Origin of the sequence: Mucilaginibacter sp. UR6-11 (genome assembly GCF_020880695.1) — a bacterium.
GTDB lineage: Bacteria > Bacteroidota > Bacteroidia > Sphingobacteriales > Sphingobacteriaceae > Mucilaginibacter.
Genome location: NZ_JAJIWO010000009.1, coordinates 1 through 57,671, shown reverse-complemented (window position 1 = coordinate 57,671; position 57,671 = coordinate 1). Strand labels below are relative to the sequence as shown.

General features: G+C 44.9%; 52 protein-coding genes (1 of these 52 running past the window's edge). 33 read left to right on the top strand and 19 right to left on the bottom strand.

What is annotated here, in order from left to right:
• Both LJ658_RS17780 and LJ658_RS17775 read right to left on the bottom strand, forming a co-directional pair.
• Positions 1 to 375 carry the start of an FKBP-type peptidyl-prolyl cis-trans isomerase gene (locus LJ658_RS17780; protein WP_230547894.1) on the bottom strand. The gene continues 567 nt to the left of window position 1, outside the view, so 375 of the gene's 942 nt are visible here — the first part of the coding sequence; the start codon lies at positions 373 to 375; its stop codon lies off the left edge, out of view.
• A gap of 6 nt (positions 376 to 381) precedes the next feature.
• Complete coding sequence (locus LJ658_RS17775) at positions 382 to 1,392, bottom strand: bifunctional oligoribonuclease/PAP phosphatase NrnA (protein ID WP_230547893.1); 1,011 nt, start codon at positions 1,390 to 1,392, stop codon at positions 382 to 384.
• A gap of 171 nt (positions 1,393 to 1,563) precedes the next feature.
• Between LJ658_RS17775 and LJ658_RS17770 the strand changes: the two genes are divergently transcribed.
• Positions 1,564 to 1,983, top strand: coding sequence for a nucleoside-diphosphate kinase (locus LJ658_RS17770; protein ID WP_230547892.1), 420 nt, complete (start codon positions 1,564 to 1,566; stop codon positions 1,981 to 1,983).
• Positions 1,984 to 2,148: 165 nt separating this feature from the next.
• Positions 2,149 to 2,346: a hypothetical protein gene (locus LJ658_RS17765; protein ID WP_230547891.1), complete on the top strand. Its 198-nt coding sequence runs from the start codon at positions 2,149 to 2,151 to the stop codon at positions 2,344 to 2,346.
• On the opposite strand, the gene LJ658_RS17760 is transcribed toward LJ658_RS17765, so the two are convergent.
• Together LJ658_RS17760 and LJ658_RS17755 are read right to left on the bottom strand one after the other, a co-directional pair.
• Positions 2,333 to 2,623: a DUF721 domain-containing protein gene (locus tag LJ658_RS17760; protein ID WP_230547890.1), complete on the bottom strand. Its 291-nt coding sequence runs from the start codon at positions 2,621 to 2,623 to the stop codon at positions 2,333 to 2,335. The genes LJ658_RS17765 and LJ658_RS17760 overlap by 14 nt on opposite strands.
• Positions 2,616 to 3,716, bottom strand: coding sequence for a DNA replication/repair protein RecF (locus LJ658_RS17755; protein WP_230547889.1), 1,101 nt, complete (start codon positions 3,714 to 3,716; stop codon positions 2,616 to 2,618). Before LJ658_RS17755 ends, LJ658_RS17760 begins: the two co-directional genes overlap by 8 nt.
• A 142-nt stretch (positions 3,717 to 3,858) precedes the next feature.
• Between LJ658_RS17755 and LJ658_RS17750 the strand changes: the two genes are divergently transcribed.
• The 3 genes from LJ658_RS17750 (at position 3,859) to ytxJ (ending at position 5,706) form a co-directional block, all read left to right on the top strand.
• Positions 3,859 to 4,536: a tol-pal system YbgF family protein gene (locus LJ658_RS17750; protein ID WP_230547888.1), complete on the top strand. Its 678-nt coding sequence runs from the start codon at positions 3,859 to 3,861 to the stop codon at positions 4,534 to 4,536.
• Positions 4,537 to 4,628: 92 nt separating this feature from the next.
• Positions 4,629 to 5,123 carry a 6,7-dimethyl-8-ribityllumazine synthase gene (gene ribH, locus LJ658_RS17745; protein ID WP_230547887.1) on the top strand — a complete coding sequence of 165 codons (495 nt, stop codon included), beginning with the start codon at positions 4,629 to 4,631 and terminating at the stop codon, positions 5,121 to 5,123.
• A 250-nt stretch (positions 5,124 to 5,373) separates the two neighbouring features.
• Complete coding sequence (gene ytxJ, locus LJ658_RS17740; protein ID WP_230547886.1) at positions 5,374 to 5,706, top strand: bacillithiol system redox-active protein YtxJ; 333 nt, start codon at positions 5,374 to 5,376, stop codon at positions 5,704 to 5,706.
• 49 nt (positions 5,707 to 5,755) lie between these two features.
• Here ytxJ and LJ658_RS17735 read toward each other — a convergent pair whose 3' ends face one another.
• Entirely contained in the window at positions 5,756 to 6,157 is a 402-nt protein-coding gene (locus LJ658_RS17735; protein ID WP_230547885.1) for an OsmC family protein, read from the bottom strand.
• A 143-nt stretch (positions 6,158 to 6,300) separates the two neighbouring features.
• Between LJ658_RS17735 and lipA the strand changes: the two genes are divergently transcribed.
• Genes lipA through LJ658_RS17720 form a run of 3 tightly spaced genes read left to right on the top strand, consistent with a single transcriptional unit; the run spans position 6,301 to position 8,573 of the window.
• On the top strand, positions 6,301 to 7,179 hold the full coding sequence (gene lipA / locus LJ658_RS17730) for a lipoyl synthase (protein ID WP_230547884.1): 879 nt from the start codon (positions 6,301 to 6,303) through the stop codon (positions 7,177 to 7,179).
• A gap of 24 nt (positions 7,180 to 7,203) precedes the next feature.
• Entirely contained in the window at positions 7,204 to 7,749 is a 546-nt protein-coding gene (locus LJ658_RS17725; RefSeq protein ID WP_230547883.1) for an RNA polymerase sigma factor, read from the top strand.
• An 8-nt stretch (positions 7,750 to 7,757) separates the two neighbouring features.
• The gene (locus LJ658_RS17720) at positions 7,758 to 8,573 is read left to right on the top strand and encodes an anti-sigma factor (protein ID WP_230547882.1); all 816 of its coding nucleotides are present in this window, start codon (positions 7,758 to 7,760) and stop codon (positions 8,571 to 8,573) included.
• A 154-nt stretch (positions 8,574 to 8,727) separates the two neighbouring features.
• Here the strand turns inward: LJ658_RS17720 and LJ658_RS17715 are convergent, their stop codons facing one another.
• Positions 8,728 to 10,233: an NAD(P)H-hydrate dehydratase gene (locus LJ658_RS17715; protein WP_230547881.1), complete on the bottom strand. Its 1,506-nt coding sequence runs from the start codon at positions 10,231 to 10,233 to the stop codon at positions 8,728 to 8,730.
• 89 nt (positions 10,234 to 10,322) lie between these two features.
• On the opposite strand from LJ658_RS17715, the gene LJ658_RS17710 reads away from it, so the two are divergent.
• The 5 genes from LJ658_RS17710 (at position 10,323) to infB (ending at position 18,434) form a co-directional block, all read left to right on the top strand.
• The gene (locus LJ658_RS17710; RefSeq protein ID WP_230547880.1) at positions 10,323 to 12,743 is read left to right on the top strand and encodes a prolyl oligopeptidase family serine peptidase; all 2,421 of its coding nucleotides are present in this window, start codon (positions 10,323 to 10,325) and stop codon (positions 12,741 to 12,743) included.
• 271 nt (positions 12,744 to 13,014) lie between these two features.
• Positions 13,015 to 13,431 (top strand): hypothetical protein, encoded by a 417-nt coding sequence (locus tag LJ658_RS17705; RefSeq protein ID WP_230547879.1) that lies wholly within the window; start codon positions 13,015 to 13,017, stop codon positions 13,429 to 13,431.
• Between the two features lie 119 nt (positions 13,432 to 13,550).
• A complete protein-coding gene (gene rimP, locus LJ658_RS17700; protein ID WP_230547878.1) occupies positions 13,551 to 14,021 on the top strand; it encodes a ribosome maturation factor RimP in 471 nt (156 codons plus the stop codon).
• Between the two features lie 83 nt (positions 14,022 to 14,104).
• Entirely contained in the window at positions 14,105 to 15,340 is a 1,236-nt protein-coding gene (gene nusA, locus LJ658_RS17695) for a transcription termination factor NusA (RefSeq protein WP_230547877.1), read from the top strand.
• Positions 15,341 to 15,401: 61 nt separating this feature from the next.
• The gene (gene infB / locus LJ658_RS17690; protein WP_230547876.1) at positions 15,402 to 18,434 is read left to right on the top strand and encodes a translation initiation factor IF-2; all 3,033 of its coding nucleotides are present in this window, start codon (positions 15,402 to 15,404) and stop codon (positions 18,432 to 18,434) included.
• A 75-nt stretch (positions 18,435 to 18,509) separates the two neighbouring features.
• Here the strand turns inward: infB and LJ658_RS17685 are convergent, their stop codons facing one another.
• The 4 genes from LJ658_RS17685 to LJ658_RS17670 form a co-directional block, all read right to left on the bottom strand.
• Positions 18,510 to 20,132 (bottom strand): NADP-dependent glyceraldehyde-3-phosphate dehydrogenase, encoded by a 1,623-nt coding sequence (locus LJ658_RS17685; protein WP_230547875.1) that lies wholly within the window; start codon positions 20,130 to 20,132, stop codon positions 18,510 to 18,512.
• A 138-nt stretch (positions 20,133 to 20,270) separates the two neighbouring features.
• Complete coding sequence (locus LJ658_RS17680) at positions 20,271 to 20,945, bottom strand: metal-dependent hydrolase (protein WP_230547874.1); 675 nt, start codon at positions 20,943 to 20,945, stop codon at positions 20,271 to 20,273.
• A 52-nt stretch (positions 20,946 to 20,997) separates the two neighbouring features.
• A complete protein-coding gene (locus LJ658_RS17675) occupies positions 20,998 to 21,303 on the bottom strand; it encodes a YbaB/EbfC family nucleoid-associated protein (RefSeq protein WP_230547873.1) in 306 nt (101 codons plus the stop codon).
• A gap of 39 nt (positions 21,304 to 21,342) precedes the next feature.
• Positions 21,343 to 22,671: a serine hydrolase gene (locus LJ658_RS17670; RefSeq protein WP_230547872.1), complete on the bottom strand. Its 1,329-nt coding sequence runs from the start codon at positions 22,669 to 22,671 to the stop codon at positions 21,343 to 21,345.
• Between the two features lie 138 nt (positions 22,672 to 22,809).
• On the opposite strand from LJ658_RS17670, the gene LJ658_RS17665 reads away from it, so the two are divergent.
• Both LJ658_RS17665 and LJ658_RS17660 read left to right on the top strand, forming a co-directional pair.
• The gene (locus tag LJ658_RS17665; protein ID WP_230547871.1) at positions 22,810 to 23,847 is read left to right on the top strand and encodes a tetratricopeptide repeat protein; all 1,038 of its coding nucleotides are present in this window, start codon (positions 22,810 to 22,812) and stop codon (positions 23,845 to 23,847) included.
• A gap of 1 nt (position 23,848) precedes the next feature.
• Entirely contained in the window at positions 23,849 to 24,727 is an 879-nt protein-coding gene (locus LJ658_RS17660; protein ID WP_230547870.1) for a tetratricopeptide repeat protein, read from the top strand.
• Between the two features lie 112 nt (positions 24,728 to 24,839).
• Here the strand turns inward: LJ658_RS17660 and LJ658_RS17655 are convergent, their stop codons facing one another.
• Both LJ658_RS17655 and LJ658_RS17650 read right to left on the bottom strand, forming a co-directional pair.
• Positions 24,840 to 25,679, bottom strand: a complete 840-nt coding sequence (locus LJ658_RS17655; RefSeq protein ID WP_230547869.1) for an oxidoreductase — start codon at positions 25,677 to 25,679, stop codon at positions 24,840 to 24,842.
• Positions 25,680 to 25,766: 87 nt separating this feature from the next.
• Complete coding sequence (locus tag LJ658_RS17650; RefSeq protein WP_230547868.1) at positions 25,767 to 26,663, bottom strand: AraC family transcriptional regulator; 897 nt, start codon at positions 26,661 to 26,663, stop codon at positions 25,767 to 25,769.
• A gap of 203 nt (positions 26,664 to 26,866) precedes the next feature.
• On the opposite strand from LJ658_RS17650, the gene fumC reads away from it, so the two are divergent.
• From fumC to LJ658_RS17630, 4 genes are all read left to right on the top strand, one after another.
• On the top strand, positions 26,867 to 28,264 hold the full coding sequence (gene fumC / locus LJ658_RS17645; protein WP_230547867.1) for a class II fumarate hydratase: 1,398 nt from the start codon (positions 26,867 to 26,869) through the stop codon (positions 28,262 to 28,264).
• Positions 28,265 to 28,318: 54 nt separating this feature from the next.
• On the top strand, positions 28,319 to 28,819 hold the full coding sequence (locus tag LJ658_RS17640; protein WP_230547866.1) for a fumarate hydratase: 501 nt from the start codon (positions 28,319 to 28,321) through the stop codon (positions 28,817 to 28,819).
• Position 28,820: 1 nt separating this feature from the next.
• Positions 28,821 to 29,615 carry a S1/P1 nuclease gene (locus tag LJ658_RS17635; RefSeq protein ID WP_230547865.1) on the top strand — a complete coding sequence of 265 codons (795 nt, stop codon included), beginning with the start codon at positions 28,821 to 28,823 and terminating at the stop codon, positions 29,613 to 29,615.
• Between the two features lie 95 nt (positions 29,616 to 29,710).
• On the top strand, positions 29,711 to 30,145 hold the full coding sequence (locus tag LJ658_RS17630) for a low molecular weight protein-tyrosine-phosphatase (protein ID WP_230547864.1): 435 nt from the start codon (positions 29,711 to 29,713) through the stop codon (positions 30,143 to 30,145).
• 84 nt (positions 30,146 to 30,229) lie between these two features.
• On the opposite strand, the gene LJ658_RS17625 is transcribed toward LJ658_RS17630, so the two are convergent.
• Entirely contained in the window at positions 30,230 to 32,452 is a 2,223-nt protein-coding gene (locus LJ658_RS17625; RefSeq protein ID WP_230547863.1) for a transferrin receptor-like dimerization domain-containing protein, read from the bottom strand.
• Positions 32,453 to 32,596: 144 nt separating this feature from the next.
• Between LJ658_RS17625 and LJ658_RS17620 the strand changes: the two genes are divergently transcribed.
• Entirely contained in the window at positions 32,597 to 33,463 is an 867-nt protein-coding gene (locus LJ658_RS17620; RefSeq protein ID WP_230547862.1) for a neutral zinc metallopeptidase, read from the top strand.
• 138 nt (positions 33,464 to 33,601) lie between these two features.
• On the top strand, positions 33,602 to 34,480 hold the full coding sequence (locus LJ658_RS17615) for an N-acetylmuramoyl-L-alanine amidase (RefSeq protein WP_230547861.1): 879 nt from the start codon (positions 33,602 to 33,604) through the stop codon (positions 34,478 to 34,480).
• Between the two features lie 75 nt (positions 34,481 to 34,555).
• Here LJ658_RS17615 and LJ658_RS17610 read toward each other — a convergent pair whose 3' ends face one another.
• On the bottom strand, positions 34,556 to 36,217 hold the full coding sequence (locus LJ658_RS17610; protein ID WP_230547860.1) for a glutamine--tRNA ligase/YqeY domain fusion protein: 1,662 nt from the start codon (positions 36,215 to 36,217) through the stop codon (positions 34,556 to 34,558).
• Positions 36,218 to 36,438: 221 nt separating this feature from the next.
• Positions 36,439 to 37,314: an NmrA family NAD(P)-binding protein gene (locus LJ658_RS17605; protein WP_230547859.1), complete on the bottom strand. Its 876-nt coding sequence runs from the start codon at positions 37,312 to 37,314 to the stop codon at positions 36,439 to 36,441.
• 84 nt (positions 37,315 to 37,398) lie between these two features.
• Here LJ658_RS17605 and LJ658_RS17600 point away from each other — a divergent pair, with 84 nt between their 5' ends.
• On the top strand, positions 37,399 to 37,791 hold the full coding sequence (locus tag LJ658_RS17600) for a helix-turn-helix domain-containing protein (RefSeq protein ID WP_230547858.1): 393 nt from the start codon (positions 37,399 to 37,401) through the stop codon (positions 37,789 to 37,791).
• A 243-nt stretch (positions 37,792 to 38,034) separates the two neighbouring features.
• Entirely contained in the window at positions 38,035 to 40,770 is a 2,736-nt protein-coding gene (locus LJ658_RS17595) for a PQQ-dependent sugar dehydrogenase (protein WP_230547857.1), read from the top strand.
• A 104-nt stretch (positions 40,771 to 40,874) separates the two neighbouring features.
• Here the strand turns inward: LJ658_RS17595 and LJ658_RS17590 are convergent, their stop codons facing one another.
• A complete protein-coding gene (locus LJ658_RS17590; RefSeq protein WP_230547856.1) occupies positions 40,875 to 41,222 on the bottom strand; it encodes a hypothetical protein in 348 nt (115 codons plus the stop codon).
• Positions 41,223 to 41,323: 101 nt separating this feature from the next.
• On the opposite strand from LJ658_RS17590, the gene LJ658_RS17585 reads away from it, so the two are divergent.
• Positions 41,324 to 42,223: a hydroxypyruvate isomerase family protein gene (locus tag LJ658_RS17585; RefSeq protein WP_230547855.1), complete on the top strand. Its 900-nt coding sequence runs from the start codon at positions 41,324 to 41,326 to the stop codon at positions 42,221 to 42,223.
• Between the two features lie 72 nt (positions 42,224 to 42,295).
• Here LJ658_RS17585 and LJ658_RS17580 read toward each other — a convergent pair whose 3' ends face one another.
• The 3 genes from LJ658_RS17580 to LJ658_RS17570 form a co-directional block, all read right to left on the bottom strand.
• Positions 42,296 to 42,703: a hypothetical protein gene (locus LJ658_RS17580; RefSeq protein ID WP_230547854.1), complete on the bottom strand. Its 408-nt coding sequence runs from the start codon at positions 42,701 to 42,703 to the stop codon at positions 42,296 to 42,298.
• A gap of 82 nt (positions 42,704 to 42,785) precedes the next feature.
• Positions 42,786 to 45,521 (bottom strand): beta-galactosidase, encoded by a 2,736-nt coding sequence (locus LJ658_RS17575; protein WP_230547853.1) that lies wholly within the window; start codon positions 45,519 to 45,521, stop codon positions 42,786 to 42,788.
• 129 nt (positions 45,522 to 45,650) lie between these two features.
• Positions 45,651 to 47,153, bottom strand: a complete 1,503-nt coding sequence (locus tag LJ658_RS17570) for a Gfo/Idh/MocA family protein (RefSeq protein WP_230547852.1) — start codon at positions 47,151 to 47,153, stop codon at positions 45,651 to 45,653.
• A 525-nt stretch (positions 47,154 to 47,678) separates the two neighbouring features.
• Between LJ658_RS17570 and LJ658_RS17565 the strand changes: the two genes are divergently transcribed.
• The 9 genes from LJ658_RS17565 (at position 47,679) to LJ658_RS17525 (ending at position 57,435) form a co-directional block, all read left to right on the top strand.
• Complete coding sequence (locus LJ658_RS17565) at positions 47,679 to 48,431, top strand: ROK family protein (RefSeq protein ID WP_230547851.1); 753 nt, start codon at positions 47,679 to 47,681, stop codon at positions 48,429 to 48,431.
• Between the two features lie 30 nt (positions 48,432 to 48,461).
• Positions 48,462 to 50,471 (top strand): transketolase, encoded by a 2,010-nt coding sequence (gene tkt / locus LJ658_RS17560; protein WP_230547850.1) that lies wholly within the window; start codon positions 48,462 to 48,464, stop codon positions 50,469 to 50,471.
• A 72-nt stretch (positions 50,472 to 50,543) separates the two neighbouring features.
• On the top strand, positions 50,544 to 51,251 hold the full coding sequence (gene rpiA, locus LJ658_RS17555; protein ID WP_230547849.1) for a ribose 5-phosphate isomerase A: 708 nt from the start codon (positions 50,544 to 50,546) through the stop codon (positions 51,249 to 51,251).
• Positions 51,252 to 51,351: 100 nt separating this feature from the next.
• On the top strand, positions 51,352 to 52,449 hold the full coding sequence (tal, locus tag LJ658_RS17550; RefSeq protein ID WP_230547848.1) for a transaldolase: 1,098 nt from the start codon (positions 51,352 to 51,354) through the stop codon (positions 52,447 to 52,449).
• A gap of 6 nt (positions 52,450 to 52,455) precedes the next feature.
• Positions 52,456 to 53,079: an HAD family hydrolase gene (locus LJ658_RS17545; RefSeq protein ID WP_230547847.1), complete on the top strand. Its 624-nt coding sequence runs from the start codon at positions 52,456 to 52,458 to the stop codon at positions 53,077 to 53,079.
• 1 nt (position 53,080) lies between these two features.
• Entirely contained in the window at positions 53,081 to 54,502 is a 1,422-nt protein-coding gene (gene gndA, locus LJ658_RS17540; protein ID WP_230547846.1) for an NADP-dependent phosphogluconate dehydrogenase, read from the top strand.
• A 30-nt stretch (positions 54,503 to 54,532) separates the two neighbouring features.
• Entirely contained in the window at positions 54,533 to 56,047 is a 1,515-nt protein-coding gene (gene zwf, locus LJ658_RS17535) for a glucose-6-phosphate dehydrogenase (protein ID WP_230547845.1), read from the top strand.
• 15 nt (positions 56,048 to 56,062) lie between these two features.
• Positions 56,063 to 56,794: a 6-phosphogluconolactonase gene (pgl, locus tag LJ658_RS17530; protein WP_230547844.1), complete on the top strand. Its 732-nt coding sequence runs from the start codon at positions 56,063 to 56,065 to the stop codon at positions 56,792 to 56,794.
• A gap of 137 nt (positions 56,795 to 56,931) precedes the next feature.
• Positions 56,932 to 57,435 carry a DUF6265 family protein gene (locus LJ658_RS17525; RefSeq protein ID WP_230547843.1) on the top strand — a complete coding sequence of 168 codons (504 nt, stop codon included), beginning with the start codon at positions 56,932 to 56,934 and terminating at the stop codon, positions 57,433 to 57,435.
• The last annotated feature ends 236 nt before the right edge of the window (positions 57,436 to 57,671 follow it).

Here is a 57,671-nt window from a genome sequence, read left to right as displayed (position 1 = left end):
ATCATAGATAAGGTATTTACCTTTAAATGTTGGCGGTTTAGGTGCTCTTTTAAACACACTGTCAGCAGCAACCTTGATAGAGGCGCTGTCACCTTCAGCCAATAATTTTATTGCATCAAATACGTCACCTTTAAATTGAGGTTTAGGTAAAATCAACGGCGTTGGACGCCCCTGGTCATAAGTGCTTAACAATACAGAGTCAGCGTCATTTTTTATAACCAGATTTGTCAATACAAAATCGCCTTCTTTAATTTTCGGACCAGATTTGTCTGTATATATATTATACAACATCCCGTTATCGCCCTTTTTGTATCCACCATTACAACTTGCAAGCCCAAGTGCAGCAAGTCCTAAAAACATCAGATTTTTTTTCATTTTTTATTATTGAATTAATAGTTTTTTATATTCGGTTAAAATTAGTTTGAATTGATTTACAACCTCTTGCAAGCCTGCAGATGATTGTCCGCCGGCCGCATTTCTGTGACCGCCGCCGCTAAAGTACAATTTACAAATCTCATTTGCAGGAAAATCCCCTTTTGATCGTAAGGAAAGTTTTACTTTATCAGATCTTTCAACTATAAAAGCAGCCAAACGTATACTGGCAATTGACAGCGCATAGTTTACAATGCCCTCTGTATCGCCGGTATTAACGTCGTATTTTTGCAAATCGTGTTTAGTAACGGTAATAATTGCCGTATTAAACTCGGGTAATATTTCCAGGCAATTGGTTAAGCAATGGCCCAAAAAACGCAGGCGATTTTCGGACGCGCTACTATATACCAGTTCATGTATGCGTGAGTTTGGCGCACCGGCGTCTATCAGGTCAGCAATTACACGGTGCACGTTGGATGTTGTATTAGGCAACCTGAAAGATGCAGAGTCTGTCATGATCCCGGTATACAAACAGGTAGCTACATCCTTATTAATTAATTTCTTGTTATTAAGGACATCAACAATAAAGGTATATACCAATTGCGCGGCAGCACAGGCATTGATATCCCAGTGCCTGAAATCATCAAAGTCCTCGGGCTCGAGGTGATGATCGATCATTATTTTATAGGCATTGGCCGCTCTAACCAGTTCGCCCATTTCATTAATGCGGCTCAGGTTATTAAAGTCAAGGCAAAAAATCAGATCGGCTTCGGCAATTAAAATTGATGCCACCGAAGTTTGTTCGGTAAAGATAACTACTTCCTGATCGCCCGGCATCCAGCTTAAAAAATCAGGATAATCTGTCGGGGTTATAACTTTGGTATGATGGCCCTGCTGTATTAAATAGTTATATAAGCCCAATGACGAACCCATAGCATCCCCATCGGGTTTATGATGCGTGGTAATAACTATTTTTTTTGGCTGAGCTAATAGGTTATTAAGCAAGGTAATATCTAACATTCAATTTTTAAAAAAGAGTGGCAAAGCTAGGCAAATAAATATTAAAGCATTCATAATTAAATGAAAAAAGCTTTAGCGTTCGGTTACAAAACCCTACTTTTGCACAATTATATACAAAAGGTGGAAATTTATATACGCACCACCGGCATCCACCCCAAATAAAAAACACAAATGGCAAGTAACAAAACTTTTACAATGATTAAACCCGATGCTGTCGCCAATGGCCACATCGGTGCAATTTTAGATAAGATTACCAAAAGCGGCTTTAAAATAGTGGCCTTGAAATTAATTGCTTTAAGCGAAGAAAAAGCAGGCGAATTTTACAGTGTGCACAAAGAACGCGGTTTTTACAAAGACCTTGTTGCGTTCATGTCTTCAGGCCCTGTTGTCGCGGCTATATTAGAGAAAGACAATGCTATTGAAGATTATCGTAAACTGATTGGCGCAACTGATCCTGCTAAAGCCGAGCCGGGCACTATCCGCAACCTTTTTGCAAAATCAATTGATGCAAACGCGGTACACGGATCAGATTCTGACGAAAATGCTGAGATCGAAGGAAACTTCTTTTTCTCTGCTTTTGAAAGAGTTTAACACACCCTAACAGAAAAGAGTTTCTGAATGTCTTATTTTTGCAGGCATTCAGAAACTCTTTTTAATTTATGCTTGCTATCTGTTTATAATTTAATAGATTTACCTAACGATAGCACTGAGATATGGCGTGGTATTTGCCTCCTCTGGTTATATTCAATAATAACAATGAAACCGATACTCAGAATTTTCCTTTACTTACTTATTATAGGCATAGTGGCGCTGGTTCATGCATTGTTTTTTGTCCATCACCCGCCGGAAGTACAACTGGCATTTTTAACTCCGGGGATAACCTTAATCGGATATTCTATCATCCGCGATGACCTTTACCGCAAGCCAACCATGCGTTGGGTTAGAGAAAGATAATCTCTTCAATTAATACACTTTTAGCTTCGGTATTAATCTTTTCAATAATCTGCGAACGCATTAACATCAGCTCGTTTTTAATTACCGATGATTCTATCCGCAGGAAAAGTTTCTTATCATGTATAAACAATTCTTTGGTGCGGTTGGCTACTGATTTTCCTACCAGCTCAGGCCATTGTGCTATAATACCGGTTTCATCAAACTTGCGTTTAATTTTATAAACCTGCATCATCTGCTCAATAGCTTCTTTAAGCGATTTGTCGTTAGTTTTACGCATCTATTTCGCCCTCCTTTACTTTAAATACGCGAATGGGGACATCCATATTACTAAATATATTGCCAACGCGGGCATCGCTGGTGTCGGTAATAAAAACCTGTCCAAAGTCGTTATTTGATACCATCTGCATCAGCTTGGTTACCCGGCGGTCATCCAGTTTATCAAAAATATCATCAAGCAACAATAAAGGCTTAAACCCTTTCTGCTGATCTAAAAAACTATATTGCGCCAGTTTCAAGGCTATTAAAAAAGATTTTTGCTGCCCCTGTGATCCAAACTTTTTCATGGACATGCCATGTATGGCAAACTGCAGTTCGTCTTTATGAATACCGGCGGTAGTACGCTCAAGCGCACGATCTTTCTCGAGGGTTTTCTTAAGCAGGCTTGCAAAATTGTCATGCAGCAACTGCGATTCATAAACCAATTCCACCTGTTCCGCGTCATCGCTTAAAAAGCGGTAATGCCTGTTAAATATAGCCGTAAACGACTCCATAAACAGCCTCCGCTTGTTAAATATTTTAGTGCCCGATGCAATGAGCTGTTCGTCCATAACTTCCAGCAGGCTGGGGTCATATCTCCCGGTATCGGCAATTTGCTTTAAAAGAGCATTGCGGTTTATCAACACCCGGTTATAGGCTATCAATTCATCAAGGTAAGCATTATCAGTTTGTGATATTACATTATCAATAAACTTGCGGCGCTCTTCGCTGCCCTCTATAATAATGCTGATATCATACGGCGACACCATCACCAGTGGCAACAAACCAATATGATCTGCCAGGCGCTGATAGTCTTTTTTATTGCGCTTAAATTGCTTTTTCTGATTGCGTTTTACAGAACAGGCAACGGCTTCGTTATTTCCGTTTTTGTTGAATGTACCGGTGATAATAAAAAAATCCGCTCCTTGTTTTATCTGCTGGCTGTCAATAGGATTAAAGTAACTTTTACATAAGGACAGGTAGTGGATAGCATCCAGCAAATTAGTTTTGCCCGCGCCGTTGTTACCCAAAAAAGCATTTACGCCCTCACTAAATGAAAGTTCGGCTTCTTCATAGTTCTTAAAATTAATTACTGACAGCTGTTTTAGATACATAAGGACGCATCAAATTTAACAATTACCACCTTGCTTTCTCAGCTTATGACCGATTAAAAAATTAACTTAACTATTAAAATAAAAACCTGTTGCTAAAACTTTTTAAAAAATGTAGTTTTGCAAACTTTAATTTAGAATAGAAATGTCAAAAACCCAGGAGACTACAATTGTGCAATCAAAAGATGACAACTTTGCACAGGTTAGTAAATTTACACGCGAGAATCAAAAAAGCTTACTGTTTATAGCTTCAGCAATTGTTGCCATGATATTGGTTTATGTTCTTTACCAAAAATTATATCTGGCACCAAGAGAAACTAAAGCTGCTGACCAAATGCACGTAGCGCAGGATTTTTGGGCCAAAAAAGACTGGGATAAAGCCATAAAAGGCGACGCGGGGTATCCGGGCTTTGAAAAAATCATAACCGAATACAGCAATACCAAAGCAGCAAACCTTGCCTGCTTTTACCTGGGCGTTGCTTACCTAAACAAAGGTGAGTACCGCAAAGCTATTGAAAACCTGAATAACTACCGTGGTGACGACGTGATGGTTGCCGCTGAAGCTTATGGAAATACCGGCGACGCTTACGTTGAATTAAAAGACTATAGCAATGCTGCATCGTACTTTAAAAAGGCATCAGACAAAGCAAGCAACAGCTTTTTATCACCGGTTTATTTAAAGAAATTAGGCTTGGTTTACGAGGCGCAAAACGACAACAAATCAGCCGTTGACGCTTACAAATCAATTAAAACGGATTACCCAACCAGTGCAGAGGCGCAAAGCATAGATGCGTATATTGCCCGTGTTGAAGCGAAATTATAATTAGTGAGCAGAGGTTAGTGATCAGAGATCGGGTTGAATAGCCTGTTAATGATAACTAACCTCTGCTCTTTTAATCTCTAATTAACCCACTAATGGCCACACAGCTAAAAAACTTATCAGATTTTTCCGGAACGGCAGTACCATCCGCCACGCCGTATAGTTTTGGAATTGTAGTAGCCGAGTGGAACCCCGAGGTTACCGACGCGTTATACCAGGGAGCATATAAAAGTCTTTTGGACAATGGCGCGCTTGCCGAAAACATTCAAACCTATGCCGTACCGGGTAGTTTTGAATTAACATCAGGTGCCGATCTTTTATTAAAAAACGGCGGGCTGGACGCAATAATTTGCCTGGGTTGCGTTATACAAGGAGAAACTAGGCATTTTGATTTTATTTGCAATGCAGTTGCCAATGGTTTAAGTAATGTTGCCATAAAATATTCAAAACCTGTTATATTTGGTGTATTAACTACCGATAATCAGCAGCAGGCGATTGACCGGTCAGGAGGTAAACATGGCAACAAAGGTGATGAAGCGGCAATAACAGCAATTAAAATGGCCGACCTTGCTAAAACTTTAACAGTTTAATTTCCGTATAACAAATTTAATACAGATATTAGAAACATGAGAAAAGTAATTTATATAGCCTTTCTGGCACTAACTTTAGGAAGCATAATCACTTCATGCGCTAGTAAAATCTGCCCTGCCTACAATTCTTACCCAAGAGGCCGCAGATAACATCTCTCTCCCCCTTCTTCACGATTGATTCGCTAAAACAATTATTTGTTTGACGTTGTAATTACTTATAACGGAATGAGCATTCTTATCTTTGCATACTATGACGTGGATACAATTACAATCGGCAGACCAGCTTAATAACATCAAGCAACAACAGGGTTATAGCTTAATTTTTAAACATAGCACCCGCTGCTCCATCAGCATGATGGCCAAAAGACGCTTTGAACTTGATTGGGATAATTTACCCGAAAATATGCCATTGTACTTTTTGGATCTGATTCAGCACCGCGATATATCCAACCAGATTGTACAATTATTTCAGGTACATCATGAGTCGCCGCAGTTATTATTAATTAAAGACGGCGAATGCATTCTTGACCAGTCACACGGTGAAATCTCAGTTGAGGAAACGCTGTCTGAGATTACCTTATAAAGCTTAGCTTAAGTTAAAGTGGCTTTTGATTCTCAAACCAATTTAAGAATTACCACCCAAAATCTATCGTCTTAATGACATCCGGATGCAGACTTACTGCTACCGGGCAGTAACGTGCAGCGTGTTCTAATATCGTTTTTTCTTTATCGGTATAATCTTTCGGGAATTTAAGGATGGCAATAACCTCGGCCACGCGGCGCGGATTAGAAGCCATTACTTTGGTTACTTCACATTCGGTACCGTCCATGTCAATGCCATGCGTATCGGCCGCTATGCCCATAGTGGTTAGCATACAGCCGGCTAGTGATTCGGCCAGCAGGTCAGTCGGCGAAAAAGCTTCGCCCTTACCTTTGTTATCCGTAGGCGCATCAGTAATTATTTTTGTGCCCGATTGCAGGTGAGTTGCCTCGGTACGTAAGCCGCCAAGGTAAGTGGTGTGTATAGTTGCCATAGTGTTAATTTCGGAAGCCGGATTTTCGATTTCAATTTATACTTACAAAGCTAAAACTTTATTAATTGCCTCTACCATCAAGCAACTGTAATATTTATGGCGGGGCTTTATTTGGTTAGCGGCTTTTTAACTACTTTTGCTTTATGATTGAATTGCCGGTAGTCCCTGTTAGCCAACCACAACGCAAGCCCGACTGGCTTAGAGTAAAGCTTCCTGTCGGGAAGGAATACGCACAGGTACGTAGTTTAGTTGACACGCACAAGCTGCACACCATTTGCGAAAGCGGTAATTGCCCCAACATGGGCGAGTGCTGGGGAGCCGGTACCGCTACTTTTATGATATTGGGTAATATCTGTACCCGTTCGTGCTCTTTTTGCGCCGTAGCAACCGGCCGGCCATTAGCTGTTGATAGGGATGAGCCGGGCCGGGTAGCTAATTCGGTTAAACTGATGCAGGTAAAACATTGTGTAATCACATCGGTTGACCGTGATGACCTGAAGGACGGCGGCTCTATTATCTGGGCCGAAACTATTAATGCTATCCGCAGGGAAAGCCCCGAAACTACTTTGGAAACCCTGTTGCCCGATTTTAGGGGACAATGGGACAACCTGGCCCGCGTTATTGAAACTCGCCCTGAAGTAGTATCGCATAACCTGGAGACGGTAAGGCGGCTTACCAAAGAGGTTCGGATACAGGCAAAATACGATCGGAGCCTGGAGGCATTAAGCCAGATATCGGCAGCAGGATTACGCACAAAATCAGGCATAATGCTGGGCCTGGGCGAGAAAGAAGAAGATGTTTTAGAAGCAATGGATGATTTGCTGGCGGCCGGTGTACACATATTAACGCTTGGTCAATATTTACAGCCAACACGCAGTCATCACCCGGTAATTGACTGGATACACCCGGATCAGTTTGCTTTTTACAAACAAATTGGATTAGATAAAGGTTTTAGGTATGTAGAGAGCGGTCCATTGGTTCGGTCGTCTTATCATGCTGAAAAACACTTGTTTGAAATCTAACAATTCATTTATATCTTCACCCCATTGAGCAAGAAAATTAAACTTTCAGAAGAAGAGCTGGTGCTTGCGCTGAGAAACCGGGAGAAGATTGCCATTGAAGCGCTGTACGATATGTACTCGGCGTCGCTTTATGGTGTTATTGTTCGCATAGTTATAGACGAAGCCACATCTGAGGATGTTTTGCAGGAAACTTTTGTAAAAATCTGGCACGCCTTTTCAAGCTATAGTGAAGAAAAGGGACGCCTGTTTACCTGGATGGTAAACATTGCCCGCAACCTTTCAATCGATAAATTAAGGTCAAAGGATTTTAAAAATCACAGCAAAAACCAAGAGTTAGAAAATAACGTAACTTCCATAGACGAACAAAGAAATACAGTTTACAAGCCTGAGCTGATGGGTATAAAAGAGCTGGTTCAGACGCTAAAACCCGAACAAAAGTCTATCCTTGATTTGGTTTATTTTAAAGGTTATACCCATGTAGAAGCAGCTGACGAATTAGGTATTCCGCTTGGAACCATTAAAACCCGGTTACGAATGGCAATAATTGAACTCAGGAAATATTTTAATTAAAAGCCGAAGTGGAAGACGTAAGAACATTTATTGAATCAGGCATCTTAGAATTATACATTCTGGGTGATGTTTCACCTGCAGAAAAGCAGCAGGTTGAAGCCATGGTTCAAAAACACCCGGCGGTAAAGGCAGAATTAATGGAGATGGAAAAGGCGCTTGAATCATACGCCCTGGCAAATGCCGTTCAACCTTCAGCAAATCAGCGCAATAAAATCTTAAACAGCCTGGTAACCAACCTGGCTGACGATGCTACTTTCAATAAAAAAGATGAGGCCAGCGTTGTTTCCCTAACCGAGCCGGTTACCAATAACTTTTATAAATATGCATTTGCAGCAAGCATTACCTTATTGATAGGCAGTTTGTTTGCCCTGTTTAATGTATATAACAAATTACAAAATACCAGCCAGCAACTGGTAGCTGTTACTTCTCAAAACCAGCGCATCAGTAAAACAGTTAATCTGATGGATCAGCAGCTAGGTGTGTTCAGGGATACAACCTATAAAATCCTGCGGCTAAAAGGTACCAGCAACCTTCCGTCAGGAGGTGTTATGGTGGCCTGGAGCCCTGCTAAAAAGAAAGTGATCCTTGATTTGAAAACGCTTGATATGCCGGTGAACGATAAAACACACCAGTACCAGCTATGGGCGCTGGTTGCCGGTAAACCCATTGATTTGGGTGTGTTTGACAAATTACCGGCTGATACTGCTAACATGCAGGAAATGAAACCGGTAGCATTGGCCCAGGCTTTTGCGGTAACCCGCGAGCCTAGAGGCGGCAGCATTAATCCAACCATGAGCGAAATGATGCTTATCGGGAAGTTTTAACAGGCAAATACCACAATCAGCTGATAAAAATCATTCTTTTATTGTAACGAATACCCCTTTTTAACGTCTTATAGAGAAACCCAGAGTATTCGTTCTTTATAAGATCAGTTAATAAGAATAGGAAAACGGATGTATAATACTTGCAGCCGTTTTTTTATGCCATTAATTTGGCCATCGTAACCGGCAACTGCGCTGCGAGCCGGCCTGGTAGCACCACATTTAGCCTGTTGGGCAAAGCCAGATCATCGCCCGCCTTCCCGTGAATATACACGCCTATAATACAGGCTTCACCGGGAGTGTACCCTTGGGCGACCAACGAGGTTATTATACCGGTAAGCACATCACCCATGCCTCCTGTCGCCATTGCCGGGTTGCTTGTTGAATTAAAACAGACGGTCCCGTCGGGCGAAGCAACAAGCGTATAATCATTTTTTAAAATGATATAGATATTATGTTTCTTCGCCATTTTTATACTGCTTTGCAGCCGTTGCCACCAATTAGCATGTTCACCAAAAAGGCGGTCAAATTCTTTCATGTGTGGGGTTAATATACTTCCGGCCGGCACTTTGTTCCAAAGCTCAGGATTTCCTGCCAAAAGGTTCAGCGCATCGGCATCCATCACGATCGGGGCTTTATAGTTATCCAATATATCAATTAATAACGTTAAGGCCCGGCTGTCTTTACCCAGCCCCGGGCCAATGCCAATTGTGGTAAACTGCGCCCATTTTATCTCTGGCAGTTCATCACCGTGCCTTACAATCGCCATTACTTCAGGCTGGTAAGTATTTAATGCGGTCAGCCCGCTTTCGGGTATACATGCGGTTGTTAATCCGGCGCCCGCATAGGCGCAACTAGCCGAACTTAGCAAAGCGGCGCCCATTGCCTGGGCCTGTCCGGCTACGATTAAAGCATGCCCGTAGGTGCCCTTATTGCTATAATGACGGCGGGGCTTAAGCAACTTTTTGATATCCTTTTCTTCAATAAACTGGTAGGGCGATTTCAGCGAACTGATAAACCCTTCGTCAATGCCAATATTTACCACCTCCCAGCAGTTAATATGCGGCCCGGATTCGGGCAATAAAAAATTGATCCGGGGCTGTTGAAAGGTGATAGCCAAGTCGGCTTTTATAACGGTATCATCGGCGCCTATTTCACCATCGGTAAACAAACCGGTGGGTACGTCAACCGCCACTACCGTTTTATTTAAGCTATTAATATAACCGGCCAGGTTTTTATAATCGCCGGCAAGCGGTTTGTTAAGGCCGGTGCCCAGTAAAGCATCAATAATAATTTTGGAGTTTTCTGCCGGAAACACCGCGCCCGGTTTAAGTTCAAGCACTTCCAACCCCATCTGGTTAATCCGGTTAAGATTAACGGTAAAATCATCGGTAGACCTGTCAGAGAACCGCGCCACCTTAATACCAATATTAAAATACTTATGATCATAAAGCATGCGGGCAATTGCCAGCCCGTCGCCGCCATTATTGCCTGTACCGCAATAAACAGCTATGGTTGCAGTCCTATCAGGAAAATGATTAATGAACCAGCCTACAAAAGCGCGCGAGGCACGCTCAATTAGGTCCACAGAACTAACGGGCTCGGTAGCGATAGTATAGGCATCCGCTTCGCGGATCTGTTGGGCGGTCAGGAGTGGCAGCATAGGGTATAAATTTAAACTTAATACCTTTTGTTTTATAATACTTTTTTTATAGCTAAACTGTTAAATTGCGTTTAACTATTAACTGCATAATGAAAATACGCTTTACCCTTTTACTGATCCTTTTTTGCTTTGCTGCATTTGCTCAAAAACTGGAAACTTTATCCGTTGAAAAAATAATGCGCGATCCGAAATGGATCGGCGTAGCTCCGTCAAATATCCACTGGAGCGACGACAGCAGGAAAGTTTACTTTAACTGGAACCCCGATCATACAGACCGCGATGAGCTATTTGCCATCGCTCCAACAAATACAAAGCCTGTCAAAGTAAGTCCGGCAGACCAACGCGCGTTTACGACTGACGGCGACTGGAACCAAAAGCACACTTTAAAACTCTATGAAAAAAATGGCGACCTGTTTCTGTTTGATCTTAAAACAGGCGGGATACAACAGCTAACCAACACTACCGAACGCGAAAGTAACCCGATCTTTAATGGCGATGAAAGCAAGGTTGTATTTACGCGGGGTGACAACTTATACGCGCTTAAACTACACGGCGGCGAGCTGATACAACTCACCAATTTCACCCATGCCGCAGCGCCTGCTCCGCAAATTGCGGCGGTTCCGGTTGGTGGCAGGCGTGGGGGCGGTATAGCTGCCGCCAATGCTAACCGCGCCCAGGCCAGCGGCAACGAACAGGAGCGCTGGTTAAAAGCCGAGCAGCTTGAGCTGTTTGATATCATTAAAGTAAAAGATAAAGATCGCAAGCTTGATTCGGTTGAAGCAATAGCGTTTGAGCAGAAAAAACTGAAAGAGATTGCCGTAGGTGACCAGGCAATATTTGGCGCGGCGCTTAGCCCCGATGGCCGCTATATAACCTATACCTTGGCAAAGACGCCTGCTGATGCAAAAAGGGTTAATGTACCTAATTACGTTACCGCGTCCGGGTTTACTGAAGATATCCCAAACCGCACCAAAGTGGGTGCTAGCCAGCCAACTTATGAATCGTTTATTTTTGATAGGCAGCGCGATACGGTTTATAAGATAGCAACCGCGGGGGTTCCCGGTATAAAGGACATCCCCGCTTATTTTAAGGATTATCCTAAAGAGCTTGAACAACGCACCAAACGCAACGAAGACAGAAAGGTGTTCGTCCGTGGCCCGTATTGGAGCGGTGACGGTAAATATGCCGTTGTGGTCATTAATGCACAGGATAACAAGGATCGCTGGATCATGAAGCTTGACCCGGCAACCGGCAGCTTATCCCCCGTTGACCGCGAGCATAACGATGCCTGGGTGGGCGGCCTCGGCAGTTCCAATTTGGGATGGGCAGACAATACGCATTTTTATTATGAAACTGAGAATAGCGGCTATGCCCATATCTACCTGGCCGATGTGGCAAACGGCACCAAAAAGCAATTAACCAGCGGCAACTGGGAAGTGCAAACCCTGCAACTATCAGCTGATAAAAAGACCTTTTACTTTACAGCCAATATCGAACACCCGGGCGTTACCCATTTCTACCGGATCCCGGTTAGCGGCGGCACGCCGGTTAAGTTAACAGGCATGAAGGGCAGCAACACGGTTTACCTATCACCTGATGAAAAATGGCTGGCGATCAGCTATTCATACGCAAACAAACCCGGCGAGCTGTATATCCAGCCGAACAAGCCGGGCGCGGCGGCCGTACAGGTAACCAGCTCGGCTACTGACGAATTTAAGTCGTACCCATGGCGCGATCCGCAGCTTATCACCTTTAAAAACCGCTATGGCAGCGATGTCTATGCCCATTTATACGTACCTGCCAGGCCAGATCCGGCTAAGCCGGCGGTAGTTTTTGTGCATGGCGCAGGCTATCTGCAAAACGTCACTTACGGGTGGAGCGACCACTACTTCCGCGAGTATATGTTTAACAACATGCTGGCGGATAACGGATATACCGTGTTGGATATCGACTACTCGGGCAGTGCCGGTTACGGGCGCGACTGGCGCACGGCTATCTACCGCCATATGGGCGGTAAGGACCTGACCGACCAGGTTGACGGTGTTAAAATGCTGGTTGATAAATATGGTGTTAACCCCAAACATGTGGGCATGTACGGCGGATCATACGGCGGGTTTATGACACTGATGGCGATGTTTACCCAACCTGACGTATTCGCGGCAGGTGCCGCCATCCGTTCGGTTACCGACTGGGCGCATTACAACCACGGCTATACCGACAATATCCTGAATGAGCCGTTTACCGATGAAAAAGCCTATCGCGCCAGCTCGCCTATCTATTTTGCTGACGGTTTGAAAGGCAACCTGCTGATGCTGCACGGCATGATCGATCAGAATGTTAATTACCAGGATATCATCCGTTTAACCCAGCGCCTGATAGAATTACATAAAGAAAACTGGGAACTGGCATCATACCCGGTAGAGGATCACGGCTTTGTACAGCCCAGCAGCTGGACGGATGAGTATAAACGAATTTATAAGCTGTTTGAGCAGAATTTAAAGGCGAAGTGATCCATTTAAAAAAGTGGATCACCCGGATCACCATTTTTATCTAAGTATTTGTAAATTAGGATTTTAACTTTTTGAGCGGATCACTTTGGATCACCCTTATTCGTCAAGATCTTTAAGTATGTTTTTAAATTAAGACATTGATAATCAACCAACTGAAAAACAACTATTTTTTGCCGATTTTTCGGCGGTGGATCACTAAAAGTGGATCACCTGATTTCAAAAAAATGGTTGCAAAATCAAGAGCCGCCGGCTTTTAAACCTGATGTGAACAATGAAAAAAGGAGCGCTGCTTTTATTTATATTTTTATTCGGATGCGGTCATAAGGACCCCGCAACACCCGTGCATATCAGCCTTACCGATAGCAATCATTCCCTAAAAATAACAGGCATCAACCCGGTAATCTTAAACGACATTAACCGCGATACCGTCAAAAACTGGCAAAGCCTGTTCGCTATTTATCGCCTGCCGGCAGATACGGATATGAAAGATTATCAACCTATACAACCCGGCAAATATCAGCTTAAAGACAGCGCGGTAGTATTTACGCCCGATACCTCTTTTGCCAAACCGCAGACCTATTTTTTGCGCTATTATAACTACGCCGGCAATAAAAGTATCTGGGACTATATCAGCGGCAAAACCACCAAAGGACAATTGCATTATATTGATTTGATTTTTAAGCCGTAACTGTTGTAAAATCAAGAATTATTTACTATATTTGCATCCAAATTAATACAGAGGGGGCCATTTGCCCCCTCTTTTAGTTTACCAATCATTCCGCAACTGGCGGAAAAAGAGGGGCGAATATGAATATTGAAAAAAGGGTTGTTGAATTAGTTGAAGAGAAGATCGCTGAAATTGAGCGTCCGGATCTGTTTTTAGTAAGCGTTAAATTGCTTCCTAACGGCAAACTAATGATACTGGTTGACGGTGATAACGGCATAGGAATTGCCGAGTGTGCACAGATAAGCCGTTATGTAGGTTTTAAACTGGAAGAAGAGGATGTGATAAAAACAGCCTATAACCTTGAGGTTTCATCGCCGGGGATTGATTTCCCGCTGACCATGACCAGGCAGTACACCAAAAACATCGGGCGCGATCTGGCTATTAAAATGGCCGATGGCACCAAAAGAGAAGGGAAACTGAATGCAATTACAGAGGACGCCGTAATGATTGAAGAAAAAATAAAAGAAAAAGGGAAAAAGGCTGCCGTTATTGAAAGCGTTATCCCGATAGAGCAAATAACAGAAACAAAGGTTTTAATATCATTTAAGTAAGAAACCATCATGGGCAGCTCAATAAAAAATTAAAGCCCATGATAGCTTCATTACCATATAATAACAATTAATTTCAATGAAAAATGAGCAATATTAATTTAATTGATTCTTTCCAGGAATTCAAAGATTTTAAAAACATCGATCGTCCAACGATGATGAGCGTGCTGGAAGACGTTTTCAGGAGTATGATCCGTAAAAAATACGGCACCGATGAGAATTGTGACGTAATTGTGAACACAGACAATGGTGACTTAGAAATTTGGCGCACGCGTGTGGTTATGGAAGACGGGTTTAGTGAGGATGATGATTTGGAGATTGAGTTAAAAGAAGCAAAAACATTAGATCCGGACCTGGAGGTTGGCGACGATTATATCGAGCTGATTACTTTAGAGAGCTTTGGCCGCCGTGCTATTTTAGCGGCACGCCAGACACTGGTATCAAAAATATTGGAGTTAGAGAAAGACGAGATCTTTAAGAAATATAAAGACCGCGTGGGCGAGATTGTAACCGGCGAGGTTTACCAGGTTTGGAAAAAAGAAACTTTGGTTTTGGATGATGAAGGCAACGAACTTTTATTACCAAAAACAGAGCAGATCCCGGCCGACTACTTTAAAAAAGGCGATAGCGTTAAAGCGATTGTTTACAAGGTAGATATGCTGAACAGCAACCCTAAGATCATCATATCACGTACAGCGCCCGAGTTTTTACAGCGCTTGTTTGAACTGGAAGTTCCGGAGATCTTTGATGGTTTGATCACCATTAAGAAAATTGTACGCGAACCGGGCGAAAGAGCTAAGGTAGCTGTAGAATCGTATGATGACCGTATTGATCCGGTTGGCGCCTGTGTGGGCATGAAAGGTTCACGTATCCACGGTATTGTGCGCGAGTTGAAAAATGAAAATATTGATGTGATAAACTATACCAACAATATTCAGTTATATATACAACGTGCTTTATCACCGGCTAAAATCACCTCTATTAAGTTAGATGATGAGAAAAAAACAGCCGCGGTATACTTAAAACCAGATCAGGTATCGTTGGCTATCGGTCGTGGCGGCCATAACATTAAGCTGGCAGGTAAGCTGACAGGTTACGAAATTGATGTTTACCGTGAAGCTGATGAGCATGATGAAGATGTGGATATTGAAGAATTTTCTGACGAAATTGAAAGCTGGATCCTGGACGAATTTAAACGGATTGGTTTAGATACAGCAAAATCAGTTTTGGCCCTAACCGTAGGCGAACTGGTGAAACGTACAGATTTAGAAGAGGAAACAGTAAAAGAAGTACTATCAATATTACAGGCAGAATTTGAATAAAAGGAATTAAGCAAAATTAAAATCGTATTTTTGCATAAATAAGCAGAGAAAGTTATAATAAATGTCAGAAGACAAATCAATAAAATTAATAAAAGCAGTAAAAGAGCTTAACATTGGTATGGGTACCATTGTTGATTTTTTAGCTACAAAAGGCTATAAGGTTGATAAACAACCTATGGCGAAGCTGGATAACGACATGTACAGTGCCTTGTTAAAGGAATTTGCTGTTGATAAAAGCATTAAGGAAGAAGCCAAGCAGATCAGTATCGGCAAGATACGTAAAGAAGAAGCTGCGGCTATTCCTGACAGGCCGGTTGAGGCCCGCCGTTCAAGGGATTTCGAGAACGAAGAGATCCTGATCAAGAACGCCGGTAATTTTACCGCGCCACCTGCCCCGGTTGAACAACCGAAGCCGGCAGCGGCGCCTGTTCCTGAACCTGTAAAGGCAGAAGAACCGGCAAGTACTGACGCGCTTAGGGGTGTAAAAGTTGTGGGTAAGATAGACCTTAATAACTTAAATGCTAAACCGGCCGAAAAGGTTAAAGAGGAAGCTCCGAAACCAGAGCCGGTTGCCGAAGTAAAAGCACCAGAACCTGTTGCCGAAGTTAAGGCACCTGAGCCTGTTGTTGAAGTTAAAAAAGAGGCCGCTCCTGAAGCACCGAAAGCCGAAGAAGTAAAAGCGCCTGTGGCACCGCAACCACCGGTTGCCGCACCGGCATCAACGCCTGCACCTGCTGCGCCGCAACCACCGGTTGCTGCCGCTCCTGTCACCCCTCCTAACGAAGAAGGTGGCGATCCGGATGTGATCAGGGCGAAAGCCGATCGCTTAAGCGGGCCAAACATTGTTGGCAGGATAACTTTGCCGGTTACACCAAAACGTAACCCGGTAGCGTCGTCATCAAATACCAGCGCAGATCATAAACGTAAACGTAAGCGTAAAGATAACCAGGGACCCGGCCAGGGTGGTGGCAATAATGCCAATCCGCAGCAAGGCCAGGGCGCTAACCCTGCCGGTGGCGGCAATGCCCCGCAAGGCGGTGCCAACAACACCAATAGCGCCAACCGTCCTGATTTTAGAAACCGCCCCAATACTACAGGCGGTGGTTATCAGGGCAACCGTCCAAACAATAACTTTAACCGTAATACCCCGGCAAGTACCGGCCCTAAAGAAGAACCTTCAGAAAAGGACATTCAGGACCAGATTAAGGCTACCCTTGCCCGCTTAAGCGGCGCCGGTAAGTCGGGCAAATTTGCCCAGCGCGCCAAGTTCCGTCGTCAAAAACGGGATGATGTGGCCGCCAATGCCGATGAACTGGCATTAGAGCAGGACGCACAATCAAAAGTATTAAAGGTTACAGAATTTGTAACAGCTAACGAGTTAGCTATCATGATGGATGTATCTGTTACGCAGATCATCTCAACCTGTATGAGTTTGGGCATGTTCGTGTCCATCAACCAGCGTTTGGATGCCGAAACACTAAGCATTGTTGCTGATGAGTTTGGCTACCAGGTTGAGTTTGTAAAACCACAGGATGAAGAATTTATCCTTGATCAGCCGGATGCTCCGGAAGACCTGGTACCACGTGCACCGATAGTAACGATCATGGGCCACGTAGATCATGGTAAGACATCGTTGCTGGATTTTATCCGCAAAACCAACGTAATAGGTGGTGAAGCAGGTGGTATAACCCAGCACATTGGTGCCTACGAAGTAACACTGCCGGATAATAAAGGAAAAATAACATTCCTGGATACACCGGGCCACGAAGCGTTTACCGCTATGCGTGCCAGGGGTGCACAGGTAACCGATATTGTAATTATAGTTATCGCTGCTGATGACAGCGTGATGCCGCAAACCCGCGAGGCCATAAACCACGCGCAGGCTGCCGGTGCACCAATCATCTTTGCATTCAATAAAATCGACCGTCCGGGTGCCAATGCCGATAAGGTACGTGAGCAACTGTCAGCCATGAATATTTTGGTTGAGGAGTGGGGCGGTAAATATCAAACACAGGAGATCTCAGCAAAAACCGGTTTAAATATCGACCTGCTTTTAGAAAAAGTATTGTTAGAGGCCGAACTGCTGGAGCTTAAAGCTAACCCTAACAAACGTGCCGTAGGTACGGTTATTGAGGCTGCTTTGGATAAAGGCCGTGGTATTGTTACCACCATCCTGGTACAGGCAGGCCGATTAAAAGTAGGCGACCCGATATTAGCCGGCTGCTACAGCGGGCGTGTTAAAGCGTTAACCAATGAGCGTGGCCAGAGGGTTGAATCTGCAGGGCCGTCAACACCGGTACAGGTACTGGGCATGCAGGGTGCACCTACCGCCGGCGATAAGTTTAACGTGTTAGAGAGCGAAGTTGAAGCACGTGAGATTGCAAACAAGCGTTTGCAGTTACAACGCGAGCAGGGCTTACGTACCCAGAAACATATCACTTTGGATGAGATCGGCCGCCGTTTGGCAGTGGGTAACTTTAAGGAACTGAACATTATTGTTAAAGGTGACGTGGATGGTTCGATCGAGGCATTGTCTGACTCGTTGTTGAAACTATCAACCGAACAAATCCAGGTTAACGTGATATCAAAAGCAGTTGGTCAGATCTCTGAATCAGACGTATTACTTGCTTCTGCATCAGACGCGATCATCATCGGTTTCCAGGTACGCCCTTCAGGCGGTGCCCGTAAGCTGGCCGAGGCTGAGCAGATTGACATCAGGCTTTATTCAATCATCTACGACGCGATCAACGAGATCAAGGCTGCGATGGAAGGCATGCTTGCACCAACCTTTGAAGAGAAGATTGTTGCTAACGTAGAGATCCGCGAAACCTTCAAGATCAGTAAAGTGGGTACCATTGCAGGTTGTATGGTATTGGATGGTAAAATTACCCGTAACAGTAAGATCCGTATCATCCGCGAGGGTGTGGTGATCTACACCGGCGAACTGGCTTCATTAAAACGTTTCAAAGACGACGTAAAAGAGGTATCAGCCAACTACGAGTGCGGTTTAAACATCCAAAACTTTAATAACATTGAAGTAGGCGACATTGTTGAAGCTTACGAAAACGTAGAAGTTAAACGCAAGCTGGTATAAACAGCAGGCACATTATATTTAAAAGGCTCATCGGTAACCGATGAGCCTTTTTTGTTTTTAATATAGCCTGGGGTACTACAATATAAACTTCGTACTTAAAAAATTAGACGAATTATCATTCACAATTTCATTGATGAGATGTTTATTGGCCTCATTTAACTTAGCGGCTACTAATGAGCGGATAGAGAATGAGCGCAAGGCATCATGTACCGAAAGTGTACCTTCGGCACTGTCCTTGCGGCCGGTAAACGGAAACACATCCGGGCCGCGCTGACATTGGGTATTCACATTTACCCGGCTCACCAGGTTAACAAACGGGTCGATCAATGACGCGATCTCATCAGCATCATTACTAAAAATACTTACCTGCTGGCCATGCGGCGAGTCGATCTGGTACGCAATCGGTTCTTCAATATCCTGAAAGGGCACCACCGGGATCACGGGTCCAAACTGCTCTTCGCGGAAGATCTTCATTTTGTCATTCACGGGGTATAAAATTGCCGGGTAAACAAACGAAGCCGCTGTTGCGCCACCGTTTTCATTGATCACGCCGGCGCCATGCGCTACCGCGTCGGCAATGGTCTCTTTCAGGAAATCGGGCTTATGGGGCTCTGGCAGCGGGGTTAACTTAACATCTTTATCCCATGGCAGGCCAAACGGCAGCTTGGCTACGGCATCGCTTAGTAGTTTTAAAAACTCATCGGCTACCTCTTTATGTACATAGATGATCTTGATAGCGGTACAGCGTTGCCCGTTAAAGGACAGCGCGCCGAGGATGCACTCGCTAACCGCGAGTTTCAGGTCGGCGTTTTTCGTGATGATGGCCAGGTTCTTGGCATCAAGGCTTAAAACGGCGCGTAACCGGTTTATTTTAGGGTGACGTTTTTTCAGATCATTGGCCACTTTACTTGAGCCGATGAATGCCAGCACGTTGATATGCCCGGTTGCCATTAAACCGGGGGTTACCGTGGCACCGCGGCCATAAACGGTATTGACCACGCCTTTAGGGAACGACTCCCGGAAAGCTTCAAGCAACGGATAATGCAACAGCGTACCGTGCTTAGGTGGTTTAAACAGCAGCGTATTGCCCATAATAAGGGCGGGTATCAGCGTGGTGAAAGTTTCATTAAGCGGATAGTTGAACGGCCCCATACACAGCACAACGCCCAACGGCGACCGGCGGGCCTGCGCAACCACACCCTCAGCTATCTCGAAGCGGGATGAGGTACGGTCGATCTCCTTCAGCGCGTCAATAGTGGCGTTGATATATTCAACGGTGCGGTCAAATTCTTTGGCCGAGTCGGCGTATGATTTGCCAATCTCCCACATAATCAGTTTAACTACCAGGCTGCGCTGCTCGCCCATTTTAAAAATGAAGCGCTCCAGGCATTTGATACGTCCGTCGACACTCATGGTCGGCCACTCGCCCCTGCCGTTGTCATAGGCAGCAATTGCGGCGTCAAGGGCCTCGTTTGCCTCCTTCTCGGTACAAACCGGGTAGGTGCCGATAAACTTACGGGTTAAACCATTGGGCCCGGGGATACAAACCGGCGAATAAACTTCGCTAACGGGTCCGTTCCACGGTTTCATCTCACCATTACAAAGGTATTCGCGCTGGTGGATCTGTTCTATCCTGAATTCTTCGGGTATAAGGTTTTCATCCACGAAGATCGATTGGAGCTGTTCTTCAAAACTCATAATTTACAAATTGGTTGTTTGATAAGGCAATTATAAACATAATTACAATATGTGCAACAGTTAAGGTGTAATAAATACACTATCACAGTTACTTATCACACTTAACCAGTTGTTTATGAGGCCAATTAAAGTAAATTATTACAGCTCTATTTCTTCGCCAATTGCCGGAAGCTTAATATTTATCCCCGCTTTGACGAACTTTTCGCGTGCCTCCTCTTTATCAATCGCTATCACCGGGAAGGTATCGTAATGCACCCCGATTATGTTTTTACAGTTGATGAAATCCGTGGCTTTTATGGCATCATCCACACCCATGGTATAGTTATCGCCGATGGGTAGAACGGCCCAGTCCAGGTTTTCGTCTTCCAGCAATTTCATATCGTAGGTGAGCGCGGTGTCACCGGCGTAATAGATCTTTTTCCCTTCCGAGTATAATACAAATCCGGCTGGGTTACCGCCTGCTGCACCATCAGGCATGGTGCTTGAGTGTACGGCATTAACCATTTTAACCCGGCCAAAATCAAAATTGAAGCCGCCGCCAATGTTCATACCGTGTGCCTCGATGCCTTTCTTACCCAACCAGCCGGCAATTTCGGCGATACAGATTACCAGGGCGCCGCTGCTTTTTTGGATAGCCACCAAATCGGCCACATGGTCGCCGTGCCCGTGCGATACCAGGATATAATCAGGCTTCAGCGCGTGGATATCAATATGTTTTGCCGCCGGGTTAGGTGTAATAAAAGGATCAAACAAAAGTTTTTTTCCTTCGGTTTCAATCATTAGGGTTGATTGTCCGTAATAAGTAGTTTTCATGGTGATGGTATTAATCTTAACGGTATCTGTCAAACATTAAAAAGGGCATTGCTTATTTACCAAACATCCCGCCCATTCCGCCAAACATATCTTTGGTAACGGCGGCCATTTCGCTTTGGCTTACGTTGTCAGCCTGCTCCATTGCTTTGTTAATGGCTATTACCAGCAACTCTTCCAGCTCTTCTTTATCGGCCTCTTTAAAAAACTCCGGGTCAATATTTACCGACTGTATAATTTTATTGCCGGTAGCCGTAACGCTGATTTTACCGCCTTCGGCAGTGCCGGTTACGGTAAGCGCATCAAGCCTTTGTTTTACTTCGCCGGCTTTTTGCTGTACTTCAAATAGTTTATCAAACATGTTAACTCCTTTATTTTTCTATAGAACAGTATTTACAGCTTAGTGTTTACGCGATTTGTGCTTTTTAACGGAGCTGTGCCTGGCTACCGTTTCTTTCTTCTGTTTTTTAACGGGCTGTTTTTTCTTTTCTAAAGTAGGGGCACGTGCCTGTTCATCCTCCTCCTCGCCGCCGCGGCCGTAAGCCCCCGCACGTACTACGGGCATGCCTGTCATTTTAAACAGATCATCAAGGTGCAGCAGGCTGCCATTGGTCATGTTATCCAGCAATATAATTACTACGTCTTCCTTCATATCGCGCAGAAAGTTATGACGATAGCCATGCCACCAGCCGGTGTGGTAAACCACTTTCTCGTTAGGCCCCTCGAACAAATGCCAGCCATAACCATACCCGAAATGACCGTTCTTTAACGGAACGCGGTTGGTATAAGCCGAATCCTGCGTGGCCTGTTTAATAAGCTTCCCGGCGCGCAGCGCACGATCGAACAGGAAAAGATCACCCACAGTACTATAAATACCTTTATCGCCAACGGGCCCGTCCAGGTAGTTTTGCGCCACCGAGTACCGCCAGCTGTTACGGTCATGCCCCAATACCTTGGTGGGTATTTTATCGTAAGTGGCCTTGGAGTATACGTTGGTATGCTTCATGCCGGCCGGCAGAAAAACGTTCTGCATCATATAATCGGCGTACTGCATATGTGTCACCTTCTCTATAATAGAGCCCAGCACCATAAAGTTGGAGTTGTTGTAATGATAACCTTTATCGGGCACGTTATAACGTGCAGGTTTGTACTGGGCCAGTAAGTCCATCATTTGCTGGTTGGTAACCCCTTTTTTCTGGTCGCGGTGTTCTTTGCGGAAAACATCATCGATAGCATATACATAATTGGGCAGGCCCGAGCGGTGCGTAAGCAGCATGCGGATGGTTACGCCATGATATGGGAAATTGGGGAAAAACTGCTGCACGGAGTCTTCAAGGCGCAGCTTACCCCGCTCCATTAACTGCAGAATGGCGGTCGACGTCATCGTTTTGCTGATGGACGCCAGTTCAAACTGGGAGTTGAGCGTCAGGCTGTCCTGGTGCGGGTAGTTAGCCCAGCCGAAAGCATTTTGGTAAACTATCTTTCCTTTTTTTGCCACCAGTACATTACCGTTAAACCCTGCTGCCGTGTGCAGGTGCTGCATAAAAGCATCTATCTGTTTATCGGCGTTTTTAGGGTTATAGGCCAACAAAGCTTTGGTGTCTAACGGTTTACTTTTTTCTGGCGATCCCTGGTCTGAGTGGCTATTATCGCCCGGTTTTGGTGAGCACGAGGCCAATAAAAGCAGAAAAACGGTGAAAGTTAGGAGGCCTTGTTTTAAAAATTTCATAAATAAATACTACCAGGATAAACGACTGCGAAAATTGGAAAATATAACCCGCATCTGAATTAAAGTTTTAAACATTTTTATTGTTTTAGTTGATAACGTTGCTAAATTTAAAATATATAAACCTCGCACTTAAATTATATGCAAACCTATCACAAAGCTATCTTAACACTACTCCTGCTTTTTTGTTCGATAACAGTTTTCGCGCAGGAAAACCAGGCAGCCATGACCCTGTTAAAAGAAGGGACCGCATTACACGATGCCAAAAAATATGATGAAGCCATTGCCAAATATGATGCGGCTTTAAAAATCGATGCTAACAATTCAACAGTACTTTACGAAAAAGCTTTTACATTATATGCATCAGGCAAAGCTAACGATGCCCTTGCAATACTTGAAAAACTGGTCGTTACAGATAAATCAGCGCGCACCTACGCCTTGCTGGGTAATATATACGATGAGCGGAAAGATTTTGATAAAGCAATTAGCATTTATAAAAAAGGCGTAGCAGTAGCACCAAAAGACGCAAACCTGTGGTATAATTTAAGTGTTTCTTACCTGATCCAAAAAAATTATGCCCAGGCCGAGGCCGCAGCTACAGAAGCTATAAAGGCAAATCCGAGGCATGCCAGCAGCCAGCGCGTGTATGCCATGGCCACTTATAATGAAGGTAAGCACATCAACTCCATATTGGCCTGGTGCAATTTCCTGATCATGGAGCCGCAAACCCAGCGCTCGGTGGAGGCGTGCATGTATTTGAAACATATCCTATATTTCAATGTCAAAGGAAATAGTATGAATATGGGTGGCACAGACGAACTAAGCCGGTCGCAGCAAATGAGTGTCGCACTAAGCGTAACCGGTGGTTTGGCAATTGCTAAAACTGCGGCGGCCAATAACGGCGCTGCCATTACCCCCTTAGATTCGTTGTCACTACCCTTGCAATACATTTTTAAACTTGCGGCCGAAAAGAAGGATCCGGCTAATTCCGTTTTTTTTAATAAATACTATGCCGACTTCTTTGGTACTTTAGCAAATACAGAATATATGAACGTGTTTTTCCGTTATATAACCATAAGCGTTTTCAGGAATGATAACATCGCCTGGCTTAAAGAACACCAGGATAATTTAAAAGGATTAATAACCTGGGTAATTGCAACTAAACGAGAAACAGAGTAATATGAAGTTAAAAAGCCTTTCCATAACTATACTACTATCATTGTTGTTTGCGCCCACCCTGTTAGCACAGGACACCGACGACCCGGCCACAAACTACAAAGCGGCGTTAGCGTTAGTTGACGCAGGGAAAGGCACGGAAGGCATCCCCCTGTTAGAGAAAGTTTTAAAAACACAATCGGCCTATACCGACGCCGCTTACAGTTTACTAGGCGGCATTTATGACAAAAACAATCAGCCTGAAAAAGCCATTGCAATATATAACGACGGACTAAAAGCCTATCCAAAGGACCAGAACTTATACTTTAATTTAGGCATAGCCGATTTTAGAGCGAAGAAATATAACGATGCCGAGCTGGCCGCTATTGAAGCCATCAAACTCGACCCTAAACATGCCAACAGCCAGCGCCTGTACGGGCTGGTAACCTTCCACCAAAACAAACGGTTAAACGCTTTAATGGCATTTTGTAGTTTTTTATTGATTGAACCCAACGGCCCGCGCAGCGACGAAGCCATTACCAACCTGCAAAGCATCCTGAAAGGCGGCGTATTAAAAGCTGACGGCGCGGTTAAAACGCTACCCGCCGATGCTAAAGAAACCGCCGCGTTTAACGCCATTATATCCTCTGCCATCGCCGCGGGCCGGGCGAAAAAGCTAACCGGTAACGCGTTGCTGGAGTTCCAGCTTAAAACCATTTTTAGCCAGACCGGCCAAGCATCTGCCAGGAAAACTGACAGATCCTTTTTTGATAAATTTTATGCCGATTATTTCTTTAAACTGGCCCAAAGCGGCAACGTGCCGGCATTGGCTAAGCTGATAACTACCAAAACGCAGGATGCAGCTTTAATGGATTGGGTGAAGAATACGGAAAGGGCATTTTAATAGCCATATCTAATAATTTGTCGTTCTGAACAGAGCTAAGAATAGTCGCGCGCCGAAATCCAGGTTTAACAAATACCCAGCTCCGTTCAGAATGACAGTCGATCTTACTTAATTAAAACCCGGTAGAAACTGTTACATCTTTCCAACTTTCCAAATCTCGTTTCACGGCATCTATTTTGGCATAAGCCATATTGTAGGCATCTTCACCCAGGAACAGATGCAATGGCGGATTCTCAACATCAGCAAGTTTAATGATAGCTGATGCACCTTTTTCCGGGTCGCCGGGCTGGTTGCCTTTAATTTGTGATAAATGCAGGGCCTCAGAGTCGCGTACCAGTTTATACGCATCAATTGGATTTTGAGGCATGCTTAACGAAGTCGGATTAAGAAATTCTGTACGGAAATATCCCGGCGATACGATGGTGGCATGTATGCCAAATGGTTTAACCTCTTCGGATAATGCTTCTGTAAAACCATCAACGGCAAACTTGGTTGCGCAGTAAATACCAAAGCCCGGGAACATTCCGTAAAAGCCCCCAACTGAAGATATGTTAATGATATGGCCCGATTGCTGTTGTCTTAAATGTGGCAAAGCCTTGCGGATAACATTTAATGATCCAAAAACATTTACGTCAAAATTAGTGCGGGCCTCGGCATCGCTCAGCTCTTCAAGAGCACCGGTCATACCATAGCCCGCGTTATTTACCACCACATCTAATTGGCCAAAGGTGCCAATAGTTTTTTCAATAGCATCGGCTACGCTCTCTTCTGAGGTTAAATTAACAGCCAGTGGCAAAAACTGATCGCCGGAAAAATCTACGGCTTTTTTCAAATCGGCGATGCTACGCGAAGTGGCCGCTACTTTAGCGCCGGTGTTTAATAATTGTTTTACCAGGGTTAATCCTAAGCCTTTTGAGGCACCGGTAACAAACCATACTTTTTGTGTTTTCATTGTTTTGTGTTTTGATTAACACAAAGGTATACCGGCTATAGGCGCGCAATTAGCGTTATTCAAGCCAATACTTACAAAATTCAAACATCAGGCTGCCCTAAAAGCAGTGGGTGTATAGCGGGTTTGTTTTTTAAAAAAATTATTAAAGTGCGATGGTTCTTCAAACCCCAGGCAGTAGCCAATTTCAGAGATATTCCAATCGGTGTGTTTTAGCAGTATCTTGGCTTCGCCCAGCATCCGCTCGGCAATCAGATCGGTAGTGGTTTTGCCGGTGGTCTCTTTTACCGCGCGGTTTAAATGATTTACATGTACAGCCAACTGATTGGCAAAATCCCTGGCCGAGCGCATGGTAAAACGCTGCGTAGGCTCCTCTATAGGGAACTGTCTTTCCAGCAGTTCGGTAAAAACAGCCGTGGTCCTTGACTTGGCATCCGGGTGTTGAAACAAGCTTTCGGACGGCCGCGATTTCAGCGCCAGATGCGTAAGCTCGGTAACGTAATTACGCAACAGATCATATTTGTACGCATATTCAGATTTAATCTCGTCCAGCATTTTCAAAAATATTGCGCTTACCTGGTCATCTTGCTGTTGGTTAAGGCTGTAGGCCGGTTTGCCGCCAATCTGATACATAGGCAACTCATTCAGCCCGCCAAGTATCTTCTCCGTAAAAAACGAGCGGGTAAAAATGCAAAAGTAACCGCTGGTATCGTCAGACAAAGGCTCCCAGGTGTATGGCACCTGCGGATTAAAAAATATTAGCGTCGGGCCCTCCAGATCAATGCTTTTCTCGGCATAATGATACCGGTTTTTACCGCGAATCAGTGTCACCTTATAAAAATCCTTACGGCTATAATGCACCGGTGTGGTCAGACAATCTTCCAGGCGGAATACATTGAAGTGGCCTATATCGTTCTGCAGGTTTAGCGGCAGATAATTTAATTTTTGTTGATAAAATTCTTCAAGTGTTTCTGCTCTGGCTGGCATAGCTGGTAATTTAGATAGTAAAATTACGGATAAAGTACAGGGCGATGATTACACAATTCAAATAATATATTGCAAAATTCAAACATCAACCCTCTTTTCATCCGGCAAAGAGGGGTTATTTGCTACCGTAACTTTTTGAATATTATCTTCCATCGCACTTGTTTTACCCCTACCTTTGCGGCTGAAAATTATACTGCATTATAATGAGTTTCAGAACCGAACATGATACCATGGGCGAGGTACAGGTACCTGCCGACAAATACTGGGGCGCGCAAACCGAAAGATCGCGCAATAACTTTAAAATCGGCCCCGAGGCTTCTATGCCTAAAGAGATCATCGCCGCTTTTGCTTACCTGAAAAAAGCTGCCGCTTTTACCAATACCGACCTGGGTGTTTTACCTGCCGACAAACGCGACCAGATAGCCGCCGTATGCGACGAGATCCTGGCCGGCGAGCTGGCCGGAGAGTTCCCGTTGGTGATCTGGCAAACCGGCTCGGGCACGCAATCAAACATGAATATTAACGAGGTTATTGCCAACCGTGCGCACGTATTGGCCGGCAATAAGCTTGGCGAGGGCAAAACCTTTATCCACCCTAATGATGATGTCAATAAATCGCAATCATCAAACGATACCTACCCTACCGCTATGCACATCGCCGCCTATAAAATGGTGATTGATGTAACCATACCAGGTATTGAAAAACTGCGCGATACACTGCAGGCGAAGGTTGAGGCTTTTAAATCGGTTGTTAAAATCGGCCGTACGCATTTGATGGACGCAACCCCATTAACCCTGGGACAGGAGTTTTCGGGCTATGTATCGCAGTTAAATCATGGCTTGAAAGCATTACGCAATACTTTAGATCACTTATCAGAGCTTGCACTTGGCGGTACTGCTGTAGGTACCGGCATCAATACCCCAAAGGGATATGATGTTAAGGTTGCCGAATACATTGCCAAATTTACCGGCTTGCCATTTGTCACTGCCGAAAATAAATTTGAGGCCCTGGCCGCGCACGATGCTATTGTTGAAACACATGGCGCGTTAAAGCAGATCGCCGTTTCGTTAATGAAGATAGCTAACGATATCCGCATGCTGGCCTCGGGCCCGCGTTCAGGTATCGGCGAAATCCATATTCCGGACAATGAGCCCGGATCATCCATTATGCCGGGCAAGGTTAACCCTACCCAAAACGAGGCGGTTACCATGGTTGCGGCGCAGGTAATGGGTAATGATGTTACCATCTCCATCGGCGGTTCAAACGGCCATTATGAGCTGAATGTATTTAAACCGGTAATGGCGGCTAATTTCCTGCAATCCGCACGCTTAATCGGCGATGCCTGCGTATCATTTAATGATCATTGCGCGGTTGGTATTGAGCCAAACTATGCCGGTATTAAAAAGCATTTAGAAAACTCGCTGATGCTGGTTACCGCGTTAAACCCGCATATTGGTTATGAGGCTGCTGCCAAAATCGCTAAAACAGCGCTGAAAGAAGGCTCGTCATTACGCGAAGCTGCTATAGGCCTGGGCTACCTGACCAACGAGCAGTTTGATGCATGGGTGCGTCCTGAGGATATGATAGGTTCATTAAAATAAATTAAACCATCATTGCGGGAAACGAAGCAATGACGTGATTTATAAATTATACAAATGCAAAAACCTTTTGCCGTGTACCTTTCGGCTCTTTGCCTCCTGCTCACCTCCTGCTCTTTCAACCCCGCCTTACAGGGCAGAGGCCAGGATTACCTGCAGGGCGAATGGCGGCAGGACAGCGTACCCATGCAGAAACAGTTGTTGAGTTATTCGCTTTTTAAGTTTAAATTTAGCTGCGACTCGGTATTTATACAACTTAATTCATTCAGCAAAGTAAACTCGGGCATGGATAGTTGCATGAATGGCGGGCATTGGTCTGAATACATTCGGGGTACTTACAGTCAAAGCCATGACACCCTGCATATAAAAGGCAACTTTTGCAATGCAGATTATACTTTAAAAAAACAGGCAGGCTGCTTTAGGTACGGCCCCTACGAAGAGTTTTTTAAGGTGAGTAAAAAAACAGGCTCGCTTGTTCAGTTTTTAAGCACATCAAACGTTATACCCGTTAACTTACATTTAATTAAAAAGATCACCTGTAATCCAAAACCGCTATAAAATGAAATTCAATTTCTTAAAAAAATTAACTGCAGGCATAGCTATTATCTATGCGCCCATGCAAACGATGGCCTGGGGCACCAATGGTCACCGCATATCGGGGCAAATAGCCCAGGACCATTTAACCGCAAAAGCCCGCCTGGCCATAAAAGCTATTTTGGGTAATGAGTCGATAGCTATGGCAAGCAACTGGGCCGATTTTATAAAGTCAGACCCGGCTTACAGCTATTTATACAACTGGCACTTTGTTGATTTTGAAAGGCCGATGAGCTACCCCGAAATGACCGAATTTCTGGAGCATGACAACAGCGTTAATGCCTACACCAAGCTAAAGTTTTTAATAGACGAACTGAAAAAGAAAAATACTACCAAAGAGAACAAACTGCTTTACCTGCGCATGCTCATCCATATCACCGAGGATATCCACCAGCCGATGCATACGGCACATGCCAGTGACAAGGGTGGTAATGATTTTAAAGTAAACTGGTTCACCAAACCAACCAACCTGCACTCGATCTGGGATACGGAGCTGATTAATTTCCAGGAACTGAGCTATACTGAGTATGCCAGCGCGATCGATCATCCCACGGCTACCCAAATTAAAGACTGGCAGGCTGCCCCGCTAAGTAAGTGGATCTTTGAGTCGAGCACCCTGGCCGAGCAGTTTTACACCGAAATTAAACCCGGCGACACGCTTAATTATAAATACAACTTTACCCATTTGGATATCCTTAACCAACAACTGCTTAAAGGCGGTATCAGGTTAGCGGGATTGCTGAATGAGATATTTGGGTAAATTTAATGTGCAGATATGCAAATGCGAGGATGTGCCGATAACCCGGCTCATCAAATCATTTGCACATCTGCATATTTACACATCCGCACATCCAAATGAAAATACTAATGGTTTGCCTGGGCAATATTTGCCGTTCGCCGCTGGCGGAGGGGATTATGCAGCACCTGGCCGATAAACAGGGATTAAACTGGGAAATCGACTCGGCCGGTACCGGCGACTGGCACGTAGGCCAGGGTCCGGACAGGCGGTCAGTACGCACAGCCGGCGAACATGGCATTGACATCAGCAGGCAGATATGCCGGCTTTTCAGGCGCAGTGATTTTGATGAATTTGATCATATCCTGGCGATGGACAGGAGCAACCTGAGCAATATCCTGGCTATGGCCCGCAATGCTAACGATGCCAATAAAGTAAGCCTGTTGCTGGTTGACCAGATTGTCCCCGACCCTTATCATGACGACCGGCAGTTTGAGCCCGTATTTAACCTGATTGAAGAAGGCTGCCATGCTTTCATTGATCGATATAAATAGACGGTTGTCATCCTGTGCAAACATAGGATGACAACTTTATATTATTTGCACATCTGCATATCCTCGCATCTGCACATCAACTAATTACATCGCCGCCTTACTTAAATAAGCAGCCAGCGCACTTATAGTTGCTGACACCACTGCTATCTGCTCCTTCATTTCGGGCCAGTTACGTTGTTCTATCGCTTCGCGGATGCCGGGCATCGTCTTTACGCCATAGCCTGTATAAAAACCCGGTGCATAAATGGCATGCTTGTACCAGGGGCGTCGCGGTAAACCCGCTGGCGCAAGCAATTGCTGTTCGGCTTTATAGATAGTTTCATTGAGTGCTTTATGATTGATATTTGACGCGGATGCGGTAGCCATCACTATCGCGAGTTTATCGGCACTAGTTTTCAGGGCATTCAAAGATGCGGTTAAGGCTGAGAAGTCGATAGGTGGCACCTCGGCTTTTGCCTGCGGCGGTGCAATCATTTTTTTAGGGTCAGCAGCCAGGTTAAACGCATTGCTTCTTACCAGCTGGTTTTGCATAGCCGTATTTTCACGCATATTATTGGCCAACTCAACCAACTCCTTTCCATAGCCATCTAGCGTGGCCGATAAACTTCTGAAATCAAACGGGAGCAACTCAGCATCAGCCATACGCAGCACGGTATGACCTACGGTTTTTGCTAAAACGGCTCCATAAACAAATCCCGGATCTTTAAACCGTTGGTAATCGGCAAACGAATCATATATCGAATGATATTCGCCGCCCGCTCCTTCTCCGCCGTAACCAATATCCAGGGTAGGTATGCCTAAATGCTGCAGAAATGAAGAAAAATCAGACCCCGAACCTAACGCTTCTATTGGTTCTGTATGGCGGTTCAATATTTCTCTTTTTGCGTTTATTGAGGTTGCATTAACCAGCTGGTAAGCTTTTTTGCGTTGCGCGGCGGTAACATTTGTTTCAGGGTCGTTAATACCTTCTGATACTTCGCCCACAAAGCTCTCTAAAGCATGTGATCCGCCGGCATGAAAAATTCCGCGGGAAATATCATCAGAATTAATATAAACCACCGCTTTTTGCTGCAGCTCTTTGTCATGATCCTCTACAAACTCGGTTGATCCCAGCAGCCCCGGCTCCTCGCCATCCCAGGCGCAATAAACTATGGTACGTTTGGGTTTCCAGCCGGTTTTAAGCAAGTCGCCTAAAGCTTTGGCCTCGTCCAGCATGGCTGTTTGACCACTAAGCGGGTCATCGGCACCATTAACCCAGGCATCATGGTGGTTACCGCGCATCACCCACTCGTCCGGGTAGGCCGAGCCCTTTATCTGGGCGATCACGTCATAGGCGGTCACCAGGTCCCAGTTAAATTCCAGCTTTAAATGTACGGTGGCTGCCCCTGGCCCGACATGGTAAGTAAACGGCAATGCGCCGCGCCATTCGGCAGGCGCCACAGGCCCGCCCAGGGCAGCAAGCAATGGTTTGGCATCCTGGTAGCTGATAGGTAATACAGGTATTTTTAATATCGTCTGAGCATCTTTCCTGTCCAAACGCCTGGCATTTTCTGTAGCACCGACTCCCGGGGTCAACGGGTCGCCGGGATAAATCACCATATCCATAACGGAGCCGCGCTGCACGCCTGTTTCGTTTTTGAAAGCGCCTTTGGGGTATACATCACCGGCAAAATAACCGTCATCTTTAGGATCAGAGTAAATAATACAGCCGATAGCGCCGTGCTCATAAGCCACCTTGGGTTTGATGCCACGCCATGATTTGCCGTATTTGGCTATCACAATTTTGCCTTTTACGTCAATATTCATACTGGCCAGCATTTCGTAATCCTCGGGCAAGCCATAATTTACAAACACCAGCTGGCCGGTTACGTCACCGTCGGCACTCCAGGCGTTATAGGTCGGTAACTGCCCGGCCTGGCCTGATGTCGGATCCTCGGCCAATATGCTTTCTTTTAGCACAGCTGTATATTTGGTTGGCCCTGTCATCTCCAGCAGGCGTGTTTTTGGCGTCGGGAACAATACTTTATAGGGCTGCAAATGCGCATCCCAGCCGTATGACTTAAACTTTTGCAATATTTTTTCGGCTACCACTTTACCACCGGGCGAGCCTATATGATGCGGGTAGGCCGACAGGTCTTTCAAGGTTTCGCCTATCCGTGCAGGGCTTATAGATTTATCAAACTGCTGCTCGGTTTGCAATTGCCTGGCTGACGCCGCAGGCGTAAATCCCATTAGCGTTTTTTGTTGTGCCTGCGCATAAGCTGCTGTTGTAAAAGCGACGAAGCCAAAAGCGAATATTTTTTTCATTTCCTGTCAGGGGTTTTAACGGCTATTAAATTAGCGAAATTATAGGGGAAAACAAGCCCTCGTTGACAATAAGGGATAAAAACCATAGGTGTACAAACAATATCAAAGGCCATCCTGTTAAAGAGTACATTAAAACAATAAAATATGAGATGGTTTGGCGGTAATGAAAGTAATGATGTTGAAGAAGGCAGCAGCAGTGGCGGCGGCCGGGGAGTTTTATTTGGCGGTGGCCTGTTGGGGCTTATCGGCGCGGCTATTTATTTTTTTACCGGCATCAATCCTTCGCAGTTACTTAGTACCGGCAATAATAGCTCACAACAGATAAATACCGTACCCGGCGGCGGGCAGGAGAGCCGCGATAAACAATTTGCGCGGGTTATTTTTGAGGGCACCACCGTTGTTTGGGATAGCTTGTTCCGCAGCATGGGGCAAACTTATAAGCACCCTATATTACACCTGTACACCGATGCTGTTGATGCCCAGGGCTGTGGTTATGCCACATCGGCAACCGGACCGTTTTATTGCCCGGCAGATCAGCGCGTATACCTGGATCTTTCGTTTTTTAATGAACTTGAAAATCGCTTTAGCGCCCCCGGCGAATCGGCCTGGGCCTATGTTATAGCCCATGAAGTTGGGCATCATATCCAAAACTTGTTGGGCGTATCGGCAAAAATGGATGCGGCACGGCAAAACCTGGGTGAAACCGCCTATAACAAACTATCGGTTAAACTGGAACTCCAGGCCGACTTTTATGCCGGTGTATGGGCGCATTATGAAGCACTGAACCATCATAATAATATTGTAATTGAGCGGGCGGATATTGACTCGGCCCTTACCGCCGCGCACCAGATAGGTGATGATCGGCTACAGCAAAAATACCAGGGGCGTGTATCCCCGGATAGTTTTACCCACGGCACCAGCGCCCAGCGTATGTATTGGTTTAAAAAAGGCTATGATACCGGCGACATTAACCAGGGTGATACCTTTGCAGCCGGTGAACTGGATAGGTAACAAGCAATCGCCGCACGCGACAGCCTGTAAGCCGAAAGAACTTATGATAAACACAGAAAATAATGCGTCTGCATTTCTATTCTAAACAATATGCATTTTCTGTAGTTAAACTAGGGCTCAATAACTTAATTTAGGTACATGATTAACTACAGGAAATTCCACTTTTTATTATTTATCGCTGCGGTTTTTGTTGTATCCTGTTCGCCAAAAGTAGCGGGCGTTAAAACTAATCCATCTAAGCCAGTTGTGGTGAGGGGCCCGCATTTTACTACCGATAGCATTTATACTGCCAAAACAGATTCATTGATAAACCTGGTAAAACAGCAGCAACCTGTGGTGCTGATGGATAGTACCGGTTTAATAACAACACCGTCAGAATGGGTTGGGTCTGTTAATTTTGGTATCCGCAAGGCTAATTATGTTATTATCCATTTTACGGCACAGGACTCTGTGCAGCAAACCATCAAAACTTTCACCATAAAAAGCACCGAAGTAAGCGCGCATTATGTAGTAGGTAAAGACGGCAAGGTTTACCATATGGTAAATGATTACCTGCGGTCAAACCATGCCGGATTTGGTAAATGGGGCAGCGTTACCGATATGAACAGCATATCGTTAGGAATAGAGATGGATAATAACGGATCTGAACCCTTTACCGATGCCCAGATCAAAAGCCTGCTGCTTTTATTGGCCCAACTAAAAAAGAACTATAATATACCAACAGCAAATTTTATAGGACACCAGGATTTTGCGCCAAAACGCAAGCCCGACCCGGGCCCGTTGTTTCCGTGGAAGTTATTAGCCGCTAACGGATTTGGTTACTGGAGCGATGACGCGCTTGAAATAGCCCCTCTTGATTTTGACTATAAAACAGCCCTGCGCCTTATTGGTTATGATACGACAGACCTAAACGCAGCCATCATAGCTTTTAAACGCCACTTTGTACAGGATGACAGCACGGCGCAGTTAAGCCAGCTGGATCTGAACGTTCTTTATAATGTTTATCAGAAGTATTGAATTGAGTTTTGAGTGATGGGTTTTGAGTTATGAGTTTCTTTTTCTGACTCATAACCCACCACCCACAACTCAAAACTATTTCTTAACAGCCCAGCCGTCCTTCAGCGTTACCGTACGGTTAAACACCAGCTTCTCATTGGTTGATGATTTATCCAGCGTAAAATAGCCTTTACGGATAAACTGGTAGCCCTTGCCGGCAACAGCGTTGGCCAGATCGGCCTCGATATAGGCATTTGGTAAGATGGTTAAACTATCCGGGTTAAGGTATTCTTTGAAGTCGCCCTCCTCGTTTGACGGGTCCTCAACTTTAAATAAACGATCATATAAACGCACCTCGGCAGTTTTGGCGTGCGGTACGCTCACCCAGTGGATGGTACCCTTCACATTAATACCGCTGGTATCATGGCCCGATTTTGATTCGGGGATATAGGTGCAGTATATTTCTGTTACGTTGCCGTCGGCATCCTTTTTAAAGTCCTCGCATTTAACAATGTAAGCGTTCTTTAGCCGGACACTCAGGCCAACGCCTAACCGGAAGAATTTCTTCGGCGGCTCTTCCATAAAATCTTCGCGCTCTATCCATAGCTCATTGCTGAACGGGATATCGCGGCCACCATCGCCGCCTTCAACCTCGGGGTTGTTCTCGCCGTGCAGGGTTTCTGTTTTACCTTCGGGATAATTGGTGATGATCATTTTAATGGGATCCAATACGGCCATACGGCGCCAGGCGGTTTTGTTCAGGTCCTCGCGGATACAGAACTCCAGCAGGCTAAAGTCGATCATGTTCTCGCGTTTGGCGACACCAATACGCTCGCAAAACTCGCGGATGGACGCGGCGGTATAACCCCTGCGGCGCAAACCGCTGATGGTTGACATCCGCGGATCGTCCCAACCCTCCACGTGGTTTTCGGCCACCAGTTGCATCAGCTTGCGTTTGCTCATTACCGTGTAGGTCATGTTCAGGCGCGCAAACTCGTATTGTTTGGATGGGAACAGGTTCAGTTCTTCAATAAACAGGTCATATAATGGCCTGTGCGAGACAAACTCCAGCGTACAGATAGAATGTGTTATCTCTTCGATAGCGTCGCTCTGTCCGTGCGCAAAATCGTACATCGGGTAAATGCACCAGGCATCGCCGGTACGGTGGTGATGCGCATGTTTTATCCGGTAGATCAACGGATCGCGCAGCAACATATTTGGTGATGCCAGGTCTATTTTGGCACGCAGTACTTTGTCGCCGTCCTGGTATTTGCCGGCTTTCATATCGGCAAACAACTGCAGGTTTTCTTCAACACTGCGGCTGCGGTATTCGTTTGGTGTACCCGGTTCGGTTGGCGTGCCTTTTTGCTCGGCTATCTCCTCGGCGCTGCTATCGTCAACATAGGCCAGCCCTTTTTTGATCAGGGTAACCGCGAATTCATAGAGCTTATCAAAATAGTCAGACGCGTACAATTCCTCGGCCCAGTCAAAGCCCAGCCATTTTACATCTTCTTTTATACTGTCAACGTATTCGGTTTCTTCCTTGGTGGGGTTGGTATCGTCAAAACGCAGGTTGGTTTTGCCATTGTATTTTTTTGCCAGCCCAAAATTTAAGCAGATAGACTTGGCATGCCCTATGTGCAAATAACCATTGGGTTCGGGCGGGAAACGGGTTAATACCCGGCCGCCGTGCTTGCCCTCGGCTATATCCTGCTCAACTATCTCTTCAATAAAATTTAATGATCTCTCTTCGCTCATAGTGAGGCAAAAGTATGATTTTTAAGCGAAAGGATAAAGCCCTTCCGCCAAACTGACGGAGCGGGCTGAGTGTGGCTAAACCCTGCGTTAATCCGGTAAAAAGTTTGAGGAGCGAGTAATCATATCGTGATTTCATTTCGAAACGCAGTGAGAAATCTTAAACGTCAGGGTTAGTCGCACGTATAAGATTTCTCACTCGTACCTCGTATCGAAATGACAAATTAGAAGTTTGCGGCAAATTCCTTAGCAAAATCTTCCAGCTTTATTTTACCTAAAACTGGTTTATGCACCAGGTAATCTTCCCACAAAATTCCGGTGCGTGCGGCTGCGCCCATTTCGGTGTAGTTGGTGGCTATTTCTTCGGGCAGGCCTGCGCCAATTGCGCCGGCGGTATTATCGGCGTCGTTAAATTCTACCCACGGCAGTTCGGGTTTGCCAATGGCGGCGCCTAAAGCTCTGGCTACTTCGCCGGCGGTTTTTTCGTCGCTGGCTACGTAGCGTACGCTTTTGCCGGTAAAATTGCTTTGCAGTTCTTCGGCAACTGCTTGTGCAATATCGTTAGGATGTACTAAAACCATATTGGTATCCGCACCAAAATTACTGCCTATGATGCCGGCATGTTTGATCATATCAACATTGGCATAAAAGTTAATGTAGAAAAAAGCGGCGCGCAGGTGTTTCACCGCCACGCCGTCCAACGCGTTTAAAATATTTTCAACCCGGTGGCTGCCGGTGATGGGGCCGGTACCGTCTTCTAAATGCGCGCCGATGCTGCTTAAGTTTACCACCTTAGTTACACCCGCCGCAGTGATGGCGTCAGCATAATTCTGGCCGATACCCGCTATCCAGTTTTTCCATTCGGCAGCGCCAAAGTTTGGCGGCACCATGGTGTAAACTGCGTCGGCACCTTTAAAGGCGCTGGTTAAAAAAGACACGTCGGTAATTTCGCCAATGGCAGGAATGGCGCCTAACGCTTTTATTTCTTGGGCGCGATCTGCATTGCTGCTGATAACGGTTACCTGGTGGCCCGCTTTTACTAAAATTTCGGTCAGTGGTTTGCTAATGTGGCCTAATGACCCGGTGATTGTTATGTTCATGATTTATATTTTTTTATTTGACAGGACAAAGGTATATTTGTACTTACTTTTCTACAAGTACTTACCCCAAAGTATGTATAAACTATGACCGCGATAAAAGAAAGCTCGACCCAAAACATGAACAAGAGCATTGCCGAAATGCATTGCCCGGTTACCTATGTAATGAACCGCATTGGCGGCCACTGGAAACCCATTATCATGTACCAGCTTAAAGATGGCCCGAGGCGCTACAGCGAAATTAAACGCGCCATCCCCACTGTTACCGAGAAAATGCTGATCCAGCATTTGAAGCAATTGGAAGCAGATAACCTCCTCATCCGCAAAGCTGAGCCTGTTGTACCGCCTTTTGTTACCTACAAGCTAAGTTCATCCGGCGAGGCGTTGATGCCGGTGATGACTGCAATGGTGGAATGGGCCATTAAGTATAGTAAAGTATTGGCGAAGAAGTTTGAGTTGGAAGAGATGGAGACGGTGTAATTTTACAGCAATAAGAATTATCTAGTATGTTCCCTTGGTAAATGTAAGCGGCTAGCAGCTTACCATGTTAATCAATGATAAACTTATAGGTCGGATCAATATTAGGCCTTATTTGTTCATCAATTTTCCTCCTTCATAACATTTTCCTTACAAAGCTTCTTTCACACATAAACAGTATAAATAAGCGTTGATGGGTTACAGCGCATTTATTATATTTACCGCCCGTATAAACCCCGTAATATTATGTTTAGCAATAAACCCATATTTAAAATATCCGCTATATTACTGCTTCTTATTGCCGTATGCTGTTACTCGTTTATTGGCGATGATCCCAAAAAACCTGATGAAAGCCGCTTTACGGCGGTGGCGTTAACCCGCCCCGGCGATCTGGACGAGCCCAATACATTCGAGGTACTGAACGACGGACGCGTATTGATCAGCGAGCGTAAAGGCGCTATCAAGCTATTTGATCCGGTTACCAACATGACCAAAACGGTTGCTACGCTGCCCGTTAATACCAAATACACCAGCAAAACCGGTAAGGTTACCGAAGCCGAAGAAGGCTTGATGGGGCTGACTGTAGACCCGGATTTTGACAAGAACCATTTCATCTATACATTTTATGCGCCCATAACCGAGAAAAAATGGATGCTTACGCGCTGGAAATTCGAGAATGACGCCCTGGTTGCCGGCTCAGAAAAAGTATTATTGGAGTTTGCCACTCAACGCGAAGTTTGCTGCCATACCGGCGGTGGCATGACCTGGGATACCAAACATGATCTTTATTTAACCGTGGGTAATAACACAGCATCATTGCTGTCTCCGTCAACCGATGAAACGCCCGGTAAAGAGAGCCGCGACGACCAGCGTGGAACAGCTAATACCAATAGCTATATCGGTAAAATATTACGTATCCATCCGGAAGCGAACGGAACTTATACCATCCCGGAAGGAAACCTGTTCCCGAAGGGAACACCAAAAACGTTGCCCGAAATTTATACCATGGGCCACCGTAACCCTTGGCGCCCATCTATCGACAGCAAAACAGGCTGGTTATATTGGGGAGATATAGGCCCGGATGCAACCGAAGATACCGAGGTTAGCCCTAAAGGCTATGACGAGTTGAACCAGGCCCGTAAAGCCGGATTTTTTGGCTGGCCGTATTTTATCGGGCCCAATGTACCGGTACCACCTTTTAATTATGTCGATGGCGAGTCGGCTCCTAAAAAAGACCCGCTTAAACCTACCAATACATCGGTTAACAATACCGGTTTAAAAGAATTGCCACCGCTGCAGCCGGCATTTATTTATTATCCTTACGGGCCTTCGGCCGAGTTTCCGCTGGTGGGTACCGGCAGCCGCAGTTCGGTTGGCGGGCCTATTTATCATCGTTCTGACCGCCCTAAAGCTAAGCGCCCCTGGCCCGCTTATTATGAAGGCAAATGGCTGGCTACTGACCTGGCCCGAGGCTGGATCATGGCTATCAGCATGAAAGCAAACGGTGATTATGCAGGCATGGAGCAGTTTTTACCCAGCTATCACCCTATTGAGCCCATTGACCTTAAGTTTGGTCCTGACGGTGACCTGTATGTGTTAGAATATGGCAGCGTTTGGTTTGGCAAAAGCGATAACGCCAAGCTGGTACGTATTGAATATAACGCCGGCAACCGTAAACCAACCGTAATGGCAACCACCAATAAACAAGGCGGTACCGTTCCGTTAAAAATAACCCTGTCCTCGGCCGGCACATTTGATGCCGACGGCGACGCGTTAAAATATAGCTGGAAAGTAACATCACCAGGCGCACAGCCCAAATTATACCCAACCGCTAATCCTGCCATTACCTTAACCAAAGCGGGTGTTTATATGGCTACGTTAACAGTGACTGACGCGAAAGGCGCAAAAAACAGCAAGTCGGTAAAGATTATCGCGGGTAACGAGGCCCCCGAGGTAAAAATAGACTTAAGTGGTAACCATTCTTTTTATTTTAATGATAAACCGATTAATTACTCGGTAAGCGTAACTGATAAGGAAGATGGCAGCCTGGCATCAGGAGGCATTACTCCGGCACAGGTGTCGATGAGCATCAATTATACCTCCGAAGGATTTGACTATGTACAGGTTGCGCAGGAGCAAAGCAGTGTTGACGCGTCTACCCAGTTTGCCGTGGGCCGTGCATTAATAGGTAACGCCGATTGTAAAAACTGCCATAGCGTAAACGCGGTAAACGTTGCGCCAAGTTTTACGGATATCGCCAACAAATACAAGGGCAACGATGTAGAAATTGAGCGCCTGGCACATGTTATCCGCGGCGGCGGCAGCGGCCACTGGAACAGGCAAATTGCTATGCCCGCCCACCCCGGCATAACGCTTAATGACGCGCGCACCATTGTTAATTACATTATGAACGTAACCAACAATAATATTAACACCATGCCGGTAAAAGGCACTTATACACCTAAAGTACCTGCGGAAGATAATGGTAACGGCACGTACATCATCCGTGCGGCTTATACCGATAAGGGCAATAAAAATATCCCTAAGCAAACTACTGTAGCTACCATATTCCTACATAATCCGCTGGTATTGGCCTCTAATGCTTCGGTTATTAAAAACGCGTTTATTAAAGTTAATAACCTGGATGGATCAACCAATGTTATTGGCCGTCAAAACGGTTATGTAGTGTTTAAAAAGCTGGACCTTACCGACATCAAACAACTTGAACTGTCAGCCTATGCAACCGCGCTGGAGAATAACCCGGGCGGCACCATCGAAGTGCATTTAGATGCGCCGACAGGCGCTTTACTGGGGCAGGCCGGATTTGAGCAAACTCCTGTAAAACCCAAAACGCAAAACTGGGTAAAAACAGATATCAAGGCAACCTCAGGCATGCATGATGTTTACTTTGTGTTTAAAAATGATAAAGCTAAACCTATTGATCCGTTAATAATATTTAACTCGGTTAAGTTTGAGGAATAAGACTCTTCGACCTCCTCTCGTTTGAAGAGGACTTAAAATCAGAAAGGCCACCCAATGGGTGGCCTTTCTGATTTATATCTATTGTCAGATCAAGCCATCGTAATTTATTTAACCCGTTTCAAGACCCCGGTAAAGTTCATGCCCTGAAAAACTACGGTAACATTCATTTTATCGCCGTCTATTTTACCTTTTACAGATGATACGGCAAAACCATTATACGTGAATGGTTTAAAGACAATATCATTACCGGTGATAACGCCATTCTTTAACGGAATATCGCCTACCTCGGTATTAACTACGCCATTTACTGTCCCTTTATCTTCCTTCATATTTACGGTAACGTCATATAATAGCGCTATCGTTCCTGACCATTTTCCGCTTGCGCCCTCGGCATAGCATATCGCGGTAGCAATAAAAACTGCCAGCACTGATAAAAAGATCCACTTCTTCATTTTTACACTTTTTTCAATAATAGACAAATTTAAGGGCTCACAGTTTAATGTATTCAAATTTTTATACAACGTAAATCAAAAAAGTGTATTTTTAATTTATTATGAGATCATCACAAAACCGCCGATCAGCTATCAAAAATATCATAGCCGGAACTGGGGCAGTAGCTGCCGCCGGCACACTTTCTGCATTTACGTCGCCGGCAACAGCCAAGCCGGAGCCTTATAAACTTAAAGGTAATATCAATCACTCGGTATGCCGCTGGTGCTTTGGCAATATTGACCTGGATACCCTTTGCGGCGCGGCCGCAGGTATGGGCATGAAAGCAATTGACCTGATAGGCCCTGAAGAATGGCCCATCGCTAAAAAGCATGGACTGTACTCGTCTATGTGTAACGGACCAGGTGTGGCTATCCCCAATGGCTGGAACGATTTGAAAAAGCATGACAGCCTGGTAGCCAGCTACAGCGACCTGATACCAAAGGTGGCCGCTGCCGGATATAAGAACCTGATTTGCTTTAGCGGTAACCGCGAAGGCAAGGATGATGTTACCGGCCTTGAAAACTGCGTAACCGGACTTAAAAAAGTATTGCCGCTGGCCGAAAAGCATGGCGTAATACTTTGCATGGAGTTATTAAACAGCAAGGTAAACCATCATGATTACCAATGCGACCGCACACCGTGGGGCGTAGAGTTATGTAAAAAATTAGGCTCAGAAAACTTTAAACTGTTGTATGATATTTACCATATGCAGATTGATGAGGGCGATGTGATTGCCACTATAAGGGCTAATCATCAATACCTGGCGCATTACCACGTAGCGGGTGTACCGGGCAGGCACGAACCTAATGACACACAGGAACTTTATTATCCTGCCATTATCAAAGCTATAAAAGACACCGGCTTTACCGGCTATATAGCGCAGGAGTACCTGCCGATAGTAAATGACCAGGACGCACAGATAGCTTCTTTAAAAGCGTCTATGTTAATTTGTGATATATAATCAGCCGAAAATTACCGGCATAAAAAAAGCCTCTTCAAAATTGAAGAGGCTTTTTTTATGCTAATAGTTATATTATTTAACAGGAGCCTGTTTTAATGTTATTTTTATTGGTGTTGTACCAAATGTAGTAGTTAACACCAGTTTTCCGTCAGCAATAACGCCTTTATAAACTACCGGTTTACCATTAAATGTAGTGGTGAATGAAATGTTATCACCATCAACTTTACCATCAGTAATGATGTTTTTACCCATTTGTGCTGCCACAAAAGGAGTGTAACCTGCTTCGTCCGGATTTTCAGATTTTGGATTATTATCCACTAAAGCAAAAACTCCGGTCAATTTGGTTCCTTCGGTTTTTAGGGTTAGTGATATGTTATATTGCCCCTCAACAAGACCCTTCCAAACGCCGTCAACACTGGCTGCCAAACATACAGTAACTACAGTAAGCGCTAATACGGCTGATAATAGTATCTTTTTCATTTTTTCTATTTAGTTTTTATTTAGTTTTTAATCAATTGCAAATATTATTAAAATATCGGAAACTTACTGTAACAGTTTCGTTTTAAAACTGTAACGTCTGCGTTTCCCTGCTGGCGGATATTTCGGCTTCAATAACAACCTTACCTGGTAAAGCGCCATTTTCATCAAAAATAACCACCGTGTTTTCCCCGGTTTTTAGCCAGCACCCGGGTATATACATCCCGTTTACTTTTATTTTCTCCGGATATCTGCCCAGGTTATGCCCGTTAACCCATACCGAACCCGCACTCAGGCTGCTTGTATTAACGCGCCATATGGTGTTTGAGTATCCGGAAGCCGAAAGGTTTAATGCAGCGCGATAAAATTGGGGCCGGTTTAAAGCTTTACCGGGCAGGCCGCGCCAAATATCGCCGCCAGCCGGCTCTCCTTTGGCGGGAACCCGCCCAGAGTTGTGGGGTTGTAGCGCGTTAGTGAACCTGATAACACACCCTTCTCCCCGCTCAGCTTGCGAGTCGCACGGGCCGCCGCGCATTTTCCAGTTTTCAACTTTTATTATGGGCCCGCTTCCGTCTGCTTTCTGCAAAGTCACAGCGCCTGATATTCCTTTAACATCCAGTGTATCTATCCGTCCAATTTTAAATATCAGCTTATTTCGCCCAATGTGCGATGTAAACAAGGCGATGGTATGGGTTGCACCCGCTTTTAAATTAAGGGGTATCTTGTTTTGAAATATTACCGACGTATCTGCGCGGTTGCCATCCAAAAACAGGGCACCGTTTTCGGGGGCATGCGTTAATGTCAAAATATAACTTCCCGTCACAGCTACTTTTATTTTAGTCCGATACCAGGCATAGGCCGTAACGTCACCATCGGCGCCCATTTGAAGCGGATCTTTACTTTGCAGCCATTTACGATCATCGTACGGGGGAAACGCCGGCGACGATGCATCTTTTACCTGCCACGGGCCGGGGTTAATGGTAACCTTCCGCTTTATCATTTTTACCGGTGCAGCGAGTTTCATAACCGAACCAACCGGCTTAAATATCCATGTAGGATAAGCGTTGTGAACCAGCCATGGCTTTTCTGTAGTTAAACTTAATTTATTGTTTTTACTGATCAGATCAGCGGCGTACTCCGGGCCGATGATAATATGATTTTGTCCGTTTACTTCGGCAAACCAGGTGCGCGCTGCCAGTTGATCGTTGACAACAAGAATCCTCACCCGCCGGTTATCTGCGGAAAAAGAATATTCTGCCGGAGCATTGGCGGCAACTATGGCATTAAATGTAATTAACCCCGGGCCGCGCGGCACCCTGAAATTTTGTTGTGTGGTTGCAACTTTACTTTTGCCGCCAGTAAAGAAATACAACTTCGCTTCTGACCCTGCCGGGCCGCTTAATACCAGTGTTGTGGTGTTTCCCTGCGGGATACAGCCATAAATCCGTACCGGCGCCCATAGTAGTTTTATGGTATTTGTGATTTGGTAGTTTTGCACAACCGGTGTAATCTCGCCGGGAGCTAACGTAATGGTCCCGGTAGCCACGAGGCCCATATTTGCCGGTGGCTTAAAATCAAATTGCCTGGCCACCGTATCCTGATTATCCAAAAATGCGACAGATCCCGCAGGGCCCTTACGTACCGTAACCTTTATCATGGTATCGGTTACCGTCGGCAGGTCGTCTTTTGAATCGAGGCTATTCTCTAAAATATCCTGGAAACTTTGTGCAAACCAATTGGCCCGTTTAAAGGCATAATAGATGGGCCGCAGGTCGCCGGTTTGGCCAACGGCAGCGCCATAATCATAAGAGGCAGCATTTTCGCGATCATTATTATAATCAAAATTTGAGCCGCCGTGAGCCATATAGACATTATAACCATTGCCGCCGTGAGCAAGGATCTTCCAGGTACGCCGGTCATATAGTGTCGAGTCTAAATCCTGTGGGCCGTAGTTTAAAAACCATACCCCCCAATACTCGGGGCAAAACCACGGGTTGGGCCGTGCAGGGTCATCCAAACTGGTAAAATCTCCGGATGGGTCATTGCCCGAATGCAGCCCGCTAAAAAAATAGGGGACCTGCAAACCCAATGAAACGGTTTTATCTTTTAAATGCTTAAAGTATGTATTGGGGACTACCGTCCCCCAGCCCGCGCGATGCTCGTTTTCAAGCTGCACCATAATAACGGAGCCCCCGTGATTGACCTGATTTTGCGATACGATAGGCATTAGTTTATCAAAAAAATGGTCGACAGCTGCTATAAACTGCGGGTTATCCTCGCGTACCCGCAAACCCGGCTTAAATTTTAGCCAGATTGGATAGCCCCCCATGTTCCACTCGCCGCAATAGTAGGGGCCAACGCGTACAATGGCATACAGGCCCATGCTTTTAATCAGTTTTAAGTAGGCATCAAGATCATGGTCGCCGGTAAAATTGAATTGACCTTCTGTGGCTTCGTGGAAATTCCAGAAGGTGTACATTTCAATGGTATTAAACCCGGCACGCTTAAGGCGCAACAGGCGGTCATGCCATAAGGCACGCGGCACACGGGCGTATTCCATCCCGGCCGAGGCAATGAAAACACGTTTGCCATTTATTAAGAACCCACGTGCATCATAATCAATATAGGGCCTTGCAATAGCTGCTGACGGAAAAATATGGTCGTTGCGGGTTGGTGTACCGGTGCCCGGCTGGGCATTGGCATTGATGGTTACTATGGTAAATAATAGGGCAAATAAGAAACTCCGCATAAATAATATATTTCTTTTCTGAGGATAGAAACCTAAAATCGTCGCGCTATTTTGCCAGCGAGTATGTTTCATTTAGTTTCACGCTTTTATTCATTTCCTCATTTATAACGGGCGCAATTTAGTACTTTCTTAAAAACAAAAAGGAGGCAACCTGTAAACAAGCGCCTCCTTTTTATATTAATAATATTAAAAAGCGGTTTATTAAACTCCGCTAAGCTTCCATGGTTGTCTGTACTCGCGTTTAACAAACTGGTTAACTTCATCAACGTTGGTAACCTTAAGGTTAGCAGCATCATAAATAAGATTGATGTAACGTGCAGGATAAGTAGTACGTTCATGACTAGCACCGTCTTTACCGACAACTTCTGAAACCCTTGGTAAGTTTACACCTCTGATAGCCAGGTTACACATTAACATTGCTTCTGTTAACAGTGCAGCTTCCTCAAACGGCGAGCTGGTTTGCATGTTGCCATAACCTGCCAAACAAGCTTCAACCCATTGTGCGTAGTGGTTCTCATCCTTAACACGTTCAATTTTTTGCGGCACATTAACTTCGTCCATTCTTGACACAGGCAATAAACGTGCACGTGATGCATAGCAACCTGCAGTCATTTTACCTTTGGTACCGATAAACAGCATACCACCGTCGCCTTCACCCCAATGCTCAGAAGGATCTAATTCTTCCGGACGCGGAGGTATAATACCACCATCCATCCAATGCACCTTAACAGGCCCGCTGGTTTTAGGAGTTTTAGGGAAAGTCATTACGGTATAGCTTGATGCCGGACCGGTTTCAAGTGAACCACCTGCACCAACACTTGTTTGCACTGATGATACATAAGTTAAACCTAAAACTTTCATTGGGCCGTGCAGGATGTGTGCACCCATATCGCCTAATACACCGGTTCCGTAATCCCACCAGCCTCTCCAGTTAAATGGCAATACTTTAACGCCACCCGGTTGATCTGTGCCGATTGGGAAAGGTTTTGCTTTAGCAGTACCTTGCCATAAATCCCAGTTAAGGGTACTGGGTGGCGTAGCTGTTTCTTTAGGCCATCTTAAGCCCTGAGGGGTATTAGCACCGTATGAGCCCTGAGGCCATACCGGGCGGTTTGTCCAGCAATAAACTTCGGTAACATCACCAATAACACCGGCATCATACCACTCCATCATCTGGCGTACACCATTGCTTGACGAACCCTGGTTGCCCATTTGGGTTTGTACTTTATGTTTTTTGCCCAAGTTGGCCATCATACGGGCTTCGTACACGTCATGTGCCATTGGTTTTTGAACGTAAACGTGTTTTTTTAGCTGCATTGCTGCTGTAGCCACTACAGCGTGGGTATGATCTGGTGTAGCACAATGTACAGCGTCAAAGTTTTTATGCTCTTTATCAAGCATTTCTCTCCAATCTACATACTTTTTAGCATCAGGATATGCATTGTACACATGCGCAGCGTAATCCTGATCAACATCACATAAAAATGCAGGCTTAGCCTTACCGCTTCTAACAAATTCTGCATTATCGCTGGTACCTTTACCCCCTAATCCAATACTGGCGTAATACAGGGTGTCACTTGGCGCTCTGTAGCCTTTACCCAGTACAAAACGAGGTACTATGGTAAATCCGGCAGCAGCAAGGGCACTCTGCTTCACAAAATCCCTGCGTGAAGGAGCGTTTCCCTTTTCTTCATTTTCTTTCATGTTATTAGTTTTAATAGTTGGTTTTATGTTGTATTAAATGTTTAAAATCAAAGCCGTAACCATCAAATAATTAATGCGGCAGGTTTTCGTACTGTTTTTATTGGTTTATCCCTGCAATGATATAACAACGACTATCGAAAGGTTGAAATTATAAAATTAAATACGAATTATTAAAAAAAACGCCTTATAAAACGTAACATTTTTAATATACAATCGGCAACAAGTATATACAAGCGGCTAATGTTTAAACGCGCATCTTCAAAATGCTGTTCTTACAAAAAGCTAAAATCGCGGGCATAGGTTAACAAAATGTACATTTTTTGTAATTTTTTTATGAAAAGACTGACTAATTACCCGGTTTTTTAAGTTTCCGGGCGTGTCTATTCTACACTAAAGCTGCGGTTTTAGTTATAAAAGGGCAATTAGTCTACTACGCCCGCAGATTTAATATTAAAATACCTTATATATTGAGCAAAGATTGTTATATATTACAAAATACATATTACTTTTGCCGTCCATACAGTTATGAACGAAACATCTCCACAACTTAAAGTTCTTTCTATTGATATAGGCGGATCGCACATTAAAGCAACAGTTTTAGATCAAAACGGTGAACTGTTAATGGATTATAATAAAGTGGAGACCCCGCAGCCGGCTAACCCTGACAATATAGTTAAAGCCATTAAAAAACTGGCGAAACCATTAACCGGCTATAATAAGATCTCGGTAGGATTCCCCGGCTATGTACGCGACAGTATCGTAAAAACTGCGCCCAACTTAGATAACGAAGCCTGGGCCAATTACAACCTGGGCAAAAAGCTGGAAGAAGAACTAGGGTACCCTGCACGCGTAGTAAATGATGCAGATATGCAGGGCCTTGGCGTAGTAAGTGGCAAGGGACTGGAACTGGTGCTTACCTTAGGTACCGGCTTTGGCACAGCGTTATTATTAGATGGTAAACTACTGCCGCATTTGGAGATAGGCCAGAGCCCCATCACCAGGCATAACAGCTATGATGCCTACATAGGCGATAAAGCATTTGACCTGGAAGGTAAAAAGAAGTGGAACATCCGAATGGAAAAAGTTTTAAAAGTTTTAAAAACACTGTTCAATTACGACTATTTATATATAGGTGGCGGCAATGCGCGCGAGCTTACTTTTAAGCTGGACAAAAACGTGAAACTGGTAACCAACCAAGACGGCATAAAAGGCGGGGCAAGACTATGGGCGGATGAAAAAACGCCTACACCGGTAGTGCCATCATCAACAATTAAGTAAATTACAACACACCATACAAAAAAAGAGGAAATGGATTCAAAAAGTAAAAACATCGAGGAATTAGCAATTGACACAGTAAGGATATTGTCGGCAGATGCCGTACAAAAAGCTAACTCGGGCCACCCGGGCACTGCTATGGCGCTTGCGCCTGTGGGCCACGTACTTTGGAAGGAATTTATCAATTTTAATCCTAAGAACCCTGATTGGGCCAACCGCGACAGGTTTATCCTTTCTGCAGGTCACGCCTGTATTTTACAATACAGCTTTTTACACCTTTTGGGTTATGACCTGTCTTTAGATGATATCAAAAATTTCCGTCAGCTGCATAGCAAAACCGCGGGCCACCCCGAGTATGGTTTGTGCCCGGGTATTGACGTTACTACCGGCCCGCTGGGCCAGGGCTTTGCCAATGGTGTAGGTTTTGCTATCGGCCAGAAACACTTAGCGGGCCGTTATAACAAGCCCGGCTTTAACCTGTTTGATTATCACATTTATGCTATTTGCAGCGATGGCGATATGATGGAAGGTGTTACTTCGGAAGCTGCTTCATTAGCAGGCCACCTTGAGTTGGGTAACATCATTTATTTATATGATGATAACAAGATCTCTATCGAAGGCAGCACAGATATCGCGTTTAACGAGGATGTCGACGCGCGTTTCCGTTCATACGGCTGGCATGTACAGTCGGTTGCTGACGCTAACGATATCGCTGGTTTACAACAGGCTTTAGTTAACGCAAAAGCCGAAACTCAAAAACCATCCATGATCCGTGTGCGTTCATTAATAGCTTACGGCAGCCCTAATAAATCAGGCACCGCAGGTTCGCACGGATCACCGCTTGGCGCTGACGAAATAAAACTGGTTAAAAAATTCTTTGGCTTTGACGAGGATAAATCATTTAACATACCTGCCGAAGTTGAGAAATACTACCACGAAATTGGCGCACGCGGTATTGAAACCGAGAAAAAATGGAACGAACTGTTTGCGAAATACAAGGCTGAATTCCCTGAACTGGCTGCCGAATATCTGGCCGCCGCTCAAGACGAACTACCAAAAGGCTGGTTAGCTAAAATACCGGTATTTAAAGGCTCTGACCCTAAAATGGCTACCCGCCAGGCATCGGGTAAGGTATTAAACGCCATTGCAGGCAGTTTCCCTAACTTAATTGGCGGCGCGGCAGATTTGGCCCCGTCAACAGAAACAACCTTAAAAGAATCTAACTCATTTTCATCAGAGAACCGTAACGGACGCAACTTCCACTTCGGTATCCGCGAGCATGCAATGGGCTCTGCCTTAAATGGCATGGCTTTAACCAAAGGCATTAAGCCTTTTGGTGCAACGTTCCTGATGTTCTCAGAATATATGCGCCCGCCTATCCGCCTGGCGGCCATTATGAAAATAAGCCCGATCTTTGTTTATACCCACGATAGTATAGGTTTAGGCGAGGATGGCACAACCCACCAGCCTATCGAGCAATTGATCTCTTTACGGTCGATCCCAAATATCACGGTTATCCGCCCGGCTGATGCCAACGAAACGGCACACGCATGGCGCGTAGCAATCGAGAAAAAAGGCGGGCCAACTGTATTGGTATTTACCCGCCAGGGCTTACCTATTATTGATCAGGAAAAATATGCTACTGCTGATAACCTGGAAAAAGGCGCTTATATCCTTTCAGACTCAGACAAAACACCTGAAGTTATTTTAATGGCAACAGGATCAGAAGTGGCTTTGATCATGGACGCGCAGGCTAAACTGAAAGAAGAAGGTATTGCTGCACGTGTGGTAAGTATGCCATCATGGGAGCTGTTTGAAAAACAAGATGCGGCTTACAAAGAGAAAGTATTCCCTAAAACCATTAAAAAACGTTTAGCTGTTGAAATGGCATCGCCACTGGGCTGGCATAAATATGTTACCGACGAAGGTGACACTTTATGTATGACCACATTTGGCGAATCGGCCCCGGCGGAAGAGCTGTATAAATTCTTTGGCTTTACAGTTGATAACGTAGTTAAGAAGGCGAAAGCGCTTTTAAAATAGTAATGAGCATTGAGTGGTGAGTTTTGAGTATTATGCTCACCACTCACCACTCATCACTCACAACTCATCACTATGACTTGGAATAGCGACATCATCAAAAACCTAAGCTGGGCAGGCACTATAACAAATAGAGCAGGCAAGCAAAAGGTGGCTGATCAAATTGTTGCCAAAATAAAAGACGGGGATGTAATTGGGGTTGGGTCAGGTAGTACCGTGTTCTTAACCCTTTTTGCTATTGCCGAACGGGTAAAAGCCGAAAAGCTTAATATCCTTGCAATACCAACCTCTATTGAAATTTCAATGGCCTGCAGTAAGCTTGGCATCCCCTTAACCAGCTTGTATGAGCATAAGCCCAACTGGTGCTTTGACGGCGCCGACGAGGTAGACCCCGCTCATAACCTGATCAAGGGCCGGGGCGGCGCCTTATTTAAAGAGAAGCTGTTAATCAGCAGCAGCCCTTTAAACTATATCATTGTTGACGACACCAAGCTGGTTGAAAAACTGGGCTCGAAGTTCCCGGTTCCGGTTGAGGTTTTTCCTTCAGCATTGTTGCATGTGGAAGAACAGCTTAATGCATTAGGCACAAACAATATTGTGCTTAGGTTGGCGGGCGGAAAAGACGGGCCGGTTATTACCGAAAATGGCAACCTGTTGCTCGATGTCCGTTTTGATGATATTGACAGCGGGCTTGAGCTAAAATTAAAGGCTATTACCGGAGTTATTGAAAGCGGCCTGTTCATAAATTATAACATAGAAGTTTTGGTGGCGGCAAATGAATAGTAATATTGCATGACAATACACTTAATTGGTGGTACACTTATTGACGCCTAAAGACAACCAACTTACCATAAAACAGAAATTGATATTAAAATAAAGTATAATGGAAACTAATAAAGTAAAACAAATACACAGCTTTGGCCAAAGCATCTGGCTTGATTTTATTGACCGCGCATTTATCGGCAATGGCAAATTAAAAGCTCTAATTGACGATGACGGCATCAGAGGTGTAACTTCAAACCCGGCTATTTTTGAAAAAGCGATCAGCAGCAGCGATATGTATGATGCGGATATTAAAGCTTTATCTGACGGTAAAAAAACCACCGAAGAAGTATTTTTTGGCTTAGCTATTAAAGATATCCAGGATGCTTGCGATTTGTTTAAAGATCTTTACAATGAAGGCGAAGTAAAAGGCGCCGATGGTTATGTAAGTTTAGAGGTTTCTCCATTCTTAGCTTTAAAAGGTGCCGAAACTTTTGAACAGGCTAAATTGCTTTGGAAACTGGTTGACCGCGAAAATGTAATGATCAAGATCCCGGGTACACAACCTGGTTTAGATGCTATCCGCAAATCTATCGCGCAGGGCATCAACATCAACGTCACGTTATTATTTGGCTTGCCGCGTTACGAAGAAGTTGCTTTGGCATACATTGCAGGTTTGGAAGATCACCTGGCAGCAGGTCATGATATCGCACATATCTCATCTGTAGCCAGCTTCTTTTTAAGCCGTATTGATGTATTGATCGACCCGATACTAGACGAAAAAGGCTTGGGCGAGTATAAAGGCGAAGTTGCTATTGCATCTGCCAAAAAAGCCTACGAAATCTACAAAAGAGTATTCAGCGGTGAGCGTTGGGAGAAATTGGCTGCCAAAGGTGCAAAACCACAGCGTTTGCTTTGGGCAAGTACCAGCAGCAAGAACCCTGCATTTAAAGACACCAAATATGTTGAAGCTTTAATTGGCCCGGATACTGTTGATACCGTTCCGTTAGAAACTATTGAGGCTTTCCGTGATCATGGCGTTGCTGCAAATACTTTAGAGCAAGGCCTGGATAAAGCTACGGAGGTTTTAGATAAAGTTAAAGCTGCCGGTATTGATCTGGATGCGTTAACGCAACAATTAGAAGATGAAGGCATTGAGAAATTTAATGCGCCTTTTGAAAAATTGCTAAAAGCTATCGAAGCAAACAAAGGCAAATAATTCAGGATGGAAGCTAACAACCTGAAGATCCTTTTCTTTGACATCGGCGGGGTAATACTAACCAACGGCTGGGGGCATGAGTCGCGTAAGCTGGCTGCCGAAAAATTCGGGCTTGATTATGCCGAGGTGAACGCCCTGCATACCTTCATTTTCAACGTTTATGAAACCGGGGGCGTTACGCTGGATGAATACCTGGACACGGTTATTTTTAACCATCCGCGCGATTTTGCAAGAGAGGATTTTAAAGAGTTTGTTTACAGGCAGTCGGTTGAGCTGCCCACCCTTCAATGGTTAAAAGAGTGGAAGAAAGATTGCGGTTTCCGCATCATCTCCATCAACAACGAGGGCAAGGAGCTTAATGATTACCGGGTTAAGAAGTTTAAGCTGCATGATTTTTTTGACGCATTTGTGTCGTCGTGCGAGGTTAAGCTGCGCAAACCCGATCCAAATATCTGGAAACTGGCCATGGGCATTGCACAGGTGCAACCTAATCAATGTGTTTATTTTGACGACCGGATCATGTTTGTCAACGCAGCACAGCGGCTGGGTATAAAGTCTTTTTTACACACCGACCTGGAATCGACCCAAAAAATATTACAACAATTAAAAGAGGAAAATCACAACAAATAATATGAGCACACCAACTAAATATGATTTCGGTATGATCGGCCTGGGTACCATGGGCCGCAACCTGTTACTAAACATGGGCGACCATGGTGTAAAAGGCGCCGGATTTGATAAGGACGCCAGCAAAGGCGCATTATTAGAGCAAGAAAGCACAAACGGAAACCTGAAGGGCTTTAATGATGTAAAGGAATTTGTATCAAGCCTAAACAGCCCCCGGGCTATCATGATGTTGGTGCCTGCCGGTAAAATTGTTGATGACGTTATTGAAGAGCTTTTACCATTACTGGATAAAGGCGACCTGATCATTGACGGTGGTAACTCGTACTTTGCTGATACCAACCGCCGGGTTGAATACCTGGAAGGTAAAGGCATACACTTCTTTGGCATGGGGGTATCCGGTGGCGAAGAAGGTGCCCGCCGCGGCCCGAGCATGATGCCGGGCGGCGATAAAGATGCGTACAACGTAATGAAGCCTATCCTGGAATCGATAGCGGCCAAGGTTGATGGCGTGCCATGTGTTACCTATATAGGCCCCGGTGCGTCAGGCCATTTTGTTAAAATGGTGCATAACGGTATCGAGTACGGCGTAATGCAACTATTGGCAGAGACCTATGAGATCCTGAAAAAAGGTTTAGGATTGGATAACGCAGCCATTGGTAAGATCTTTACCGAGTGGAACGAGGGCCGCCTTAAATCATTCCTGATGGAAGTGACCCGCGATATTTTTCAATACAAAGCACCGGGTACCGACCATTTATTATTAGATGATATTAAAGACGAGGCCCGTGCAAAAGGTACCGGTAAATGGACATCACAGGTGGCTATGGACCTGCAGGCCCCTATCCCTACAATTGATACATCAGTATCAATGCGCGACCTGTCAAAATACAAGGACCTGCGTGTTAAGGCCGAAGGCATATACGGTGGTGTTGAGGGTAAATTAAATGTTGATACCGATGCGTTCATCAAATCATTGGAGGAAGCGTTTTATTTCAACATGATCATTACCTATTCGCAGGGTATCCACATGTTATCAAGGGCATCTACCGAATTTAAATATGATTTGAAACTGGATGAGATTGCTAAAATATGGAGGGGCGGCTGTATTATCCGTTCTATATTCCTGAATGATATTTACAACGCCTTCCAGGCTAACCCTAATTTGGCGCACCTGTTATTAGACACTGGTGTAGCTAACGAAGTGAAAAGCGCTGTAAATGGTGCACGTACTGTTGTATCGGCTGTTACTGCTGCAGGTATAGCTGCTCCATGCTATGCAGAGTCTTTAAGTTATTTTGACGCTTTCCGCAGTGGCCGCATGCCGTCAAACCTGATACAGGCGCAACGCGATTATTTTGGGGCTCATACGTATGAGCTGATCGGTAAAGAAGGCACTTTCCACACCCAATGGGTAGCTAAAAATTAATATAAAACAGAAGTATAGCATATACATATTATGTCAACAATAAAATCAGAGCCAACCATATTTATCATATTTGGCGGCACAGGCGACTTAAACGCGCGCAAACTTGCGCCGGCGTTATATAACCTATTCCTTGACGGATATTTGCCGAAACAATTCTCGATCATCGGCACCGGCCGCACCAAGTTAACCGACGAGCAGTTCAGAAAAAATCTGAACGAGGATATCAACAATTTCTCGCGAAGCGGGAAAACCGAAAAAGATAAATGGGCCGAGTTTGAAAAGAACATTTTTTACCAGGTATCAGACGCTAAAGATGCCGAAACTTATAAAGAGTTTGGCAAACGCATAGAAGCACATAACGCCGAGTGGAAAACCCGTGCCAATGTTATTTATTACTTAGCGGTATCGCCGTCATTCTTCCCGATCATCACATCCAATTTGGCCAAGGCTAAACTGACAACCGATGTAGAGAAGACACGTATTGTAATTGAAAAACCATTTGGCCATGATCTGGAATCAGCCAGGGAATTAAATAAATTACTGGCCGGTCTTTTCAACGAAAAGCAGATCTATCATATTGACCATTACCTGGGTAAAGAAACGGTACAAAATATTATGGCCTTCCGTTTTGCCAACTCTATTTTAGAGCCGATATGGAACCGTAATTATATTGAGCACGTACAAATCTCGGTTACTGAACAATTGGGTGTTGAGGACCGTGGCGATTATTACGACGGATCAGGCGCCATGCGCGATATGATCCAGAACCACCTGTTGCAGTTATTGTGCCTGGTGGCCATGGAAACTCCGGTTAGTTTTAACGCCGACGAGATCCGCAACCGCAAAGTTGATGTATTACATGCCATGCGCAGGTTTTCGCCTGAGGACGTACGTATGTCGGCCGTAAGGGGCCAATACGCGAAGGGATGGATGGAAGGCAAGGAAGTACCGGGCTACCGCGAAGAGCCTAAGGTTGACCCTAACTCAAACACCGAAACTTTTGCTGCTATAAAATTCTTTGTTGATAACTGGCGCTGGCAGGGCGTACCATTTTATGTGCGTACCGGTAAGAGATTACACCAATCATCATCAGTAATATCCATACAGTTTAAAGACGTACCGCATAAAATATTCCCTACCGAAGCAGCCGAAAGCTGGCAACAAAACAGGCTGATCATCAGCATTCAGCCGGAAATGAGTATCCGTTTACAGGTACAGGCCAAACGCCCGGGACTGGATATGATCTTAAATACTGTAGATATGGTGTTTGATTATAAAGGCACCTATACCAACCAGGCACCCGAAGCTTATGAGACTTTATTACTGGATACCATGCTGGGCGATCAAACCCTGTTTATGCGTGGTGACCAGATAGAAGCTGCCTGGGACCTGATCATGCCGATACTAAGCACCTGGACAAACAAGAAAAGCTTAAATTTCCCTAACTATTCGGCCGACGCATGGGGCCCTGAAAGCGCCGAGGCATTAATTGCCCGTGATGGTTTTAACTGGTTCTCTTTACCGTTGAAGAATACGAAGAAGTAAAAAAGCCTTTAACCCATGAACTTAAATATATTCAACACCCCCGATGAAGTAGTTGATGCTTTAGCACAATACTTCGTAAAAACAGCAAATGAAAGCATTGCTGCAGGCGGCAAATTCTCAGTGGCGTTATCCGGCGGCAGTTCACCAAAAAAATTGTATGAGCTGCTAGCGTCAACCACTTATGCCGATAGTGTAGACTGGACCAAGGTTTATTTCTTTTTTGGCGATGAGCGCAACGTACCGCAAAACGACCCGGAAAGCAATTACCTGATGGCTAAAAAAGCTTTGTTTGAGCCTTTATATATTGATGCTGCAAACATTTTCGCGGTTGATACAACGCTTACACCAAACGAGGCCGCCCAAAAATATGCCGAGCAAATAGCTGAGTTTTTTGATGACGACGAAATGAGCTTTGACCTGGTACTGTTAGGTTTGGGCGATGATGCGCATACTGCGTCTTTGTTCCCTCATACCGAGGTGCTGCATGATGTTACCCCCTCTGTTAAGGCGCCATTTTTGCCGGCTAAACAGATCTACCGCATTACCCTAAACGCGCCTTTAATTAATGAGGCTAAAAATATAGCCTTCCTGGTTTATGGCGAAAGTAAAGCTGTTGCGGTGCATCATGTGCTGGAAGACGAAGAAGATATTGAGAATTATCCGGCCCAGCTGATTGACTCAATCACCGGCGAAGTACATTGGTTTTTAGATGAAGCCGCTGCTGCTGATCTGGAAGAACAATATTAAGAATACTACCAAACAGTAACAACACAGGGTCTCCAGATGGGGACCCTGTGTTGTTTAAGGAAATTTTTTCTGACGTGTAATTGAATTGGGCTAATCAACAGGAATCCCTATCTTTAAGTTCCTAAATTACATGAGTCATGAAATGCATTTGCGTTATTTTGCTGGTTTTTACCGGTTTATTCCCTGTGGCTGCTTTCGCTCAGGTTCCTGCCAAAAGCGGTTCATTTTCCGATATCAGTTTTATTGAGGGCCACTGGAAAGCAACTACCGCCGAGGGTCGCGTGATAGAGGCGGTTTGGCTGGCGCCTGCCGGCGATAACATACTCGGTTTTATGCGCATGATGAACGGTGATAAGGCCGACCTGTACGAGATCTTAGCTTATGAACAAACCGACCAGGGGCTGACATCATTGGTAAAACATTTTAAACCCGGCCTGTTAGGACAGGAGGAAAAAGATAGCCCCAACCGTTACCTGTTTGTAGAGGCAAGTAAAGACCGCGCGGTATTCCAAAATGTAAACGGCGACCTGCGTATCTTGTATGAAAAGCGCTCATCCAGCCGGTTTGCGATAGCCCGCGGCAGCAAGGAGAATGGCCAGTGGGTTTTTAAGGACCTGTTTGTGTTTAATAAGGTAAAATAGCTCATCGGATATAAAGGATTTGTATTTCCCGTCCTGGACTTGGTTCTGTTTATTATTTGAAATACTTTTAAATCGAGCATATCAGAATAGAAATAATCAGTCTGGTGCAATAGAGTAAACAACCCCCACCTAAGGTGGGGGCTTTATTCTAACCTCTGAAAGAGGTATTCGTCAAAACAACTTCAAATCAGTCGAGCCATCTTCTTTTCGTTCTTCCTGCTCCTGATACTTCACAT

Excerpts from the sequence above, each read along its gene's own strand:
- ribH (WP_230547887.1), top strand. The coding sequence starts at position 4,629 with ATGGCCACACAGCTAAAAAACTTATCAGATTTTTCCGGAACGGCAGTA.
- LJ658_RS17775 (WP_230547893.1), bottom strand. The coding sequence starts at position 1,392 with ATGTTAGATATTACCTTGCTTAATAACCTATTAGCTCAGCCAAAAAAA.
- LJ658_RS17650 (WP_230547868.1), bottom strand. The coding sequence starts at position 26,663 with ATGCCAGCCAGAGCAGAAACACTTGAAGAATTTTATCAACAAAAATTA.
- LJ658_RS17770 (WP_230547892.1), top strand. The coding sequence starts at position 1,564 with ATGGCAAGTAACAAAACTTTTACAATGATTAAACCCGATGCTGTCGCC.
- gndA (WP_230547846.1), top strand. The coding sequence starts at position 53,081 with ATGAGCACACCAACTAAATATGATTTCGGTATGATCGGCCTGGGTACC.
- tal (WP_230547848.1), top strand. The coding sequence starts at position 51,352 with ATGGAAACTAATAAAGTAAAACAAATACACAGCTTTGGCCAAAGCATC.
- LJ658_RS17525 (WP_230547843.1), top strand. The coding sequence starts at position 56,932 with ATGAAATGCATTTGCGTTATTTTGCTGGTTTTTACCGGTTTATTCCCT.
- LJ658_RS17545 (WP_230547847.1), top strand. The coding sequence starts at position 52,456 with ATGGAAGCTAACAACCTGAAGATCCTTTTCTTTGACATCGGCGGGGTA.
- LJ658_RS17580 (WP_230547854.1), bottom strand. The coding sequence starts at position 42,703 with ATGAAAAAGATACTATTATCAGCCGTATTAGCGCTTACTGTAGTTACT.
- LJ658_RS17590 (WP_230547856.1), bottom strand. The coding sequence starts at position 41,222 with ATGAAGAAGTGGATCTTTTTATCAGTGCTGGCAGTTTTTATTGCTACC.
- LJ658_RS17680 (WP_230547874.1), bottom strand. The coding sequence starts at position 20,945 with ATGAAAACTACTTATTACGGACAATCAACCCTAATGATTGAAACCGAA.
- LJ658_RS17615 (WP_230547861.1), top strand. The coding sequence starts at position 33,602 with ATGATTAACTACAGGAAATTCCACTTTTTATTATTTATCGCTGCGGTT.
- pgl (WP_230547844.1), top strand. The coding sequence starts at position 56,063 with ATGAACTTAAATATATTCAACACCCCCGATGAAGTAGTTGATGCTTTA.
- LJ658_RS17735 (WP_230547885.1), bottom strand. The coding sequence starts at position 6,157 with ATGGCAACTATACACACCACTTACCTTGGCGGCTTACGTACCGAGGCA.
- LJ658_RS17675 (WP_230547873.1), bottom strand. The coding sequence starts at position 21,303 with ATGTTTGATAAACTATTTGAAGTACAGCAAAAAGCCGGCGAAGTAAAA.
- LJ658_RS17760 (WP_230547890.1), bottom strand. The coding sequence starts at position 2,623 with ATGCGTAAAACTAACGACAAATCGCTTAAAGAAGCTATTGAGCAGATG.
- zwf (WP_230547845.1), top strand. The coding sequence starts at position 54,533 with ATGTCAACAATAAAATCAGAGCCAACCATATTTATCATATTTGGCGGC.
- LJ658_RS17710 (WP_230547880.1), top strand. The coding sequence starts at position 10,323 with ATGAAAATACGCTTTACCCTTTTACTGATCCTTTTTTGCTTTGCTGCA.
- LJ658_RS17630 (WP_230547864.1), top strand. The coding sequence starts at position 29,711 with ATGAAAATACTAATGGTTTGCCTGGGCAATATTTGCCGTTCGCCGCTG.
- LJ658_RS17705 (WP_230547879.1), top strand. The coding sequence starts at position 13,015 with ATGAAAAAAGGAGCGCTGCTTTTATTTATATTTTTATTCGGATGCGGT.
- LJ658_RS17750 (WP_230547888.1), top strand. The coding sequence starts at position 3,859 with ATGTCAAAAACCCAGGAGACTACAATTGTGCAATCAAAAGATGACAAC.
- LJ658_RS17570 (WP_230547852.1), bottom strand. The coding sequence starts at position 47,153 with ATGAAAGAAAATGAAGAAAAGGGAAACGCTCCTTCACGCAGGGATTTT.
- LJ658_RS17755 (WP_230547889.1), bottom strand. The coding sequence starts at position 3,716 with ATGTATCTAAAACAGCTGTCAGTAATTAATTTTAAGAACTATGAAGAA.
- LJ658_RS17635 (WP_230547865.1), top strand. The coding sequence starts at position 28,821 with ATGAAATTCAATTTCTTAAAAAAATTAACTGCAGGCATAGCTATTATC.
- LJ658_RS17565 (WP_230547851.1), top strand. The coding sequence starts at position 47,679 with ATGAACGAAACATCTCCACAACTTAAAGTTCTTTCTATTGATATAGGC.
- infB (WP_230547876.1), top strand. The coding sequence starts at position 15,402 with ATGTCAGAAGACAAATCAATAAAATTAATAAAAGCAGTAAAAGAGCTT.
- fumC (WP_230547867.1), top strand. The coding sequence starts at position 26,867 with ATGAGTTTCAGAACCGAACATGATACCATGGGCGAGGTACAGGTACCT.
- rpiA (WP_230547849.1), top strand. The coding sequence starts at position 50,544 with ATGACTTGGAATAGCGACATCATCAAAAACCTAAGCTGGGCAGGCACT.
- nusA (WP_230547877.1), top strand. The coding sequence starts at position 14,105 with ATGAGCAATATTAATTTAATTGATTCTTTCCAGGAATTCAAAGATTTT.
- LJ658_RS17660 (WP_230547870.1), top strand. The coding sequence starts at position 23,849 with ATGAAGTTAAAAAGCCTTTCCATAACTATACTACTATCATTGTTGTTT.
- LJ658_RS17610 (WP_230547860.1), bottom strand. The coding sequence starts at position 36,217 with ATGAGCGAAGAGAGATCATTAAATTTTATTGAAGAGATAGTTGAGCAG.
- LJ658_RS17625 (WP_230547863.1), bottom strand. The coding sequence starts at position 32,452 with ATGAAAAAAATATTCGCTTTTGGCTTCGTCGCTTTTACAACAGCAGCT.
- LJ658_RS17620 (WP_230547862.1), top strand. The coding sequence starts at position 32,597 with ATGAGATGGTTTGGCGGTAATGAAAGTAATGATGTTGAAGAAGGCAGC.
- LJ658_RS17600 (WP_230547858.1), top strand. The coding sequence starts at position 37,399 with ATGACCGCGATAAAAGAAAGCTCGACCCAAAACATGAACAAGAGCATT.
- LJ658_RS17670 (WP_230547872.1), bottom strand. The coding sequence starts at position 22,671 with ATGAAATTTTTAAAACAAGGCCTCCTAACTTTCACCGTTTTTCTGCTT.
- LJ658_RS17595 (WP_230547857.1), top strand. The coding sequence starts at position 38,035 with ATGTTTAGCAATAAACCCATATTTAAAATATCCGCTATATTACTGCTT.
- LJ658_RS17765 (WP_230547891.1), top strand. The coding sequence starts at position 2,149 with ATGAAACCGATACTCAGAATTTTCCTTTACTTACTTATTATAGGCATA.
- LJ658_RS17605 (WP_230547859.1), bottom strand. The coding sequence starts at position 37,314 with ATGAACATAACAATCACCGGGTCATTAGGCCACATTAGCAAACCACTG.
- tkt (WP_230547850.1), top strand. The coding sequence starts at position 48,462 with ATGGATTCAAAAAGTAAAAACATCGAGGAATTAGCAATTGACACAGTA.
- ytxJ (WP_230547886.1), top strand. The coding sequence starts at position 5,374 with ATGACGTGGATACAATTACAATCGGCAGACCAGCTTAATAACATCAAG.
- lipA (WP_230547884.1), top strand. The coding sequence starts at position 6,301 with ATGATTGAATTGCCGGTAGTCCCTGTTAGCCAACCACAACGCAAGCCC.
- LJ658_RS17685 (WP_230547875.1), bottom strand. The coding sequence starts at position 20,132 with ATGAGTTTTGAAGAACAGCTCCAATCGATCTTCGTGGATGAAAACCTT.
- LJ658_RS17575 (WP_230547853.1), bottom strand. The coding sequence starts at position 45,521 with ATGAAACATACTCGCTGGCAAAATAGCGCGACGATTTTAGGTTTCTAT.
- LJ658_RS17585 (WP_230547855.1), top strand. The coding sequence starts at position 41,324 with ATGAGATCATCACAAAACCGCCGATCAGCTATCAAAAATATCATAGCC.
- LJ658_RS17655 (WP_230547869.1), bottom strand. The coding sequence starts at position 25,679 with ATGAAAACACAAAAAGTATGGTTTGTTACCGGTGCCTCAAAAGGCTTA.
- LJ658_RS17665 (WP_230547871.1), top strand. The coding sequence starts at position 22,810 with ATGCAAACCTATCACAAAGCTATCTTAACACTACTCCTGCTTTTTTGT.
- LJ658_RS17715 (WP_230547881.1), bottom strand. The coding sequence starts at position 10,233 with ATGCTGCCACTCCTGACCGCCCAACAGATCCGCGAAGCGGATGCCTAT.
- LJ658_RS17640 (WP_230547866.1), top strand. The coding sequence starts at position 28,319 with ATGCAAAAACCTTTTGCCGTGTACCTTTCGGCTCTTTGCCTCCTGCTC.
- rimP (WP_230547878.1), top strand. The coding sequence starts at position 13,551 with ATGAATATTGAAAAAAGGGTTGTTGAATTAGTTGAAGAGAAGATCGCT.